Raw genomic sequence first — 57,671 nt, 5'->3', positions numbered from 1 at the left:
AACTCCCTCTGACGCTCCAGCGACCTGCGGCGCGCCTCCCACAGGGTCATGGGCTGGTTCAGCACCGGGCCGTCCCCGTCCCCGGCTCCCAGGCGTCCGGGCAGTTCTTCCGGCTCCACCCCCTCCACCAGGACGAACCGGTAGGACGTGCGGTTGTTGCCCGGGTCCGGCTCCGCGAGCCACGCCAGGTCGCCCGGGTCGAGCCCGGCCGTCGGCCTCGGCCCCTCGCCGGGCTGCCCGCCCCGGGGAGTGGCCAGCAGTTCGCGGCCCCGCTCCGGGGTCAGCAGCGGCCCGAGCAGGGGGTCCGCCACCCAGCCCAGGGGGGCCAGGTGGTCCGGTCCCAGCGGCTCCCACCGGGGCAGGGCATCGATCAGTGTCCGCCATGCCCCGTCGGTGTCCCCCCACCGCGCCAGCTCCCGCGCGCGCTCGACCGCTTCCCCGAACGGTCCGGCCGCCGTGTACCGGTACGTGCCGCCGCGCATCCGCTCCAGCGTCGCGTGAGCCAGTGACACCAGGTCCTCGTCGGCGCCCCGCAGGTGGAACCTCAGTGTGGAGTCGTGCCGGTAGGAGTGTGCCGCGTGCTCGGCGACCAGCGGCGGCAGCATCTCGCGCGTGTACCGCGGGTCCGTCACCAGTCCGTCGAAGTACACCATGTGGGTCTCTCCCAGCAGGCGGCGTATCTGGTCTCCCAGCCCGGCGGCCCGCGGTCTTCCGTACTCCTTGGCCTCGTCCAGCGCCTTCAGGGCCCGCTCCCAGCGCCCGCCCAGCGCCTCCAGCCGGGCCTCCTCCATCTGCGCGTCCAGCTCTCGCGTCGTGTCGTTGACGAACACCGGCTCCCCGTCGCCCCGGTGCGCCCGCAGGCTGTGGAACTCCCGGTGCATGTCCCGCATGAACGCCAGGAAGTTCGCGTACCGATCCGGTGGCGCGGCCCGCCAGCTCGCCCACGTGTACACGGCCCACTCACCGTCCTCGTCCACGTCCTCGGGATCCATGAGGACGTAGATGGCGTCGGACTCGACGTCGAGCTGCAGCCCGCGCCGCCAGATGTCCGCCTCCCGACGCTCCTCGGGTCCTGCGTCCTCTTCCAGGTACTCCTCGAACGTGTCCGCGAGCTCTGACGCGTTGTCGTGCCAGTGCGCGTCCTCGGTCCCCGCCAGCAGCCACACGAACCCGCCCGCGTGCCGCCATCCGTCGGTGACCTGGAGGAACTCCCGGTACGACGGAGGCATCCGCCGGCCCAGGCGCTCCTCCATGGCGGCGATCCGTTCCTCGGACGCGGGCGGGAAGCCCAGCCACCGTGCGTGCCGAGCGGCCTCGTCGTCCTCGCCCGGCGTTTCGCCGTCCGGCAGGTGATCCGCCCACTCCCCGCTCCACTTGAGCAGGAAGGACCGCCAGTCGAATGCCGTGGTGTTGGTCATGCGCCCGATGCTGCCACCCGCTACTGACAACGCTCCCGGGACGAGGCGCGCCGGCCTGGCTGATCACCACTACGTGTCGGGCGCGCCGTTCGACCTGTCGGACATCGTTCGGAACCTCTTGACGCTGCCCAGGGCGCGGACTGAAACTCTCGCCACACACTTCACCCGCGTGTAACGACAGGCCCCCCTGCAAGGGCTTGCCGTCGCCTCCTCGTCCTTCCGTTCCGCCTTGTCCGTCATCAGCCATGCCTCAGCAGGGAACCTCTCCATGACGCACGTCGCACGACTTCGCAGCCGCGCGAGACGCCGGGCGGGCCATCTCGCCGGACTGACCGCCGCGTCGATACTGCTCACCCTCGCCGGACCCACCGCCCCCGCTCAGGCGGCACCGGCGGCACCGGCGGCCGAGGCCGCGGACATCACCGACGGCCTGGCCCTGTGGTACAAGCTGGACGCAAGCTCCGGCGGCACGGTGACCGACGCCTCCGGCAACGGCCGCAGCGGCACGGTCAGCGGCACCGCCGACTGGTCGGCCTCCGGGCAGGGGCTCGCCTTCAACGGGTCGGACACCTACATCAAGGTGCCGGACGACGTCATGAAGGGCATGAACTCGATCACCGTCTCCATGGACGTACTGATCGACTCCGCCCAGAGCACGCCCTACTTCCTCTACGGCTTCGGCAACACCAGCGCGGGCAACGGCAACGGCTACCTGTTCACCACCGGCAACTCCTTCCGCACCTCCGTCGCGACGGGCAACTGGTCCACCGAGCAGACCACCAAGCCGTCCGACTCCCACAACCTGACCCGCGGCGTGTGGAAGCACATCACCTACGCCCAGACCGGCTCCACCGGCGTGCTCTACGAGGACGGCGCCGAGGTCGGCCGCAACACCTCGCTCACCACCACACCCGGCGCCATCGGCTCCGGCACCACCAAGGCCAACTACATCGGCAAGTCCGTATACGACGGCGACAAGCTCTTCAAGGGCCGGATACGCGACTTCCGGGTCTACGACCGCGCACTGGACGGCTCGGAGGTCGAGCAGCTCTCCCTCCCCGTAGCCACGCAGGGCGTAGCCGACGACAAGGACGCCCTGAGCCTCGGTGACATCAGCGGCGTCACCTCCGACCTGAACCTGCCGAAGACCGGCCCGGCCGGCGGCTCTTCCATCAGCTGGACCAGCGACAACCCGTCCGTGGTGTCGGACACCGGCAAGGTGACCCGGCCCGAGGCCGGCTCAGCGGACGGCCGCGCCACGCTCACGGCGACCCTGAAGAAGGGCACCGTCACCGGCACCAAGGCCTTCGACGTCACGGTCCGGCCCGCGCTCGACGACGCCGCCGCCACCCGGCAGGCGGCCGAGGCGCTCAGGGTCCACAACCTCGACGACGCCCGCGGCAACCTCACCCTGCCCAGGAGCGGCGCCTTCGGCACGGCCGTCACCTGGTCCTCGGCGAAGCCGGACGTCGTCTCCGCCGGCGGCGAGGTCCACCGCCCCGCGCACGGCGACGGCGCCACCACCGTCGAGCTGACCGCCACCGTCACCAAGGGCGAGGCCGAGGCGACCCGCGTCGTGACGGCCAAGGTGCCCGAACTGCCCGCCGAGGCGGCCCTCAAGGGCTACATGTTCAGCTACTTCACCGGCGAGGGCACCTCGGACGGCGAACAGCTCTACGCCGCCCTCAGCAAGGGCGACGACCCGCTGCACTGGCGCGAACTGAACGACGGCAAGCCGGTCCTCACCTCCACGCTCGGCGAGAAGGGCCTGCGCGACCCGTTCATCATCCGCTCCCCGGAGGGCGACAAGTTCTACCAGATCGCCACCGACCTCAGGATCTACGGCAACGGCGACTGGGACGCCTCCCAGCGCACCGGCAGCAAGTCCATCATGGTCTGGGAATCCACCGACCTGGTGCACTGGACGAACCAGCGCCTGGTCAAGGTCTCGCCCGACAGCGCCGGCAACACGTGGGCGCCGGAAGCCTTCTATGACGCCGAGCGCGGTGAGTACGTCGTCTTCTGGGCGTCGAAGCTGTACGACAACGCCGACCACTCCGGCGACACGTACAACCGCATGATGTACGCCACCACCCGCGACTTCCACACCCTCAGCGAGCCCAAGGTCTGGATCGACCGCGGCTACTCGGTCATCGACTCCACGATGATCCGCCACGACGGCACGTACTACCGCCTGTCCAAGGACGAGCGGAACAACACCTCCTCCACCCCCAACAGCAAGTTCATCTTCCAGGAGAAGAGCGACTCGCTCCTGAACCCGTCCTGGACCGCCGTCGCCGAGGGCATCGGCAAGGGCGCGATGAACGCCGCCGAGGGGCCGCTGGTGTTCAAGTCCAACACCGAGGAGAAGTGGTACGCGTTCCTCGACGAGTTCGGCGGCCGGGGCTACATCCCGTTCGAGACGACCGACCTCGACTCCGGCACCTGGACCCCCTCCACCGGCTACGACCTGCCCGCCAAGCCCCGGCACGGCACCGTGCTGCCGGTCACCCAGGCCGAGTACGACCGGCTGCTGCGCGCCTACCAGCCGGACCAGGTCGTGCGGAGCGTCGAGGACGTCTCCGTGAAGACCGCGATCGGCGAGGCGCCGGTGCTGCCGGCCACGGTGATCGCCGAGTACGCCGACGGCGTCAAGCGGCCTGTCTCCGTCGACTGGGAGGACGTCCCGGCGTCGAAGTACGCCCAGGCCGGCACCTTCACCGTCACCGGCAGCCTGCCGGGCGGCGCCGCGATCCCGGTCCGGGCCGAGGTCACCGTGTCCGACGAGGGACCGGACGTCCCGGCCGACCTGCTGCTGCACTACGACTTCGACGAGACCGGCGGCAGCATCGCCCGTGACTCCAGCGGACACGGCCACCACGGCACCTATGTGCGTACGCCCGAGTTCGGCACCGGTGTCGAGGGCGGCTCGTTCAAGATGTCCGGCGACTCCGACTCGCCGTACGTGAAGATCCCCAACGGTGTGCTGAAGAACGCCGACAGCGTGACGGTGTCGACGTACGCCAAGTGGAAGGGCGGCAGCGGCTTCCAGTGGCTGTTCGGGCTCGGACCCGACAGCGACAAGTACCTCTTCGCCACCCCGTCCAACGGCGGCTCCAGCCTCTACTCGGCCATCACGAAGGCCAGTTGGTCGGCGGAGTCGAAGCTGACGGCCGGCTCGCAGCTCACGCCCGGCCAGTGGCGGCACGTCACGGTCACACTGGACGGCGCCACCGGCACGATGGTCCTCTACGCCGACGGCGTCGAGGCGGCCCGCACGACGACCACCATCAAACCGTCCGAGCTGTACGACGCGGCCAAGGACTACAGCGGCTACATCGGCCGCTCCCTGTACACGGCCGACCCGTACTTCGGTGGCGAGGTCGACGACTTCCGCGTCTACGACCGTGCCCTCACCGGCGCCGAGGTCATGGAACTCAGCGGCAACACCGCGGGCATCGCCAAGGCGACCCACCCGGAGCTCAAGGTCGACGCGCTCATCGACAACGCGAGCGGCACGATCACCCTGCCGATGAAGGCCGGCACCGATCTCACCGCGCTGGCACCGGAGTTCTCGCTCGCCGAGGGCGCGACGATCAGCCCCGCCTCCGGCAGCGTGCAGGACTTCACCCAGCCGGTGACGTACGAGGTCACCGGGTCGGACGGCAAGGAGCGCACCTGGAAGGTCTCGGCGCTGATCATGAAGACCCCGGTCCTGCCGGGCCTGAACGCCGACCCGAACATCGTGCGCTTCGGCGACACCTTCTACATCTACCCGACGACCGACGGCTTCGAGGGCTGGAGCGGCACGCAGTTCAAGGCCTACTCCTCCACCGACCTGGTCCACTGGAAGGACCACGGCGTCATCCTCGACCTGGGGCCGGACGTCAGCTGGGCCGACAGCCGGGCCTGGGCGCCGGCGATGACGGAGAAGGACGGGAAGTACTACTTCTACTTCTGCGCCGACGCGAACATCGGCGTCGCGGTGTCCGACTCGCCCACCGGGCCGTTCAAGGACGCCCTGGGCAAGCCGCTGCTGAAGGCCGGTGACTTCCGCGGCCAGATGATCGACCCGGCGGTCTTCACCGACGACGACGGCAAGCAGTACCTCTACTGGGGCAACGGCCGCGCCTACGTCGTCCCGCTGAACGACGACATGACCTCCATCGACACCTCGCAGGTCAAGGACATCACCCCGAGCGGCTACAACGAGGGCACCTTCGTCATCAAGCGCAAGGGCACCTACTACTTCATGTGGTCGGAGAACGACACCCGGGACGAGAACTACCGCGTCGCCTACGCGACCGGCCCCTCGCCCACCGGCCCGTGGACCAAGCAGGGCGTGATCCTGGAGAAGGACCTCTCCCTGGGCATCAAGGGCCCGGGCCACCACTCCGTCGTCCACGTCCCGAACACCGACGACTGGTACATCGCCTACCACCGCTTCGCCATCCCCGGCGGTGACGGCACCCACCGCGAAACCACCATCGACAAGCTGGAGTTCGGCTCCGACGGCCTGATCGAGAAGGTTGTTCCCACGCTCGGCGGCATCGACCCGGTCACCGTCGTCCACGCCGGGCCGGACGCCACCGGTGCCGAGGGCGAGGCGATCACGCTGGCCGGCACCGTCTCCGGGGCCGGCACCTCCGAGTGGACCGTCCAGGACGGCGCCCCGTGCACCGTCAAGGACCCCTCGGCGGCCCGGACGACCCTCACCTGCACCGACGACGGCACCTTCCAGGTCACCCTGACCGGCGGGCGCGGCAGCGACACGGCGACGGTGAAGGTCTCGAACGTCGCCCCGTCGATCACCGCCGCCAAGGGCCCCGGCTCGCCCGTCCCGGCGGGCAGGACCGCCGTCGTCACGGCGTCCTTCGACGATCCCGGCTCTGCCGACGGCCACACCTGCAAGGTCGACTGGAAGGACGGCAGCACGCCGACGACCGGCACGGTCACCGACTCCGGCTGCCGCGCAGCGCACGTCTACGACGACGCGGGCATCCACCGCCCGGTCGTCACGGTCACCGACGACGACGAGGGCACGGACAGCACCACGCTCGCGGAGCTGATCGTCTACGACCGTGCCGCCGGGCCCGCTGCCGGCGCCGGCACCCTCACCTCGCCGGCTGGTGCCTACCCGGCCAAGCCGGGGCTGACCGGCAAGGCGGCGTTCACCTTGGCCGCCCAGTACCGGAAGGGAGCCACCGCCCCCACCGGCAAGGTCACGTTCGTCTTCGGCTCGGCCCGGCTCACCTTCCGCTCGACCGCCTCGGACTGGCTCGTGGTGAACGGCTCACAGGCCGTCTACCAGGGCACCGGCACGGTCGGCGGCAAGGGCGGCTACGCCTTCAGAGTCACCGCCACCGACGGCCCGGACACCTTCCGCGTCAAGATCTGGAAGAAGTCCACCGGCGATGTCGTCTACGACAACAAGACCGGCGCCAGGACGAAGGGCATGGTCACCATCGGGAACCGGCAGTAACGGCTCCCGGCCTCCCGCAGCTGCCGGGCGGTCAGGGTCGCCTCAAGACGTCGTTCAGACCGGCTGGGTGCGGGTCAGCCGCGCCAGCCGGTCGGCGATGACGCCGGTCACCTCGGCCTGCCGCTCCATGAGGTAGAAGTGCCCGCCCGGCATGGTGAACCGCTCGAACGCGCCGGTGGTCTGCTCGGCCCACGCGTCGACGTCCCCGTGCGGCACCTTGGGGTCGTCCTGGCCGTTCAGCGCGATCACGGGGCAGCTCAGCGGCGGGCCCGGACGGTACGGATAGCTCTCCACGGCCTCGTAGTCGGCGCGGATCACCGGCAGCGCGAGCTCCAGCAGTTCCTCGTGGTCGAAGACACGCGGGTCGGTGCCGCCCAGCTTACGCATCTGCTCGATGAGCGTCCGGCCGTCCGGGCGCTCGCCGAACTCCCGCCGATGGCGGGTCGGGGCGACCCGGCCCGACACGAACAGCGCGACCGGCGGACGGCCCGCGGCCTGAAGGCGCCGCGCCACCTCGAACCCCAGCATCGCTCCCAGACTGTGCCCGAACACGGCCATTCCGCGGTCGCTCCACGGCGTCAGCTCGGCGACCAGGGCCTTGGCGAGGTCGTCGATCCGCGTCAGCAGCCGCTCGTGCCCGCGGTCCATCCGCCCGGGTACTGCACGGCGAGGGTGTCGATCCGCGGTCCGAGTGCCTTGGCCAGCCCGGCGTAGAAAGGCGCCGAACCGCCCGCGTGCGGGAGGCACAGCAGCCGGAGCGGTGCGTCAGGTGCGGGCGAGTACCGCCGTATCCACGGGGAGGTGGGAGAACTGCCGGCTGCGGTCATGTAACTCCTCGGTTCTGTGGTGCAGATGGTCGTGCGCCCACAGGACAGTCCCTGACGCCGCCTCACATCGACCAAGCGAAAGCCAGGGATGAGGTGCCGATCCGCCGTACTGGTCCGACGAACAAGTGATCCACATTTTTCGGATGCGCGCCGGCGAGGGACAGACGCTTGGCCTGGAAGAAACGTCGGGCGGGCTCGGCGTTCCGCCGAGCCCGCCACGCCGGCTCCCTACCGGAGCCCGGCTCGTGTCACACCGTCAGCGCCGCAGTGTCAGCAGACCCGGACGGTAGGGCCAGTGGCCGTACTCGCCACCGGAGTTGGGACTGCGTCCCTGGTAGAGGAACTGCAGGTTGCAGGGATCGACGGTGAACGTCTGATCGGCGCTGGTGCGGATCAGTTCGCCATGGCTGATGTCGTTGGTCCAGGTGGCGCCGCTGTTGGCCTTGCCCGCGAAGGGATTGCTCTCAGTCGCGGCCTGGGGTGTCCATGAGCCGTTCAGGCTGGTGGCCGTGAACGAGCGGAAGTAGCGGCCCTGCGAACCCCTCGCCTCGACGATCATGAGGTAGCGGTTCTGGCCCTGGAGCTTGTAGACCTGCGGGGCTTCGAACAGGTTGTCCGCCGTATCGCTCATGATCGTGGTGTAGTTCGAGCCGAAACTGCCCGGGAAGTTCCCGATCGGCATGCTGGCCCGGTAGATCTTGCCGTTGTCACCGGCGAAGAACAGGTACATGTTCGTGCCGTCGGCGATGAGCGTCTGGTCGATGGGGCCTGTTCCGGAGTCGGAGATGCTTCCGGAGAAGAGCACTTTCTGTGCTGACCAGCCATTGGGGTTGGTGGGGTCGCTCGACGTCCGGTAGGAGAAGGCGCTCCCACCGCCCCACTGGTAGGCGAGCACCCAGATGTTCTTCGGCGCGAAGTAGAAGAGCGTGGGCGCGACAGTAGAGGCCGACATCGTGTTCTGGCCGGCCGAGGCCATCTCCGGCCAGTTGGTGAACAGGCCGAAGTTCATCGAACCCCAGCCCGCTCCGGTTCCCGCGGCGCCGTGCGTCGTCGCATAGACGAGGTGCTTGCCGTTGTAGGGGGCGACGGTGAAGTCCTTGAGCGAGGCCCACCCGGCCTTGGGCTGCGCCAGCGCGCCCGTCGATGTCCAGCGGTATGTCGACGGAAGGTTGCACTGGCCGGGGTTGTCGCCGCCGACCTTGACGAGCTGCCACTGCTGGTTGGTGCCGCCCCAGTCGTCGTACTGGACGATGTTCCCGTTGTCGGCGGTGGAGGCGCCTTGTACTTCGAGGGCCTTGTTGCTGTGGCGCGCGATGAGCCTCACGTGGCCGTCCGAGCTGTCGGCCAGCCGCCACTGCTGGTTGGTGGCGTTCAGGTCGGTCCACTGGACGATCGAGCCGCCGTTCGCGGTGGACCAGTTGTGGACGTCCAGGACCTTGCCGGAGTGGCGGGACTTGATGCGGTAGTAGCCGCCCCCGGAATCGACGAACTGCCACTGCTGCTGGGCCTGATCGTTCCTGGTCCACTGGGTGATGCGGGCGCCGTCGTTGGTCGCCATGTTGTGGACGTCCAGGGCTTTGCCGCTGTTGCGGTTGACCAGCACATACGAGGCGTTGGGGTCCACGGTCGCCGCGGCGGCGGGCTGGGCGCCGAGGAAGGTGGCCATGAGCAGCAAGGGCGCAAGGACGGCGAGTAAGTGTCTCAGGCGGACCGGGGACGGAGGGCGAAACCACATCAGAGGGCACTCCTTTGGGGGGCGGGGGTGAGGTGACCCCGATGAACCGTGGAGCGGGGGACTGCCGGGCGGGGAAGATCTCGAAACTTTTCGAAGAATTCCCGGAAGCTTTGACGCCACAAGCTAGGAATGTCGGGCCCTCTGGTCAAGCCCTGTCACGGAACTGTCCACAAACAGCGCCCCGCCCCGGCCCCAGGGCACCCTGCGGCGTGGCGCCCGGGTTCGCCGTCCCGCTCGTGGGACCGAATGTTTCGGGTGAGAAATCGAAACTTCTTCTGCGGAGAGTATTGACGACCCATCGTTAATACCTCAATCATCCGTGTCTGAGAACCCGGCCGTAGTTCGATATGCCGAACCGTGTCGGCCCTGGGCAATCCGTGCCGCACGGCAGATCCACGCACAGCCGCACGACAGATCCGCGCACCGAAGCACCTGCGCCATCCCGTCACGTTCCGGTGAGGTTCGCACCAGCGCATCTGGCTCTTCACACCGTCCGAGAGGTACGCGATGCCGCGCGGCGGTCCCCCGTCCGTAGGAGCGGACGACGCACCCCCCCTGCGCTTCAGTCCTTCCGTGATCCCTACCTTGGAGGCACAGTCATGGGCTCGTACGCCCCACCCAGACCCGTTATCCGCCGGAAGATCCGCGGCCTGCTGCTGGCGCTGGTCGCCGGCGTCCTCGGTGTGGTCGCCGTACTGGTCGCGCCGCCGACCGCACACGCCGCCGAGAACACGCTCGGCGCCGCGGCGGCGCAGAGCGGCCGCTACTTCGGCACCGCCATCGCCTCGGGGAGGCTGGGCGACTCGGCGTACACGACGATCGCGGGCCGTGAGTTCAACTCGGTGACGGCCGAGAACGAGATGAAGATCGACGCCACCGAACCGCAGCGGGGCCAGTTCAACTTCACCGCCGCCGACCGCGTCTACAACTGGGCGGTGCAGAACGGCAAGCAGGTGCGCGGCCACACCCTGGCCTGGCACTCCCAGCAGCCCGGCTGGATGCAGAGCCTCAGCGGCAGCGCGCTGCGCCAGGCGATGATCGGCCACATCAACGGCGTGATGGCCCACTACAAAGGCAAGATCGCCCAGTGGGACGTCGTGAACGAGGCCTTCGCCGACGGCAGTTCGGGAGCCCGGCGCGACTCCAACCTGCAACGCACCGGCAACGACTGGATCGAGGTCGCCTTCCGCACCGCGCGCGCCGCCGACCCGGCCGCCAAGCTCTGCTACAACGACTACAACGTCGAGAACTGGACCTGGGCCAAGACCCAGGCCATGTACGCCATGGTCCGGGACTTCAAGCAGCGCGGCGTGCCGATCGACTGCGTCGGCTTCCAGTCGCACTTCAACAGCGGCAGCCCCTACCACAGCAACTTCCGCACCACCCTGCAGAACTTCGCCGCCCTCGGCGTCGACGTGGCCATCACCGAACTCGACATCCAGGGCGCCTCGGCCACGACCTACGCCAACGTGACCAACGACTGCCTGGCCGTCCCGCGCTGCCTCGGCATCACCGTCTGGGGAGTGCGCGACACCGACTCCTGGCGCCCGGGGGACACGCCGCTGCTGTTCAACGGCAACGGCAGCAAGAAGCCCGCCTACACCGCCGTCCTCAACGCACTCAACGGCGGCTCCACCACACCCCCTGCGAATGCGGGGCCGGTCAGGGGCGTCGGTTCGGGCCGCTGCCTGGACGTGCCCGGCAGCAGTACCACCGACGGCACCCAGCTCCGGCTGTGGGACTGCAACAACGGCACCAACCAGCAGTGGACGCACACCGCCGCCGGCGAGCTCAGGGTCTACGGCAACAAGTGCCTGGACGCAGCCGGCAACGGCAACGGCACCAAGGTCCAGATCTACAGCTGCTGGGGCGGCGACAACCAGAAATGGCGCCTCAACTCCGACGGATCGATCGTCGGGGTCCAGTCCGGCCTCTGCCTCGACGCCGTCGGAGCCGGCACCGCCAACGGCACCCTGATCCAGCTCTACTCCTGCTCGAACGGCGGCAACCAGCGCTGGACCCGCACCTGATGGGACCTGCCACGAACGAAAGGGTGAGTCGATGAAGACCTACGGTGCGGCTTCCCCCGCCCCGCCACGCAGGCATCGCTGGTGGTCCCGGGTCGCCGCCGTGGCGGCGGCGACCCTCGCGATCGGCATGCTCACCGCGGTGAACCCGGCGCCCGCCGAGGCGGCGACGGTGGACACCAACGCCTGGTACGTCCTGGTCAATCGCAACAGCGGCAAGGCGCTGGACGTCCCCGGCACGTCCACCGCCGACGGCGCGCGGGTCAGTCAGTGGACGCGCACCGACGCAGCCAACCAGCAGTGGCAGTTCGTGGACTCCGGCGGCGGCTTCTACCGCCTCAAAGCCCGGCATTCGGGCAAGGTCCTCGACGTGGCCGGCGCCTCCACCGCGGACGGTGCCGCGATCCAGCAGTGGGCCGACCACAACGGGGCCAACCAGCAGTTCCGCCTGGCCGACTCCGACGCTGGCCACGTCCGGCTGATCAACCGCACCAGCAGCAAGGCCGTGGAGGTCCAGGGCGCCTCCACCGCCGACGGCGGCAACGTCGTCCAGTACTCCGACTGGGGCGGCGCCAACCAGCAATGGCAGATGGTCAAACTGTCGTCCGGTGGCGGCGGCGGATGCGGCAGCGCCCCGACTCTCACGAGCGGCACGCACACGATCCAGAGCGGCGGCAAGAGCCGCAGCTTCATCCTCAGGGTCCCCGCCAACTACGACAACACCCACCGCTACCGGCTGATCTTCGCGTTCCACTGGCGGGGCGGAACCGCCGGCGACGTCGCCTCCGGCGGCACGAGCGGGAACGCCTGGTCCTACTACGGCCAGCAGCAACAGTCGAACAACAGCGCCATCCTCGTCGCCCCCCAGGGCCTCGGCAACGGCTGGGCCAACGCGGGCGGTGAGGACGTCACCTTCGTCGACGACATGATCCGGCGCATCGAGGGCGGCCTCTGTGTCAACCCGGCACAGCGCTTCGCCACGGGATTCAGCTGGGGCGGCGGTATGAGCTACGCACTCGCATGCAGCCGGGCGAACGCCTTCCGGGCCGTCGCGGTCATCTCCGGCGCCCAGATCAGCGGATGCAGCGGCGGCAACCAGCCCATCGCCTACTTCGGGATCCACGGCATCAGCGACAACGTCCTCAACATCGGACAAGGACGGTCCCTGCGCGACACATTCGTCCGCAACAACGGCTGCACCCCCCAGAGCCCGCGCGAGCCGGCACCGGGCAGCCGAACGCACATCACCACCGCCTACTCGGGCTGCCGTGCCGGATACCCGGTTCAATGGGCCGCGTTCGACGGAGGCCACATACCCGGCCCGGTCGACGGCTCCTCCGGCGAGAGCGGCGTCACCACCTGGACCAAGGCTGAGATCTGGAGGTTCTTCGCCCAGTTCCAGTGACAGGCCCGCACCACGGCGTGGGGCCAGGACAATCCTGGCCCCACGCCGCGGACGTCTGCCCCAGCCCAGGTCGAGAATTCCGTCCGGCCCGGCAGCGACGTTCCGCAGCGCGGAGCCGAAGGCGGCGGATGGCCTGGAAACGACAGGTCGGCCTGGAACCGTCCCCCGCTCTGAACGGGCGACCGCCTGACTGGATGTTTGTCCGGTACCCGCGTGCCGCCGTACGGGTGACGGGTTCACTCGACCCGACGGACGGGGTCCGGCCCGCGTACCACCGGTGTGCGGCGCCGCGTTTGCCCGGCATGGACAGCACGGAGACGGCGCGGCGCCTTCCCGGGAACGACGCCGCGCCCCGCTCGTACGCCGAACTCACCAGCGGATACGCGGGACATCCGCCGATCTACGCGGCTCTGGTCGCCGAGTGGGAGGCCAGGGGCCACACGGTCCCCGAGCACCGCGACGGCCAGTGGGTCTCCTTCGCCGCGCCGGCCGAGAGCGAGACCTGGACCGCCGTCACCTCGTGGACCGCCGGCCGGCACATGGGCCCGGTCGTCCCCGCCGCCGCTCACCCGGCTGCCGGCCGGCACGCGGCTCCGGCCGCCCCCGCCGGCACCCGCCCTGCCTCCGGCCGCCACCCGGGGACGGCGGGGCCCTCTTCCGGAGCCCGCCTCACCAGCCGTCCAGCACCACCGGCTCCGCGCTGACCGGCGCCAGCACCGCGAGGGTTCCGCTGGCCTCCCGCAGGGCCGATTCGAGCGTGCCCGGGGCGTGCAGCGTGCCGGTCCCGTCCGGCGGGACGAGCCACTCCAGGCGGCCGGCGGGCCGGTACGGCGGCGGCACGGCGACCCAGGAACCCCGGCCGACGTGCCGCACACCGAAGCCGATCCATTCGCTGACCGGATCGGGCGGCAGGAAGAACCCCACTCTGCGGGCCGCGCAGTCCACCAGGGTCGGGCCGGGCACCTTCAGCGGGTCGCGCCACAGGATGTCCAGCGCGAGCAGGCCGAGCCGGTCGGGGACGCTGAGCACGTCCCAATACCGCCCGGCCTCCACAAGCACCGTTCCCGCGCCGTAGTCCCACTCCCGCTTGCACTCCTGGGGGTCCGTGGCGGCCGCGGCGAGCCACTCGACGGCTTGCTTCCACATGACGCTCTGCATGGCCACCCCAGCACAGTCGGCGGCGCCGCGGTCGGGCGCGCACTGGACACGGGCCGGTGACCCGCGGGGTTCCGCGCGCCGCCCGGCCGTAGCCATGCTCGTAGATATTTCTACGGGCCGGAAGGGGTGGCGTGGTCTGGCGTTTGGGTCGGGCACGTCCCGGTCGAAAGCGGGCACGCGAAGGTACGTCCCGTAACGCCGCGATCAACTTCGCGCACGTCTCGTACGGCTGTCACCAGCGGGGGAGCCTCAGTTCGTACTCCGGCTGGAACCTCTGCATGTAGCCGGTGTCGTCCCGGCTGCGCATCCCCGAGTCGACGTATCGCCGGTGCAGTCGCTCCAGCCGGTCGTGGTCGAGCTCGACACCCAGCCCCGGTCCGGTGGGCACCTTGACCTCCCCGTCGCGTAGTTCCAGTACGCCCGGGACGATCACGTCGTCCGCCGAGTTCCACGGGTAGTGCGTGTCGCAGGAGTGGTCGAGGTTGGGGATGGCCGCGGCGACATGGGTCATCGCGGCCAGACTGATGCCCAGGTGCGAGTTGGAGTGCATCGACAGGGCGAGCCCGAACGCCTCGCACACGGCAGCCAGTTCGCGGGTGCGGCGCAGCCCGCCCCAGTAGTGGTGGTCGGTGAGCAGGACCTGGACGGCGTGCCGCTCGACGGCCGGCCTCAGATGCTCCCAGGCGATCACGCACATGTTGGTCGCCAGCGGCATGGGGGAGTCCTTCGCGACCTCCGCCATGCCGGGGATGCCCTTGGTCGGGTCCTCCAAGTACTCCAGCACGCCTTCGAGTTCACGGGCGACGTACTTCGACGTCTCGACCGTCCACGCCACGTTCGGGTCGAGGCGCAGCGGCTGCCCGGGGAAGGCCTCCGCCAGGGCGCGTATCGCGGCGATCTCCTCGTCGGGCGGGAAGACACCGCCCTTGAGCTTGAACGACTTGAAGCCGTAGCGCTCCTGCATCAGCCGGGCCTGTTCGACGATGCCGGCCGGGTCGAGGGCCGCGCCCCAGTCGTCGCCGATCGCCGCACGGCCGTCGAGGGCGGGGTGTTCGGCCCACTTGTAGAAGAGGTACGCGGCGAACGGCACCGAGTCCCGGACCGTGCCGCCCAGCAGGTCGCTGACCGGACGGCCGAGCAGCTTGCCCTGCGCGTCGAGACAGGCCACCTCCACCGCGGAGGTGGTCCAGCCGCGCTCGTGGGAACTGGGCACGGTCGGCAGCAGCGCCGCGTCGATCGCGGCGGCCACGGCGGTGGTGTCGAACACGTCCATGCCGGCCACCACCTTCGCGGCGGCGTGCAGCCGCTCCAGCCGGGCCGCCCCGCCCGGCGACTCGCCGAGACCCACCGTGCCGTCCTCCAGGACCAGTTGGAGGATGACCCGCAGGGCCAGCGGTTCGTGCACACCGTTGGAGTTGAGCAGCGGCGGGTCGCCGAACGCGATCGGGGTGATGATCAGCTCACGGATGCGTGCGGAGCTCATGCGCCGGCCACCTCCAGTCCGTGGTCGAGGAGTTCGGACAGCCGGGCGACATGCTCCGGTGTCGGATCGAGCAGCGGCGCGCGTACGCCGCCGACGTCCAGGCCCCGCAGGGTCACCCCGGCCTTGACGAGTGACACGGCGTACCCGGGGACCTCGTCGCGCAGGGCGACGAGCGGACCGTAGAACTCGTCGAGGAGCCGGGAGACCAGGGCGTCGTCGTCCGCGGCGAGGGCCCGGTGGAAGGCCAGGGCGATCTCCGGGGCGAAGGCGAACACCGCCGAGGAGTACAGCTCCACGCCGATGCCCTGGTAGGCGGGCGCGGTCATCTCGGCGGTGGGCAGCCCGTTGAAGAACTGGAAGTCCTCCGTGCCCGGCACGGCCCGCACCGCCCGGACGATGCGGTGCATCCGCTCGATGTCCCCGATGCCGTCCTTCAGGCCGACGACCCCCGGCAGGGCGGCGATCTGGGCAGCCGTCTGTGCCGTGAGCCGGGCGGTGCCGCGCTGGTAGAAGACGACGGGCAGGTCCGTGGCCGCGGTGACTTCCTCGACGTACCGCACGAGGCCCTGCTGCGGGGCGCTGACCAGGTAGGGCGGCAGCAGCAGGATGCCGTCGGCACCGGCGCGTTCGACCCGGGCGGCCTGATCCCTGGCGACCGGCGTGGGACCGCCGGCCGCCGCGAGGACCGGCACCCGTCCGGCCGTGGTCTTGACGGCGACCAGGGTGGCCCGCTCGATCTCCTCGGACGACAGCGCGTGGAACTCTCCGGTGCCGCAGGCGACGAACACACCTCCCGCGCCCGCGGCGACACCCGACTCGATGTGCTGGGCCAGCCGTTCCTCGTCCAGTGAACCGTCCGCCGCGAACGGCGTGACCGGGAAGAACAGCACTCCGTGGAACTTCATGTCTCCCTCATTTGTGGGGGGTTGGGGGATCAGCCCTTGGTGGCCCCGGCGGCGATGCCGGTGACCAGCGAGCGCTGGAGGAGCAGATAGACGATCAGGCTGGGGATGAGAGCGATGACCGCACCGGCCAGCACCACCCCGGAGCCGACCTCGGGGTCGGTGCGCAGGATGGACAGGGCGACGGTGACCGTGTAGTCGGTGGGATCCTTGGCGGCGATCAGGGGCAGCAGGTACTGGTCCCAGATCATGATGAAGCCAAGCACCCCGGCCACGCCGAGCGCGGGCTTGCACAGCGGCAGGATGATCTGCCACAGCATCCGCAGTTCGCCGACGCCGTCGAGGCGGGCCGCCTCCTCGATCTCGGTGGGGATGTCCCGCATGAACTCGGTCAGCATCATCACCGAGAAGCCCCAGGCGCCCAGCGGCAGGATGACGCCCCAGACCGTGCCCTTGAGATCCAGGTGGACCACCGGCACGTCACCGAGGACCAGCGACAGAGGGATCGCGATGACCTCCTCCGGCAGCATCAGCGTCATCATGAACAGCATCATGACCAGCGCCTGGCCGCGGAACCGGTGCCGGGCCAGCGCGTACGCGGCGAGCGTGCACACCACGAGCTGGAGCAGCAGCCCGCCGCCCGCGATGACCAGCGAGTTGCCGAGGTAGTCCCAGATGCCGCGCTCGCCCGCCACCGTGAAGTTCGACAGCGTGCTGCCGTGCGGCAGGAACGACAGTGAGGAGCCGCTGGGGTTGGTGGTGAAGGCCCCCGAGAAGATCGTCAGGAACGGCGCCGCGAAGACGGCGAGGGCGATCAGACAGAGCAGGACGCGCAGGGCCCAGGCGAGACCGGGTCCGTCGTTCCAGCCGAGGGCGGTGTCGAAGCGGGCCGGGGTGGTCCGCTGCGCCTTGGTGCTCCGTCCGGCCGGGGTGTCAGGGGCCGCCGGCCGGACGGGGTCGATGACGGGGGCGCTCATCGCGCTCCTCCCCTCTTGCGGAGGTGGTTGACCATGACGGTGAGCAGCAGCGTCACGCAGAGCAGGACGACCGAAGCCGCGGAGGCGCCGCCGATGTCGTTGCGGGTGAAACCCAGGGTGTAGGCGCGGGTCATCCACACGTCGGTGGACCCGGCGGGGCCGCCGCCGGTGAGGACGTAGACCTCGGTGAACACGCGCAGTCCACGGATCGTGGCGAGCGTGAGCACGATCATGAGCGCCGGACGGATCGCGGGAAGCGTGACGTAGCGCAGCCGCTGCCACAGCGAGACGCCGTCCATCGCCGCCGCCTCGTACAGCGAGCGGTCCACGCCCGCGAGACCGGCGAGGAAGATCACCATGTTGTACGGGGCCCAGATCCAGATGCCCATGGCCATAGTCGAGTACAGCGCGATGTCCGGGTTGTCGAGGAACGGGACCGGCCCGAGGCCGAGGAGATGCAGGCCGCTGTTGAGGAGGCCGTCGGAGGTCGGGTAGTACATCAGCCGCCACAGCTCGCCGACGACCGCGGTGGCCGTGACGGCGGGCAGGAAGACGGCGGTACGGAGGATCCTCAGCGAGCGGGCCTGGCCCTCGAGCAGCAGGGCGAGGGCGAACCCGAGCAGGATCGCGCCGACCGCCTGGCCTATGCCCAGGATCAGGGTGTGCCCGATGGCGTCCTGGAAGCGGTGGTCGGTCAGGACCCTCGTGTAGTTGTCGAGGCCGATCCACTGGTCGCCGAGGAAAGGCCGCACGTCGAAGAAGCTGAGCCGGATGCCCTTGACCATCGGCCAGAACTTGAAGACGAGGGCGAGCAGCAGGCCCGGAGCCAGGAAGAGCCAGGGGACGACGGCCTTCTTGCTGAAGGCCCTTTTGCCGGGGCTTCTGCGTGCCGCGGGGGCGGGGACGGTAGCGGTCATTTCAGCAGGTCCTGGTCCTTGAGGTCGCCGGCGAGGGTGTCGTTGAGCGCCTTGAGCTGTGAGCGGACGTCACCGCCGCAGTACGTGAAGATCGAGTTGAGCGCGTCGGCGGTGTCCTGCTTGATCGGGGCGAAGTCCGGCGCGTTGGGGAACTGCTCGGAGGCGTCCTCGTAGGCCTTCTGTACGACACTCCAGCGGGCGTCCTTCGTGACCTTCGCCGCGTCCAGCGTGGAGTTCACGGGGATGCGGACGACGGGCTGGTGACCGTCGACACTGGTCATGGCGATCTTCTGGCCCTCGGGCGAGACCAGGAACGCGGCCAGCGCCAGCTCCTGCTTGTCCTTGCCGGTCTTGGCGCCGAGGTAGACGTTCTCGCCGTCGGCCAGCACATCGCCGCCGGCCGGGCCCGCGGGAGCCGGGACGACCTCGTACGTGTCCTTGCCGAGCGTGCCGTCGAAGGTGGTCATGTTGTACGGACCGGTCATGTACATCCCGGCGTTGCCGTCCTGGAAGTTGGTGGCCGTCGACGTCACGGCGGTGAGCGCGCCGGGCTGGACGACACCCTTCCTGCCGCAGAAGAGGTTGTCCTTCATCCAGGTCACGGTGTCGACCGCGGCGGCCGAGTCCATGGCGGCGGCGTACTTGCCCTGGCCGGCCGACTCGATGATCTTCGCGCCGCCCTGCCACAGGAAGCTCGCGCCCCACCAGGCCGCGTAACCGTTCTGCGCGCTGCCCGGCACGACCATGCCGTAGGTGTCGGCCTTGCCGTCGCCGTCGGGGTCCTTCGTGGCGAAGGCCTTGGCGACGGAGAGCATCTCCTGCCAGGTCGTCGGCGCCTTCAGGCCGAGCTTCTTCAGCCAGTCCGTGCGGATCATCAGGGTCTGGGCCTGCCGGGAATAGGGAACGCCGTAGTGCTTCCTGTCGATGCCCACCGTGGACGACCAGGACTTGTCGGTGATCTGGTCGCCGCCGGTGATCGACGCGGGGTCGATCGGCTTGAGCAGGCCCTGGCTCTGGTAGCTGCCCATCAGCGCCGTGTCGTTGATCATGACGTCCGGCAGGTCCTTGGTGGACGCCCGGCTCTGGAGCTGCTGGTCGAAGTTGATGACCGGCTGGTAGTCGATCTTGATGCCGGTCTTCTTGGTGAAGGCGGCGAAGACCCGGTCGTAGGTGGCGGCCGAGTCCGGATTGCTCCGGGTCCAGACCTCCAGTGTGTTCGGGTCACCGCTGCCGGCGCTGCCGGAACCGGCGTCGCAGGCGGCCGTTCCGAACATGAGCCCCGAGACGGCGAGCACGGCAGCCAGGCGGTGCACGCGGCGGAGCCGCATATCGATGCTGCGTCGGCGATCCCGCATGGGTGGTCTCCGTTCATATCCGTGAACTCACTTCACGAATCTAAATGATCGGCCAAGCTACGGATCGTTTCGTCGGCATGTCAAGACATGGCTGAAAGTTTTCACCGACGACACACGACGCCCAGGGACACCGAGGAAACAGCGACGGCCCCCACCGGATCATCCGGTGGGGGCCGTCCGAAAATGACTGGTGCCCGGGTCAGGCCTGACGTTCGGCGTTCTTCTTCTTGATCCGCTCCGCTTCCTTGCGGACCTCCGCCTGAGTGGTGCGCTCCCGCTCGAGCCACTCGGGGCCTTCCTGCTTCAGCGCCTCGATCTGCTCGGTGGTGAGGGGCTCGGTGACGCCCGCGCGGGCGAGGCCGGCGATGGAGACGCCGAGCTTCGCGGCGACCACCGGCCGGGGGTGCGGGCCGTTGAGCCGCAAGTCCTGCAGCCACTGCGGCGGGTTCGCCTGGAGCTCGTTCAGCTCGGCGCGCGAGACGACACCCTCCCGGAACTCGGCGGGTGTGGCCTCGAGGTACACACCCAGCTTCTTCGCCGCGGTAGCGGGCTTCATCGTCTGGGTGCTCTGGTGCGACGTCATGGAGACCAGCGTATCGAGCGTGTGCACGCCCCCTGACCACGGCCGGTAACCTGGCCCGGTGACAGGCTCGGATGAAACCCCCTCGTTCCGGCTCGCCTACGTCCCCGGGGTGATGCCCGACAAGTGGGTGCGCATCTGGAACGAGCGGCAGCCCGGCGTCCCGCTGATCCTCACCCAGGTGCCCGCCGGAGCCGCGGCCGAACGGCTGCGCGGCGGGGAGGCCGACGCGGGTCTCGTACGGATGCCCGTCGACCGGACGGTCTTCAGCGCCATCTCCCTCTACACCGAGCAGACGGTCGTCGTCGTGCCCAAGGACCACCTGGTCACGGCCGTCGACGAGGTGGCGCCGGAAGACCTGGCCGACGACATCGTGCTGCATCCCCTCGACGACGTCCTCGACTGGCGGAGCCTCCCCGGGCGGCCCGCCCTCGAACGGCCCGCCACCACCGCCGACGCCGTCGAACTGGTCGCGGCGGGCATCGGCGTCCTCGTCGTCCCGCTGTCGCTCGCCCGCCTCCACCACCGCAAGGACCTGACCCACCGGCCCCTCAAGGACGCCCCCGAGTCGAGCGTGGCCCTGGCCTGGCCCGAGGACGCGAAGACGGACCAGGTCGAGGACTTCATCGGCATCGTCCGCGGCCGCACGGCCAACAGCACCCGGGGCCGCCAGCAGCCTCCCGCGCAGGACAAGCCCCAGCGCGACGATCGCCGCAAGCCGCAGCCCGCCAGGTCGCCGGGCGCGAACCGGCGCGGATCCTCCGGCGGTACCTCGAAGGGCGGCAAGCGGGGCAAGCCCCGCCGCCGCTCCTGACCCCCGGCTCCCGCGCCTATCCCGCCGAGGGCGACGGCAGGAGTGCGTTCGGAGCCTCCGTGCGCAGGTCCTCGATGTCCTTGGGGATCTTCAGGGTCAGCACGGGCGAGCCCGGCTGTGGGGGCGGCGGTGTGGTCATCTCCTGGGGCATCTTGGGCGGGCTGGTCTGCATGAGGTTGACCTGCTCGTGGTTGACCAGGCCGGTCTTCTCCAGGATCGTGATGTGGTCCAGCACGGTGGAGTTGGCCTGGTCGGCGAGCTGACGTACCAGTGTGTTCCTCGTGTTGGCGCGGATCTTGGCGATCGTAGAGAAGATCTGGCCGTGGGTGACCCGCATGATGCTCGTCGCGGTCGAGTCGAACTCCTGCCCCTGCGCGCCCTCCACGGTCGCCACGAACTGCTGTTGCTGCGGCGACGCCTGGTTGGGAAGCGTGATGCCCAGCTCGGGGGCGACCCTGCGGCACGCGGCGTCGAGCCGCCCGTGTCCGACGACCAGGTGCTCGCCGGCCTCCTTCATCGCGGCCGACCCGCCGCGCTGCATGACCAGGAGCCCCAGGGGGTGCTCCCACAGCCCGGCCGCGCGCACCTTGACCACGAAGTCGCGGTCCGCCTCGGTCAGCGGCCCGTACTGGGTGTTGGCGATGATCCGGTCCTGGCCGGAAGCCGTGTTCTGCACGCCCAGCATGCTCGGGTAGGCGAGCGCGGTCAGCGTAAGGATCAACGCTCCGCCCACGAACGCGGTTCCTGCCGTGCTGCGCGAGATGCGCATCGTGCCTCCTGGGATATGAACGGCCCAACAGCAAGAGGTACGGATGCCAGGAGCGAAACAATCACCCCCGCCGCAAAAAAGTTCGGGCGTGTGCGGCGCCCACCACGGACGTCGCACACCCCTCGTCCGGCAGGTGCTCAGGGCTGGTACGAAGCAGCCCCCGCCGTCGCCACCACCATGTCCCCGTCCGCCCGGCTCAGCAGCCCGGCCGTCACCCACGCGTTCACCACGGACCGCACCCGGGCCACCAGCGCCCCCTTGTTCCTGAACGGCGCCCCGGCCCAGATCTCGTCCAGGAGCGTGGTGCCGTCGGCCTTCGCCGGGTTGGCGACCCCCGAGTCCCGGCCGCCGAACACGACCTTCGGCTCGGCACGCCGGAAGTAGGCGTGCGTCGGATCCTCCGTCCCCTCCGCGAACGGCACCCACTCCCTTCCGCCCAGGGTGAAGTGCAGCGGCTTGCCCGGCACCGGCGCGAGGGAGGCCGACAGATCGCCCGACAGGCCGGCGTCGCGATACAGCCCGACCTTCAGGTACTCCGTGGCGGGGTCCCGGGCGACCAGGTTGACCGGGCCGTGGAAGAGGGTCTGCAGGGACGGATCGTCCAGCGCCTTCTCCACCCGCGTCCGGAACGGCATGGCGATCCGGACGGTGTCGCCGGCCCGCCAGCTCCGGGACACGTCGAAGTAGGCGCCCGGCTTCGGAGTCCCGGACACCGCACGCCCGTTGACGGTCACCCGGAACCCGGCCGTCGCCCAGGACGGCACGCGCAGCCGCAGCGTGAAGGAGGCGCGACGGCCCCCGAAGGTCAGCGTGCTGCCCTGCTCCTGAGGGAAGCGGGTGGACTGCGTGACCGTCACGCCCTTCTCCACCCAGGTCAGGGTGGACGGGCTGTACAGGTTGACGTACAGGGCGCTGCCGTCGGCCTTCACGAAGTACACCGAGTCCTGGTACTTCGTGGCGCTCTCCATGCCGGTGCCCTCGCAGCAGGTCGTGCCCTGCTTGGGCGTGTAGTCCCGGACATGACCGGGCGACAGCCCGATGAAGTACGTGACGAGTGGCTTCTCCGCGTCCGGCTTGTCCTGCTTCGAGCCGAGCACCTGGTTGTACAGGGCCCGCTCGTAGTAGTCCATGTACTTCGGGTCCTGCTCGTGGAAGAACAGGGTCCGGCTCAGCTTGAGCATGTTGTACGCGCAGCAGGTCTCGGCCGTGGTCGGGCTGATCGTGCCCGCGATCACGTCCCGCGCCTTCCAGAACTCCTGGGTGCTGGTGCCGCCGATGCCGTACATGCGGTGCGGGACGACCATGTCCCAGAAGTTCCTCGCCGACGTGAGATAGCGCTCTTCGCCCGTCTCGTCGTACAGCCGCACATAGCCGGTGAAGATGGGGATGTGCTGGTTGGCGTGCAGCCCGTCGAGGACGTCGGTGTTCGCGGCGCACGCGTCGATCAGCCGGTCCAGGTCGAACAGCTTGGCCAGCGCGAGGTGTTCGGCCTTGCCGGTGATCGTGTGCAGATCGCAGATCGCCTCGACGATGCCGCCGAACTCGCCGCTGGAGAAGATCCCCCACATGCGCTGCAGCGTGGCCTCAGGCAGCTTCGACAGCCGGGAGTACATCCAGTCGCACATGCCGGACGCGAGGTCGAGGGCCCGGTGGTCGTCGGTGGCGGTGTACGCGTCGAGCAGGCCCCGGAGGATCTTGTGCGCGGTGTAGTACGGCGCCCACACCTTGGTGTAGTCGGAGGTGGTCCTCGACTCCAGGTCGATGAACTGCGTCTCCGGGTACGCCGCGAGGAACCCGGGGTGGCTGGGTCCGCCCCAGGTGCGGCGCAGTGTGGCGGTCAGGCCCCGGCCGGAGGAGTCCGCGAAGGTCCCGCCGGCCGTCTCGTCGAAGGCGTACGAGGCCAGGTCGCCCCGGCCGGTCGAGGCGTCGGCGGCCCGGCGGCTCTGCAACTGGGTGATCTCGGCGGCGGTCAGCGCCCGCGAGAAGACGTTGAACTCCTCGTAGGCGCCCGCGAAGACGGGGTCGGCCGAGTAGTTCGAGCGGCCCAGCCAGTTGTTCTTCAGCGTGCCGAGAGCCGCCGGGGTGAGGCTCATCGCCGTGTTGCGCGCCACTGCGGTGCCGTTGACGTACAGCGTGCCGGTGCCGCCCCCGATCGTGACCGCCAGGTGGCTCCACTGGTTCAGCGGCAGCGCGGCCGTGCCGTTCAGGCCCTGCTCACCACCGGCTCCTGACGTGGTGACGGCGAAGCGCGGCACCCCGGCCTGGTTGCGTGCGGCCAGGTACAGGTAGCGGCTGGTGTCGTCGCCGAAGTCGAAGACGCGGGTCCAGTCGGCGTCGTGCGTGGGCCGGACCCAGACGGAGAGGGTGATCGCCGAGGCCCCGCCGAGCACGGCGGCCGGCAGGTCCACGTACTGGTAGGAGCCGCGGACCTGATCCGCGGCGGCCCCGAACTTCCCTGCGACGCTCAGCACCGCCGGATCCCGCCGCAGTGCCGCGCGCACCTCGGTCAGCGCCCCGACCATGGTGGTGATCCGGTCGGCGAACACCTGCTCCTTCGTGCCGCGGTACGCCTGCGCCAGCATGGTCAGGAAGTGGCCGGTGTAGTGGCCCCGCAGGTTGCCGTTGGCCTCGCCGTCCAGGCCCTCCCAGCCGCCGGGCGCGACCGCGCCGCCCGTGGCCAGACCGGCGTTGGCGCGGAACACCTGGAGCAGCCGGTTCACGTCGTAGCCGCGGGCGTGATCCAGCATCAGCCTCCGCTTGTCGGCGAAGACGCCCTGCCCGAGGCTCACGTCCTCCAGCCCGAAGGGCCGTACGGTCCAGGCGGACGGGCTGTCGGCGGCGGCGGAGACGGGAGCCGCCGCGGCCCGTCCCGTCGCCGCCTGCGACAGCCCGGGGACGGTGGCGGCGGCGGTGGCGGCTTGAAGAAGGAATCGTCTGGAGAGGGGCCGTGCCATGTGTGCTCCTCCAAGGGTCCATGGTGATCAGGAGCGTTCTCCTGGTCGATATCCCGAACGCTGTGCGGATGATCGACCAGACCCTAGGGAGGGGACGGGGGAGCGTCAACGGGTCGGGAGAGGCGAGTTCAGGAAAGACCGGCGGAGTTCACGAGCCAGTCGTAGGCGGACCGCGCCGTGAACTCCTCCTGGCCGCCTCGCAGAAGAAGACCGGCGGTGCCAAACTCCGGTGCGTCCGCCTGTGCCGGGACGTACGGGATCGCGAGGCACCGCATGCCGGCCGCGTGCGCGGCGGCGACGCCCGGGGCGGCGTCCTCCAGTACGACGCAGTCGGACGGGGCCGCGCCCAGCCTGCGGGCCGCCTCCAGGAAGACGTCCGGAGCCGGCTTGCCGTGCGCGACCTCGTCGGCGGAGACCACGGTGTGCAGATGCGCGCCCAGCCCGGTTCCGCTCAGCACCGCCGCGATGGCCTGCGGGGACGAGCCCGAGGCCACGGCCATCGGCACGCCCTCGGCCGCGAGCAGTTCGACGAAGGTGCGCATCTCCGGGTAGGCGCGCGTGGCGCTGCGGGCCAGCTCCAGGTAGCGGCGGTTCTTGGCGGCGAGCAGTTCGTCCATCGAGGCGGGCAGCCGGTAGCGGTCCTTCCAGTCGGCGACCGTCTCCTGCGTGCTGATGCCGACGTACCGCTCGTGGTCCGCCCAGGTGAAGTCGTGGACGCCGTACGCGGCGAGCGTCTGACGGCCTGCCTCGTAGTAGTGCGGCTCGCTGTCCACGAGCGTCCCGTCGAGATCGAAGATGACCGATATTCCGCGGAGCTTGCTCATACCGCCATCGTCTCAAAGATCATCCGCGGGCCGGTCGCCCCATCGACTCCACCAGCGGAAGCAGCCGGTGGGACACGCGCTCGCGCAGCGCGACCTCGGTACGGGTGCGCACCACCCCGGGCATGCTGATCAGCTTCTGGACGACGTCCTCCAGGTGCGCGTTGTCCCGCGCCACCACCCGGGCCAGCAGATCCCCGCCGCCCGTGATCGAGAACGCCTCGACGATCTCCGGCACCGCCGCGAGCGCGTCGCCCACCTCGTCGAGATGGCCCTGGGTGACCTCGACGTGCACGAACGCCAGCACCGGATGCCCGAGCGCGGCGGGGGAGAGGGCCGGTGCGGTGCCGGTGATCACGCCGTCGCGCTCCAGCCGGTCGAGCCGGGCCTGAAGGGTGCCCCGGGCGACACCGAGGATCCGGGCGTACTCGCGCACGCTCGTGCGCGGCTGCTCCAGCAGCAACCGCAGGATGCGGGTGTCGAGCTCGTCCACGGGCACGGCGCGTCCTCCTCGTCCGTTGGCTCTGTCACGGCCGATTCCAGACCGCTTCCGCTGTACCAATGGACCAGTCTAGAAGGAGCCTGTTGAGCCAGTGGCCTCCGGGATGCTGGTATAGGTGCGTCGATGGCGCTGCGGACCCCGCGGCGCCTTTTTCATGTGTGCTCATGACCGGTGTTTCGAAGGAGGCGGTAAGCGGTGCTGAAGAGGGTGTTCATGGCTCCGGATCCCGGGCGGACACGGGCGCGGTTCGCCGCGCGTGCCGTGCTCGGCATCACGCTCGCGGTCGCCGTGTGCGGTCTCGCCGGGCACTCCCTCGCGGGTGCCGTCACCGGCGGTCTCGCCGCCCTGCTCGCCCTGTTCACCGTCACCGACGCCACGGTCCGCGGCCAGGCCGTCACGACCGCGCTGCTGCCCGCCGTCGGCCTGCCGGTGCTCACCGCGGCGGCCGAGCTGCACGGCCACCCGGTGGCCCGTGACCTCACCTTCCTCGCCGTGGTCGGCGCGGGCGTGTACGCGCGCCGCTGGGGCCCGCGCGGGCACAGCCTCGGCGTGTTCGCGTTCATGACCTACTTCGTGGCGCAGTTCCTGCACGCCACCACCGACCAGCTGCCTCAGCTGTACGCCGCGGTCCTGCTGTCCGTCCTCGCCGCGTCCGCGGTGCGCTTCGGCCTGTGGTGCTACGAGCGCCGGCTGCCGCCGCCCGTCGTGCCCGCCCCGCCGGGCGGCACCGGCCTGGCCCGGGTGACCACCCGCCAGGCGATCCAGGCGACCGCCGGAGCCGGCTTCGCCCTCGTCGTGGGCCAGCTGGTCTCCGGGCAGCGCTGGTACTGGGCCGTCGGCGCCACCTGGTGGATCTTCGTCAACACCACCTCGCGCGGCGAGACGCTGGTCCGCGGCTTCCGGCGGCTGCTCGGCACGGTCATCGGCATCGGCCTCGGGCTGCTCGTGGCCCTGCCCGTGCACGGCGACCCGGTCGTCACGGCCGCGCTCGCCGCCGCCTGCGTCTTCGGCATCTTCTACACGGCCGCCGTGTCCTACACCTGGATGATGCTCTGGGTCACCCTCCTCGCCGGACTTCTCTACGGCCTCCTCGGCGTCCTCGGCCCGGACCTGCTCGCCCTGCGCCTCGCCGAGACCGGCGTCGGGGCGCTCGGCGCCGCCCTGGCCGTGATCCTCGTCCTGCCCGTCACCACCCACAGCATCACCGACGCCTGGATTCGGCGGGCCCTGCGCTGCGTGCACGCCTGCGCCGTCGAGACCGCCTGGCGGCTGGCGGGTGCGGCGGACGCCGACCCGGCCCCGCGGGTGACGGAACTGGAGCAGCTCCTCGCCCGGGTACGGCTCTCGATCGCCCCGCTCGTACACCCGCTGAACCCCATGCTCGGCCGCAAGCGGCGGGCCCGGCACGTGCTCGCCCTCCTCGACGACTGCGCCCGGGAGATCCGCGGCCTGGTCGCCGTCGCGGCCGACCCGGAGGCCTCCCACGACGCCCGTCTGGCCACGGCCAGCCGACGGGTGGAGGCCGCCGTTGAGGCCCTCACCGAGGGCAGGGACATCGCGGTCCACGCGGACGGACAGCCCCACGCGGAACCGGCCCTGGCCCACCTGCACGGCCTGGAACGAGCCCTGTCAGAACTGGCCCGCCCCCTGCGCACACCGTCGGGCTCGCCGCTGGTGGGCACCTGACGGGGCGCTTCCGCGCTGCCGGGAGCGTGCTGCGCCCGAGCCGGCCCCTTGTCGTACATGCCGCTGGTGGCGGGCTTGAGGGGGCGCTGGGGTGTTGGCTGGCGCGGGCTGCGGCCGTGCTGGCCGCCTGTTGTACGCGCTGCTTGGGGGCTTGAGGGGGCGTTCCCGTGTTGGCTGGAGCGGGTTGCGGCCGAGCGGACCCTGTCGTGCGCGCCGCTTAGGGGCGGTGCTCCCGTGTCGGCCGGAGCGGGCCGTGGCCCGAACTGGCCCTCTGCTCTGCGCGCCGCTGGGGGCCCGAAGGGGTGCTCCCGTGTCGGTTGGAGCCGGCCGTGGCCCGAGCCGGCCCCCTGTCGTGCACGCCGCTGGTGGGGGCTTGGCGGGGCGGTCGCGTGTCACCCGGACGTGCCTCGGCCGAGCTGGTCCGCCCGCTGAGCGTATGCCCGCCGGCGCCTGCCGGGGCGCTTCGCGCGTGGCCGGAGCGAGCCCCGGCCGAGTCGGCCCGGCCGCTGCGTACTCCGTCGGGCCAGGCCTGACGGGCGAACCATCCTTGACCGCTTGGTCTAGACCTTGCATGATCGGTTGCGCGGTCCTCTCGGGCGGCGCGGGCGAGAGGGGACAGCGGTGGCGGACGGCAGGCGACGGGCGTTCATCGGGTCGTTCACGGCGGCCGGCGGCCCCGGGATAGTGACGGCGGAGGTCGACGCCGGCAGCGGCGCGCTGACCGTGCTGAGCAGCGTGAACGTAGTCCAGGATCCCTCCTACCTGACCCTCGCGCCCGACGGGGAGACGCTCTACGCGGTCAGTGAGACGGTTGAGGGTGCGGTGGCCGCGTACCGGGTGGCCGGGGACAAGCCCGAGCCGGCCGGGCGGCCCGTGCCGGTCGACGGCAGCAGTCCCACCCACCTCAGCCTCTTCGCCGGACACGTCCTGACCGCCAACTACGGCTCCGGCAGCGTCACCGCGGTCCCCGTCCGCCCCGACGGCACCCTCGCGCGGTCCGCTTCCGGCGTGCTCCGGCACAGCGGCGCCGGGCCGCACACGCCCCGTCAGCAGCGGCCGCACGCCCACCAGGTGCAGCCCGACCCGAGCGGCCGCTGGGCCGTCAGCGTGGACCTCGGCACGGACTCGGTGCGGGTGTGCACGCTGACGGACGGCGCCCTCGTCCTGCACCGGGAGACCGCCCTGCGGCCCGGCTCGGGACCCCGCCACCTGGCCTTCCACCCGGAGGGCTCGCACGCGTACGTCGTCAACGAACTGAGCCCGTCCGTCACTGTGTGCCGCTGGGACGCGGCCCAAGGCGTCCTGACGCCGCTGTCCGAAACCCCGGTCCTGCCCGGCGCACCGGCGCGCGACGCCTACCCTTCGGGCATCGCCACCTCGCCCGACGGCCGCTTCGTCTGGACCGCCACCCGTGGTGAGGACGTCCTGTCCGTGCTGGCCGTCGAGGGCGAGGAGCTGCGGCTCGTCACCACGGTGCACTGCGGCGGCCACTGGCCGCGTGCCCTCACCGCCAGGGGTGGCTTCCTGTACGTCGCCAACGAGCGTTCCGGGGACGTGACATGGTTCGCGGTCGACCCGCTCACGGGCGTCCCCCGACGAGGCGGCTCGATCAGAGTGACGGCGGCGTCGTGCGTGGCCCTCGGCTGAGGACTTCGTGCGTGCCCCTCGGGTGAGGAGAAGCCACACCCCCCGCCAGGCGCCCCGACGACGAAGGCCCGCTCCGAGTCGGAGCGGCCTTCTCGTCGTTACGCGCAGCGCCTCGCGTCAGCGCACCGGCGCGCTCTGCGCCTGCTGCGGCGCGATGCCCAGCGCCGTCGTGTACTTGGCCAGGGCGAGCTTGCCGATCGCCGGGTACGGGCCGAGCGACTCGGCTGCGGAGCAGCCCGCCTCCTTCGCGGCCTCCTCGACCAGACCCGGCTCGATCTCCGGGCCGATCAGATACGGCGCGAGCGCCAGCTGCTGCGAGCCCGAGGAGCGCAGCTGCTCGGCGACGGACGCGATGGAGCCCTCCTGGTCCAGGGCCGCGGCCATCACCGGCACGGCGAGGCGCGCGGCGAGCAGCATGCCCGTGATCCCGGCCGCCTGCACGGCCTCGTCACCGCCCACCGACGCCAGGATGATGCCGTCCGCGGCGGTCGCCACGGTGAACAGCCGGGCGCGGTCCGCACGGGCCAGACCGGCCTCGGACAGCCGCACGTGCAGCGCCTCGGCGAGCAGCGGGTGCGGGCCGAGGACGTCGGTCAGCTCGGCGGCGACCCGGCTCTCCATGAGGGCCTGACGGACCCGGCGCAGCAGTGCGCTGTCCGGGCCGGCGAGCAGCGGCACGACGACGGCGACGGGGCCGTCGGGCATCTTGACATCCATGCCCGCGGCGCGGGCCCGCTCGAAACGGGCCGTGCGCTCCTCGGCGGCGTGCACGAGCACGGCCTGCAGCGAGGGGAACTCCGCGTTGTCCCCGTCGAGGTACCCGATACGGGCGTCGAGGCCCGGCAGCTCGGAGCGGGCGATGCTCACGACCTCCTCGGCGAGGCTGCGCGTGGCGCTACTGGGCGTCCCCGGCACGGCGAGGACGAGCGCGGGCGCGCCCTCGGGAGCAACCAGCGGCTCGGGACGACGGTGCCGTCCGGGCTGGCGGGGGCGCGGCATTCGTACGGGCAGGCCATCCGCGGGCCCAGTGGGGGAACTCATGGCGCCGCATGTTACTGGCTTCTTGGGTTCCCCTGTTCGGGGAGGGTGCAGGTGAGCGGTATCCGTCCTGTTTTGTCTGATGAGTTACGTACGGGTGGGAGGTGATCGGATCAATCACCCGGCCGAGTGGTCACGGACAGCATCGTCTCGTCACCCGGCAGCGCGAGCGAACCGGTGCTGAGTCCGGCCGCGATGCGCACCGAGCCGTGCAGCGGATCGCCCTCGGCCGGCACCCGCCGCGCGTGCGGGAGCCGCCGCGTCAGTTCCTCGTCCAGGGGCCCGAGCAGCGGGTCGCCCAGCTGGAACAGGCCGCCGGTGACGGCGACGCGTGGCTCACCGCCGGAGGGGCACACGGCCGCCGCGGAGTCGGCCATGTGCCGGGCGGCCACGCGCAGGATGCCCGCGGCGACGGGGTCCTCGCCGGCGCAGGCGGCCACGCCGGGTGCGAAGGAGGCGAGCACGGCGGGACGGTCAGGACGGGGATACAGGGCGCCGGGCAACCCGGCGACGGGCCCGAACACCTCCTCGGCGCAGGCCAGCAGCCGGGCCGAGCCGTCCTCGCGCCCGTCGTGGGCGCGCAGCGCGGCCTCGAGACCGGCCCGGCCGATCCAGGCGCCGCCGCCGCAGTCGCCGAGCAGATGCCCCCAGCCGTCCGCACGCCGCCAGCCGGTGAGGTCGGTGCCGATCGCGATCAGTCCCGTACCGCCGGCGATCACGGCACCGGGGCGTGGCCCGAGCGCACCCACGTAACCGGTCACGGCATCGGCGGCCAGCGCGACCCTGCGCACGCCCCACTCCCGGGCCAGGGCGCCCGGCAGTTCGGCGCGCAGCCCGTCACCGAGGGAGGCCAGCCCGGCCGCGCCGACGACGACGGTGGTCAACGGCACCGGTCCCGCCTCTGCGGTCAAGGCGCGCACCAACGGCACGAGTTGCGCCATGAAGTGCTCGGGGTCGATGCCCCGCTCATCCGTGCGGACCGGCTCACCGGACGCCCGCCGGGCCAGCGGTCCGCGCTCGGCGGTCCCCACCACGGCCCGCAGCCCGGAGCCGCCGGAGTCCACGGCGAGAAACCCGGAGCCCTCCGACGCCCCGGTCACGGCAGACGCCAGTCCACCGGTTGGCCGCCCTGGCGGATCAGCAGGTCGTTGGCCCGGCTGAACGGGCGGGAGCCGAAGAACCCCCGGTCGGCCGACATGGGGGAGGGGTGGGCGGATTCGACGGAGGGCAGGTCGCCCAGGAGCGGACGCAGATTGCGGGCGTCACGGCCCCACAGGATGGACACCAGCGGCTTGCCCCGCCCCGCCAGGGCCCGGATGGCCTGCTCCGTGACCTCCTCCCAGCCCTGGCCCCGGTGAGCACCGGGCTTGCGCGGTGCGGTGGTCAGCGCCCTGTTGAGCAGCAGCACGCCCTGCTGCGTCCAGGGCGTGAGGTCACCGTCGGACGGCTGGGGGAGCCCCAGGTCGGTGGTCAGCTCGCGGTAGATGTTGATGAGGCTGCCGGGCAGCGGCCGCACCTCGGGCGCGACCGAGAACGACAGCCCCACCGCGTGCCCCGGAGTGGGGTACGGGTCCTGACCGACGATCAGGACGCGCACGTCGTCGAAGGGCTGCTGGAAAGCCCGCAGAACGTTCGGCCCGGCCGGGAGGTAGGTGCGTCCCGCGGCGATCTCCGCGCGGAGGAAGTCCCCCATCGCGGCGACGCGTTCGGCCACCGGATCCAGGGCCTTCGCCCAGCCCGCTTCGACGATTTCATGCAAGGGTCGTGGTGCCACGGGCGTCACCCTACTGCCGTACGGGCAGCGGCGATCAACCGGTGGCCAACGCCTGTGCGCACCCTCGTCCCCCGTCTCGTCCGCCGCTCAGCCGACGAGCGCGGCCCGCACGCACAGCACGTCCGGCAGATGCGAGGCGAGCTGTCGCCAGCTGTCGCCGTCGTCCGCCGACGCGAACACCTCGCCGTTGCGGTTGCCGAAGTAGACGCCCGCCGGGTCGGCGTCGTCCGCGCACATCGCGTCGCGCAGCACCGTGCCGTAGTGGTCCTCCTGGGGCAGCCCCGCCGAGAGCGGCTCCCAGCTCTTGCCCGCGTCCGCCGTCCGGTAGACCCGGCACCGGCGGTCGGCCGGGACCCGGTCGGCGTCGGCGTTGATCGGGAACACGTACGCCGTGTCGCCACGGTGAGGGTGCGCCACCGCCGCGAAGCCGAAGGTGGACGGCAGGCCCTCGCCGATGTCCGTCCAGTGCGCGCCCGCGTCGTCGCTGCGGTACACCCCCCAGTGGTTCTGCAGATACAGCCGGTCCGGGGAGGCCGCGTCCCGCGTGACCTTGTGCACGCACTGGCCGAACTCCGGGTTCGGATCGGGCAGGAACACCGCGGAGACACCCGAGTTGGAGGGTGTCCAGCTCGCGCCGCCGTCCAGTGTGCGGAACACGCCGGCGGTCGAGACGGCGACCGTCACCGCCTTCGGGTCGCGCGCGTCGGTGAGGACGGTGTGCAGGCCCTCACCGCCGCCGCCCGGCACCCACTTCGACCGCGTGGGGTGCTCCCACAGGGGCCGGACCAGCTCGAACGTCTCCCCGCGGTCCTCCGAGCGGTACAGCGCGGCCGGTTCGGTGCCCGCGTACACCACGTCCGGCTCGGCGGCGGCCGGGTGCAGCTGCCACACCCGCTCCAGGGACGCCCCGGTGTCCTGGGGGAACTTGACGGCCGGACGGGCCGGTTCGGTCCAGGTCCGGCCGAGGTCGTCGGAGTGGAACACGGACGGGCCCCAGTGCGCGCTGTCGCCGCCGACCAGCAGCCGCGGGGTCCCGGCCCGGGTGTCGATGGCGACCGAGTACACGGCCTGTGCGTTGAAGTAGGGGCTCTCGTCGAACTCCCAGGCGCCACCACCTCGCCGGCGCCCGATGAACAGGCCTTTGCGCGTGCCCACGGCGAGCAGTACCTCGGTCATGCCGATCACCTCCGCGGCGTCTTCGTCGACGCCTTCGTCCCGGACACCGGCCAGTCTGCACCCGACCACTGACAGTCACCTCCGGGCCGCGCTCTGCCGCAGGTCAGCGGGGTGTCGACGGCGTGTGAGCGGAGTCCGGCGGGCCGGCTCCGGAGGGCGCTCGCAGGGGCGGGGCAGAGCCGGGGGCCCGTGGAGCAGGCACGCCGGGCAGGTGCAGTGAGCATCCAGGCGCCGCCGTCCGTATGGGGAGAGCGGCGGGATGGTCGTGGGCTCGTGAGGAGGAGGCCTCCGATGGCGTTACGTGGTCCGAAGGTGTGGCTGTGGCGCTGGCGGCGCAATCCGCTCAAGCGCCGGGCCGACAGGGTGGAGGCCTGGGTCGTCCTGGGCGTGTGGGCGCTCACCGTGTTCGTCGGGGTGCTGGCAGGGACGACGGTGAGCCGTTCCGTGGCGGAGGGACTGGCCCGGGAGCGCGTCGAGTGGCGCCCCCTGGTGGCACGGCTCGCCGAGCGCGCTCCCGGGACTGCCTCCGAGGACGCCCATGTGTCTCACGCGGAGCAGGTGTGGGCGACGGCACGGTGGACCGCCGCGGACGGTTCCGAGCACTCCGGGCAGCTGCGGGTCCCGGCGGGCAGCGCCGCCGGGGCTCCGGTCACCGTGTGGACGGACCCCGAGGGCCGCCAGGTCACCCGGCCCGTCACCGGGTCCCAGGCCCGCGTCCGAGCCTTCCTGATCGGCGGCGTGGCAGGCCTCTGCGCCGCGGCCGTACCCCTGGTCGCCGGCCGCGCCCTCCGCGGCCGCCTGGAGCGTCGCCGCATCGCCCAGTGGGACGATGAGTGGTCCCGCTTCGGCCCGATGTGGGGGCGCACGACGGGGTGAGGCCCCCTGCACGACGGGGTGAGGCCCCTACCGGTTCCCCCGCCCGGCCAGCGCCTCCCGGCACGCCCGCAGCAACCCCAGGTCCTCGTGTATGCCGTGGCCGCCGGAGTCGGTGCGGTGCCGTCGGGGAGAGGCGAGCTCCGCTCGGAGCATGTCGTGCAGGGGCGCTCCCGCCGGTCCCAGTGCCGAGGCGCACTCGGCGATCGTTCTGCGCGTGCGCGGGTGTTCCACCCACGTGGAGCGGAGAACGGGAAGGAAGTGTTCCGGTTCCCCGGTTGTCCGCCACACCGCGCATGCGGCCGTGGCCCGCGCCCACGCGTCACCGGAGCCGGCCAGCTCGCGCAGCCCGGGCAGGGCCGGACGGGCCGCCCGGCCCAGCCGCCCCAGTGCGGCCGCCGCACGCCGTCGGCGGCCGGCCCCGGTGCCCGTCAACTCCCGCAGCAGCACGGGCAGCACGGCATCCGCGTCGCCCGTGACCGACCAGAGCGCCTCCGCCGCCGCGACGGCACAGTCGGTCTCCAGCAGCCCGCGCAGCTCCGGTACCGCCTCGCGCGCGGCGCCGCCGAACGCGCCGAGGGCGCGGGCCGCCGCTTCGGTGACGGTGTCGCGCCGCCGCAGCCCGTCCGGCATGCCGCGCAGCAGACGCAGGACCGCGGGTGTGGACTCGACGTCGCCCAGTGCGGTGAGTGCCGACAGCAGGGGAACGGCCCGCTCGTGGAGGCCGGACGCATCGAGCGGCACACGGGCGAGCCGTCGCCGCAGCGCCGGGGCGAGCGGCACGGCCGCGGGGCCCAGGCGGGGTATCACCAGCCCCAGGTCGTCCGGTACGACCGGGCCCGCCAGCACCTCGGCCAGCACCGGCGTGGCCCGCGCGTCCCCGGTGCCGGCCAGCGCCTTGAGCGGACCGCCCAGCGCCGGCGCACCCCGCTCCCCGTGCCGTGTACGGAGCTCGGGGCGGTACGCCACCAGCGCGTGGAGGTGGTCCGCGGCGGGCGCGGCCAGCTCCGAGAGCTCCACCAGGACGGCGACCGACGCGTCGTGCAACCGGCCCTCCTCCGCGCCCAGTTGATTGCCGATGAGGACGACGGGCTCCGCGTGGCCGGTACGCCACTCACGGAACAGCGCGGCCGACATCCACACGCCGTTGCACCGGTCGAGGGGATCCGGGCTGGTCAACTGCCCGCACAGCAGGGCGACCCGTTCGGCCACCCGGCTGCCGAGCGCGCAGTGCAGGGTCCGCAGCAGCCGGGAGCCCTCCTCGTCCGAGGGGCGCAGCCGCAGCAGCCGGCCGGCGAGCGTGTCCGGACCGGGACAGTCGTACGGGTGCCCCGCCCCGGTCCGCTGCCCGGATCTGTCCCTCAGCAGCCGGACGACGGTCGGGACGAGATCGTTGGGGAGCAGATCAGGGGCGCACCCCGCGAGTTGGCCGAGTGCGGCGAGCCGGAGTCCGGGGCCGTAGGGGGGCCCGCTCAGCTCGGTCAGCAGGCGCACCGCCTCGGCGGCGTGGGCATCGTCGGTGAGGCGGTAGCGCCGCGCGAACAGGCCGAGGCTCTCGGCCAGCGCGAACAGGACCCGGTCGTCCCGCTCCACGGTGATCCGCTCCCGCACCAGGGCGAGCACCCGCGCCGGCCGGTCGAGGAACCGCACCAGTGCCCCGGGGACCGCCCGGCGCACTCCGGCGTCCGCGTCGCCCGCGAGCCGGACGAAGACGTCGGCACGCGCACGCAGGGCGGAACGCGCTCTCACCGCGAGATCATCGCCGGCACCGCCGATGTCGCCGATGCTGACGAGGAGCTCCACCACTCCCGCCCGGTCCCGCACCTCCTCGCGGACGGCGAGCGCGAGAAGAAACGGAACACAGGCGACCGTCGCGTCGTACACATCGCCCCGGTGGTGTACGGCGCCGTACATCCCGTCGAGCGCGGTCTGCCGCTCGGCCGGGTCGGCGGAGGCCAGTCCCCGCAGTAATCCGGGCACGTCCTCCGCGCTGCCGTACGCGTGGCGCAGCGAGGCCCAGTCGACCTCGTCGATCCCCCTGAACACGGTGTCCTCCCCCAGACGATGTGCCACTGACGGGGAGTCTGCACCACGGCACTGACAACGAAGCGGAATCGGGAGATGACTGTGCGCGAACTGTGGCTTGAGTTCGAGTCGGCCCGCCCGGGCGGGCCGGCCCTCCTCGCCCCGTCGGTCGGCTCCGGCGCCCCGTCAGTCCGTCCCGGCGCCCCGGCCGCCGCCGGGCAGCGCCCGTTCCACTATCGCGGCCAGGCCCGCGGCCTGGGGCAGCGTCCCGAACGCGTGCCCCCAGTCACCCCCGAGCCGCGTCGCGCAGAACGCGTCGGCGACCGCCGGAGGGGCGTGCCGGACGAGGAGGGAGGCCTGGAGCGTCAGTGCCGTCTGCTCCACGAGACGGCGTGCCGTCGTCTGTGATGCCTCGGACAGTCCCGTCTTGAGCCGTGCCACGGCCGCGTCCAGCCGGGCGTCCGCCCCCCGGGCGAGGTCCAGCTCGCCGAACAGGGCCTCCGCGGTGCCCGGTTCGCGGCTCAGTGCCCGCAGCACGTCGAGGGCGTTGACGTTCCCCGAGCCCTCCCAGATCGACAGCAGGGGAGCTTCGCGGTAGTGCCGGGGCATGCCCGAGTCCTCCACGTAGCCGTTGCCGCCGAGGCATTCGAGGGCCTCCGCGGTGAAGGCCGGGCCCCGCTTGGTCACCCAGTATTTGCCGACGGCGGTGGCGATCCGGCGGAACGCGACCTCGCCCTCGTCCCCGCGGATCGCCCGGTCGGCCGCCCCCGCCAGCCGGAGGGTCAGCGTCGTGGCGGCCTCGGACTCCAGCGCAAGATCGGCGAGAACGTTGCGCATCAGCGGCTGGTCCACGAGCCGCGCGCCGAACGCGCTGCGGTGGCGCGCATGGTGCCCCGCCTCGACGAGGGACTTGCGCATCAGCGCGGCCGACATCATCACGCAGTCCAGCCGTGTGCAGTTGACCATCTCGATGATGGTCTTCACGCCCTGCCCCTCGGGGCCGACCAGCCAGGCCACGGTCCCGTCGAACTCGGGCTCGGAGGAGGCGTTGGAGCGGTTGCCCAGCTTGTCCTTCAGCCGCTGGATGCGGAAGGTGTTGCGGGTGCCGTCGGGCAGCACACGCGGCACCAGGAAACACGACAGCCCGCCCGGAGCCTGGGCCAGGACCAGGAACACGTCGCACATCGGCGCCGAGGTGAACCACTTGTGCCCGCGCAGCGTGTACACCCCGGGCTCGGCCGTGGGCGTGGCCGTCGTGGTGTTCGTCCGGACGTCGGAGCCGCCCTGCTTCTCGGTCATCCCCATGCCCGCCAGCAGACCGCGCTTCTGCGTCGGTTCCCTGAGGACGGGGTCGTACTCCCGGCTCGTCAGCAGCGGCTCGTAGAGCTTCGCCAGCTCCGGCTGCCGGCGCAGGGCCGGGACGGCCGCGTAGGTCATCGACGTGGGGCAGCCGTGCCCGGCCTCGGTGTGCCCCCACACCAGTCCGCCGGCGGTCCTCACGACATGGGCGCCGGGCCGGTCGTCCGCCCAGGGTGATGCGGCCAGTCCCTCCGCGATCGCCGTGCGCATCAGGTGGTGCCAGCCGGGGTGGAACTCGACCTCGTCGACGCGGTTGCCGTACCGGTCGTGCGTGCGCAGCTCCGGCTCGTGCCGGTTGGCCAGGTCGGCCCACTCCTGTGCCTGGGCGCTGCCGGCCTGCCGCCCGAGCCGCCGCAGGTCCTCCTCGGCCCACCCCGCGCCCTCCCGCCGCAGCCCCTCCAGCAGGGCCGTGTCGTCGGAGGCGTCGTATGGGGTGAGGGGCGGGGCCTGGTTGGTGACGTCGTGCGTGGCGGGTCCGCCGTACGCCTGATGTTCGTGCGGTGTCGAGACCATGCCGCGAGTGTTGCACTATGACTGCGACCGCAGCAATCCTGCAACACCGACGTCCGCCGCGTACAGTACGTGACCATGCCGATGAACGTCCCGGCGCGGTCCGGCGCGCTCGATCTGCGCCCGCTGTCCGCGCGGTCGGTCGTGCTGAGCCTGCTCCTCGGGACGCATCCCCCCGAACTGCCGGTCAGGGAACTCGTGCGGCTCGTGGAGGGCTTCGACGTCGGCGGCTCGACCCTGCGGGCGGCGCTCAGCCGGATGGTGGCCGCCGGAGACCTGCGGCGCACGGACGGCGGCTACCGCCTCAGCGACCGGCTGCTGGAACGCCAGCGCCGCCAGGACGACGCCGTGCACCCGCGCACGCGCCCGTGGGACGGCGACTGGGAGATGGTCGTGATCACCGCGACGGGACGCGGCCCCGCCGAACGCGCCGACCTGCGCACCCGGCTGGCCGCCCTTCGGCTCGCCGAACTCCGCGAGGGCGTCTGGCTGCGGCCCGCCAACCTGACCCGCGCCCTCCCCGGCGTTCTGGACCAGGTGGTCCAGCGCTACTCGGCCCGCCCCGGCCGGCCCTCGGGCGAATTGGCCGAAACGCTGTGGCCGCTGGGCGCCTGGTCCGCCACGGCCCGGGACCTGCTCGCCCACATCGCCGGCGCGCGCCGCCCGGCCGGCCGCCTGACCGCCTTCGCCGCCGTCGTACGGCACCTGCTCGCCGACCCCGTCCTGCCGCCCGGACTCCTACCCGCCGACTGGCCGGGCACCGAACTGCGCGCCGCCTACACCGGCTATCAGCGGGAGCTGATCGGGGAGGTACGCGCGCGCGTGCGCGGCACCTGACACGGACGGCCGTGCGCAGCGCCCAGCGGGACGCTCCGCACGGCCGCCTTCACCGTGGGGGACTGCCCGGGACTACCTGTAGGTGATGTCCGAGGTGGAGTAGAGGCAGTTCTTGCTGTCGGGTCCCGAGCCGACGGCGGTGTTGTTGTTGTACTTCTGGCAGGGGACGACCTTGCGGCCGGAGTCGTTGCGGATCGTGATGTTCCGCAGGGTCGCCACGTCGTTGCGGTTGACGTTGATGCCGACGAGCCGCGCGGTGGAGCCGGTGCCGGTCACGTCGATGGTGTTGAGGTTGACCTTGCGCGTGTACTGCGTGGAGCAGTCACCGCAGGAGCGATAGAGCGTCTTGAACTCCTGCACCGCGAAGTTGGAGATGGTCAGCGTGCCGCCGCCGTTGTGCTGGAAGACCTTGTCCGCCGCCTTCTTCGCGCCGCCGCCGATCACCTGGTAGGTGGCGCCGTTGCCGCCGCGGAAGGTGGCGGCGTCCTCGCCGACGTCCTCCCACCAGACGTTCTGCAGCGTGCAGCTGCCCTCGCAGTGGATGCCGTCGGCCGCGGGGGCACCGAGGATGACGTTCTTCAGCACCGCGCCGTTCGCGAGCTTGAAGATCGGGTCCTGGCCCTCCTCCTGGCCGTCACCGGCCAGTTCTCCGGTGCCGTAGTACCGCTTCATGCCGTAGTCCTTGGTGCCGGACACGGAGATGGTGGAGGAGGTGCCCTGGCTGCCGTTGGGGGTGGGCCAGGTCGCGGCGCTCGCCGCGGGCGCCTGGGTGGTCATGATCATGCCAATCGACAGGCCGAGTGTGGCCAGTGCGCCGGTCAAGGCGCGGCCGCGGGTGTGCGGACGTGTCGCAGAAGTCATGTCCCGATTCCTTCTGTCGTGGGGGTGGATGGGGTCAGGGCCTTCCGGGTCGTGCGTCTCGTGGGGTGCCTTCATGGAGCGTCCGTTTTCATGTACATGAATGACGTTCGCGATGTTGTTCACTGTGCCCGCTACGAGCGCCTCGTTCGCACCAGCGGGTCACACTGCTGAACGGAACGTAGGGGGCAAGCGCTTTCTAGTCAACGCCTCGCGCAGAACACATTCGGCCGCTTCTGGTCACGGCGGCGATCGTGTGGGAGCGCTTCCATGCGAGCCATGTCCATGCCACCATGCCGAACGGACGCTTCCCTTCATGAGAGGGCGAGTCGATGAGGACTCCGTGCATGCGTACGTTCGTCGGTGGGCTCGTGTTCATGCCGGTGTCCGTCGGCGTTCTGATCGGCACGTCCACTTCACGACCGCGGACACCGCCGGGCGCTGGAGCCCGGGTCACACGGGTTTCGCCCGGTGGTCCGAGGCCGCCCCGGCCTCGCGGACGTTCCTCGACGCGAACCCGGACAGGGGCCAACCCCGCGGCGAGCACCACCGGTCGCCGTGGCGGCTCGCGCTGTCGACCCGGACCGACTCCTCCTGCTGAAGCGCCCGTACGACGTCCTGCGCGCCGCACCTCACAACGGAAGGAACCCGGACGTGTCTGCCACCCCCCACGCCGCGACGAGGAGACCCCTGCGGTCGATGCTCCTCGCGCTCGTCGCCGCGCTGCTGGCGCTGCTCGCGGCCCCCGCGCTCACCGCACCGGCGGCCGCCGCGGGCGAGCCCGCCCGTGATTCCAAGCGCCCGGCGGCCGTACCCGCCGCGGCCCTCACCGAGGTCACGGACTTCGGTGCGAACCCCAGCAACCTGCGGATGTACGTGTATGTACCGGAGAGCGTCACACCGAAGCCGGCCGTGGTGGTGGCCGTGCACTGGTGCACCGGCTCGGGCCCGGACATGTACAACGGCACCGAGTACGACACGCTCGCCGACCGGTACGGATTCATCGTGCTCTACCCGTCCGTCACCCGCAGCAGCAAGTGCTTCGACGTCTCCTCGCCCCAGGCCCTGCGCCGCGACGGCGGCAGCGACCCCGTCGGCATCAAGTCGATGATCGACTGGACCACCCGCACCTACGACGCCGACACCGGCCGGATCTTCGCCACCGGCATCTCCTCCGGCGCGATGATGACGAACGTCCTGCTCGGGGACTACCCGGACGTGTTCGCGGCGGGTGCCGCCTTCTCGGGCGTCCCGTTCGGCTGCTTCGCCACCACCGACGGCTCCGAGTGGAACAGCGCCTGCTCGGGCGGCACGGTCACCCGCACCCCGAAGGAGTGGGGCGACCTCGCCCGGGGTGCGTACCCCGGCTACACCGGTCCCCGCCCCCGGATGCAGATCTGGCACGGCACCCAGGACGACGTCCTGCGCTACCCCAACTTCGGGGAGCAGATCAAGCAGTGGACGAACGTGCAGGGCGTGAGCCAGACGCCCGCCACCACCGACACGCCCCAGTCCGGCTGGATCCGCACCCGCTACGGCGGCACGGGTGACCGGGCCCCCGTGGAGGCCATCAGCCTCCAGGGCGTCGGCCACAACCTGTACGCCCAGGGCATGGCGTCCCGCGTGCTCACCTTCTTCGGCCTGGACAGCTCCGGCCCGGCTCCCCAGCCCCAGCCCGGCGCCTGCAAGGTGACGGCCTCGGTCAACGCCTGGAACACCGGCCTGACCGCCACCGTGACCCTGACCAACACCGGCACGACGACCGTCAACGGCTGGAAACTCGGCTTCACGCTGCCCGCGGGGCAGACGGTCACGGGCGGCTGGGGCGCCACGTACACGCCGTCCTCCGGGGCGGTCACCGCCACCAACGTCTCGTACAACGGCACCATCGCGCCGGGAGCGAGCGTGAGCATCGGCTACCAGGCAGGTCACGGCGGCAACAGCGCCGCTCCGGCCGCGTTCACCCTCAACGGGACGGCGTGCGCGGCCGGTTGACGTGGCTCTGCGTGTGCCGGACCGGAAGGCCGGATCAGACCGACCGGTGGTACTGGTCCGGCACCCGCACATCGCCGCCGAGTTCCCGCGCCGCGTGCCGCGCCCACGAGGGGTTGCGCAGGAGCTCGCGGCCCAGCAGGACCGCGTCCGCCTCGCCGTTGGCCAGGATCTTCTCGGCCTGCTCGACGTCGGTGATGAGCCCGACCGCCGCGACCGGCAGACCGGTCTCGTTCTTCACCCGGGCGGCGAAGGGCACCTGGTAGCCGGGACCGGTGGGGATGCGGACGCCGGAGGCGTTGCCGCCGGTGGAGACGTCCAGCAGGTCGATGCCGTGGACCCGCAGGTCGGCGGCGAAACGGACCGTGTCGTCCGCGGTCCAGCCGCCCTCCTCGAGCCATTCGGTCGCCGAGATACGGAAGAACAGCGGCTTGTCGTCCGGCCAGACCTCCCGTACGGCGTCGACGACTTCGAGGGCGAAGCGGGTGCGGTTCTCGTACGAGCCGCCGTAGGCGTCGGTGCGGTGGTTGGAGTGCGGGGAGAGGAACTCGTTGATCAGGTAGCCGTGGGCGCCGTGGATCTCGGCGACCTCGAAACCGGCGGCGAGCGCACGGCGGGCGGCCGCCGCGAACTGCCCGACCACGTCCTTGATCTGATCGGCGGTCAGCTCGGTGGGGGCCGGGTGCTCGTCGTCGAACGCGAGCGGGCTCGGGGCGACCGCGCCCCAGCCGTGGGCGTCCGGGCCGACCGGCGCGCCGCCCTTCCAGGGGCGGTCCGTCGACGCCTTGCGGCCGGCGTGGGCCAGCTGGATCGCCGGCACCGTGCCCTGCGTGGTGAGGAAGCGGGTGATGCGGCGGAACGCCTCGACCTGCGTGTCGTTCCAGATGCCGAGGTCGTAGGGGGAGATGCGGCCCTGCGGGGACACCGCGGTGGCCTCGACGATGATCAGGCCCGTGCCGCCGGTGGCGCGGGCGGCGTAGTGCGCGAAGTGCCAGTCGGTGGGTGCCCCGGTCTCCGGGCCCTCCGGCGCCGCCGAGTACTGGCACATCGGAGGCATCCACACGCGGTTCGGGATCGTCAGCTCGCGCAGGGTGCAGGGCTCGAAGAGCGAGGTCACGGCGGACTCCATTCGTCACGGGGCCGATGTCGACTCGTACGATAGGCATCGTAGTACGGTGGATGTCAAACTACGAAGGTTCTCGTACTATGGAGACCCCGAGGAAGTGGAGTCGCCGTGACGTCCCCCGCCGTCAGCAGTCGTGACCTGCCGCATCCCACGCGTGACGAGATCCGGCTGGAGGGGGTGCTGCACGCGCTCTCCGATCCGATGCGGTTGCGGATCGTGCGGGAACTCGCCGGTGCGAGGGATGAGTTGTCGTGCTCGGACTTCGAGCTGCCCGTCACCAAGTCGACCACCACGCACCATTTCCGGGTGCTGCGGGAGAGCGGGGTGATCCGGCAGGTGTACCGGGGGACGGCCAAGATGAACGGGCTGCGGCGGGATGAGCTCGACGCTTTGTTCCCGGGGCTGATGGGTGCGCTGCTCGACGCGGCGGTCCGGCAGGCCGTCCGTCTGGGTGACTGACGCGTTCGTGACCGCGGAGAGGGCCGTGGCTTGTCGCGCCCGCGCGGCGGAGCCGCCAGGGACACAGCCTCGCGCTCCTCAACGGGCCTTGGCCGCCGCTGCCCGCAACAGGGACTGCCAGTCCGGGAGTTTGACCACTCCGCGGCCCAGTGATGCTCCCAGGTCCGCCTCCGCTCGCTCGATCGACTGCCAGCCCTGCCATTCGACCGGGTCGGTTCCCGCGGCGCGCAGGGCCGGGAGCGGGTCGTCGCGGACGGCCCGCAGGGCGAGCGCGGGCGCGTCCTCCAGGAGCGCCGTCGCCGTCTCCTTCGCGCAGGGGCGATTCGTGCCGATGACGCCGGTGGGGCCGCGCTTGATCCAGCCCGCCACGTACTCGCCCGGGGTCACGACGCCCTCGCGCAGGACGCGGCCGGACAGGTTCGGGACGGTGCCGGTGGCCGGGTCGAACGGAAGGCCCTCCAGGGGGACTCCGCGGTAGCCCACCGAGCGCAGGACCAGCTGTCCCTCGATGACCTCATGGTGGCCCGTGCCCGTCACACCGCCGTGGCCGTCCGGGGCCGTCCGCTCGAACCGCGCCGCGCCCACGTGGCCCTGCTCGGCGAGCAGTTCGGCCGGGCGGAGGAAGAAGCGGAGGTGGATGCGGCGCGGGGCGCCTCGCGGGGGTGTCCCGGCCCAGCCGCGCAGGACCTCCACGTTGCGGCGCTGCTGGGCGGGCAGTGCGGACGGGTCCGTGTACCCCGGATCCATGGCCAGCTCCGCCGGGTCCACGACGACGTCGGTCTCCGGCAGGGTGCCCAGTTCGCGCAGCTCCTTGGTGGTGAACCGGGCCTGGGACGGGCCGCGCCGGCCCACCATGTGGATCTCCGTCACCCGGCTGTCCGCCAGGGTGGTCAGGGCCGCCTGCGGCATGTCGGTCGGGGTGAGCTCGGCCAGCCCCCGGGCCAGCATCCGCGTGACGTCCACGGCGACGTTCCCCACGCCGATGACCACGGCCGACCGGGCGTCCCGCAGGAAACCGGCGTCCACGGCGTCCGGGTGGGCGCTGTACCAGGACACGAACCGTGTCGCCGACCAGCTCCCCGGCAGGTCCTCCCCGGGGATGCCCAGCCGCCGGTCGGTGGCGGCGCCCACGCAGTACACCATCGCGTGGTACAGCTCCCGCAGCCGCGCGACGCTCACTCCCCCGGGGCCGATCTGCACGCCGCCGAGGAACCGGACCCGCTCGTGCTCCAGGACGGCGCGCAGGTTGTTCTGCAGCGACTTGATCTTCTCGTGGTCCGGTGCCACGCCGTAGCGGACGAGGCCGTACGGGCAGGGCAGCCGGTCCAGGACGTCGACGCGCACCTCGGAGTCCAGCTGGACGAGGCTCTGGGCGGTGTAGCACCCGCTTGGCCCGGAGCCTACGACGGCGACTCGCAGCACGGCGGAACTCCTTACCCGGGGGATCCGGCGGATCCCAGGAGAGCGCTGACGCCTCCAGCATCGCACCGGCCGGGCTCCGCTGACAGGGTGCTGTGCTCCACTCGCGGCGCGTGTCCGATCTGTAGGGAATGTAATCATGCGGTTACGTTCAGTGTGTGCTGGAAGCATCCTTTCTGAATCTTTCTGATCGCTCTCCGGCGGACGGTGCGGTGTCCGTGCGCTTCGCCTGGGAAGTGCGGGAGAACGAGGGCGCCACGCGGTGGTTCGAGTTCCGGCTGGCTTTCGCGGACGGCGCCCGGGTCGACGCGCTGGCCGTCGTGGGCGGCGGATGCGTCTGCGTCGAGGAGGTGCGGGCTCAGCCCGCGCTGTCCCTCGACGATTTGGCCGTGCTCGCCGACTGGATCGAGGAGTCGGTGGCCGAGGCGTGCGATGCCGGGCCCGGGCCCGGCGCCTGCGGGGGGCAGGGGCGCCGAGCCCGGCCGGCCTGGCCGCGCGGGGCGGAGGGGCGGCGGCTGGTGGCGCAGGAGTACCGTGCGGCCCAGCAGGACGGTGCCGACCCGGTCCTCGCCGTGATGGGCGCGACCGGGCACAGCCGCCGCACGTCCCTCAGGCTGATCGGCCAGGCCCGGGAGGCGGGCCTGCTGTCACCGCGCCGCGCCCGGCGCTGAACGCGACGAAGGTCCCGCCGCCGGGCGTGCTCAGCTTGTCGTTCAACGTCCCGGCGGCCATGAAACCAGCAGACACCACTTCGGTATCCACGCGATCATGAGTTGCTGACTGCCTTCTACCATGTGTGCTTCGTCGTGCCGGACATCGAGAGGGCTATGGAGGATCTCGGGAGGTCCGTGGGAGCCGACTGGAGTGCTCCTGCAGATGATCGGCTTGGCGAGGGATTACCGCATCACCTTCACCCGCGGCGGACCACCGTTCATAGAGCTGATCGAAGGGCCTGCCGGGTGCCCTTGGGATGCGTCGCAAGGAGCTCGGTTCGACCATCTGGGCTACTGGACCAGCTCTGTGGAGCGAGGTTCTGAGCGGCTGGAGGATGATGGTTTCGCCGCCGACTTCTCCGGCTGCCCCTATGGCCGACCCTTCGCCTACCACCGCTTGGACAGCATCGGCGGCCGCGTCGAGCTGGGGGATGTGGCACGGCAAGCGAGCTTCCTTCAGAAGTGGCACAGCGGCGGAGGCCCGATGCCTGTGATCGACGAGAGCTGACAGCAGGGGCCTCGGGGTTCACCCCGCGCGTCGTGGTTTGGTTCCCTTCCGGCATGTCCGGCAAACGCCCAGGTGGGCGACCGAGTTCGAGTTCGTTTTCGGACCGGGACGTGTGAACGACAAGCTCAGCTTGTTCTTTATCTAGTTCCTCGTGATGTGGCCGGTTGTCTCGGGAGAATGCCGTCATGACGATGATCTCGATGCTTGCCGCCGCAGTCGACGCCCGGAGCCGCGAGGGGTTCGCGCTGGTCGCGCTCGACGGCATGGGAGGTTCCGGGAAATCGACCATGGCGGAAGCCCTCGCCGAGTTGCGCGGCGCCGTGGTGGTGCACGGTGACGACTTCTACCGCCCCATGCATGCGGAGGAGCGCGCCAGTCTGGATCCTGTGCAGGGCTACCACCGCTACTTCGACTGGCAGCGACTCCGTGACGAGGTACTCGCCCCGCTCGCCGCCGGCCGTGATGCCGCCTACCGACGCTACGACTGGGAGACCGGGACCCTGGCGCCAGACGAGACCCACACCGTCTCCCCCTGCGGCATCGTCGTCGTCGAGGGGGTGTACACCGCCCGGCCCGAACTCGCCGACTACTACGACCTGATGGTCTACGTCGACACCCCCCGCGAGGAAACCCTGAGGCGACTTCGCGAACGCGGCCATGACCACGGCCCGATCGATTGGGAATCCCGCTGGCGCCTGGCCGAAGAGCACTACCTGTCCGTGACCCGCCCTCGGGAACGGGCCCACCTGGTGGTCCCCGGGCACTGATCCGCAACTACCAGGATCTACCGGGTCTGCCGATGGCCTTGAGGGTCTCGGGGCGTTTGACGGTCTTACCGACGTCGTAGCGGGGTGCGGGGCGCCGGTTCTTGCTTCCGGGCGGCCGTCCGGGCCCGGCGCCACGAGGTTGGGGAACACGGGCGGGGCAGAGCAGGTGAGCCTGGATGTTTCGGAACCCCCGGCGGACCCGGGCCGGGGTGATGCGTTCGGGCGTGGTCGGCTTCTCCCAGGGGCGGCGGAGGTCGGCGGCGAGCAGCCGGGTGAGACGGAGCTGGGTATGGGCGATGACCAGGAGCCAGGTCCAGCGGTCCGCCGCCTCGGGCGTACGGATCTTCGGGGTGGTCCAGCCGAGCGTTTGTTTTACGAACCTGAAGGTGTGCTCAAGATCGAAGCGGCGCAAGAACACCTGCCAGCAGCGGTCTACGTCGGGCGGGGCGGCTCCGGTCTTCGAGGACCACAGCCATACCGGCGGTGCCTCCCGGTCCTTGGAGAGGTGTTCGACCTTGAGGCGGACCAGGGTGCCTTCGACGATGGGGAGTTCTCCGTCGTGCTCCAGCCAGGCCGAGCGGTGGGTCAGTCGCGGGTGGACCCGGTCCCACGCCTGTGCTTCGGCATTTCCGTAGTGGGTGGTGTCGGTGGCCGTGGTGATCGCCGGTTTGGGCCAGGTCTCGGGCTTTTTGAAGCGGAACACCGGCCCGTGCTTGGGCGGGTGGCCGCCGCGGGGATGGGCGCGATGGAACTCCTCGCGTGAGGGCGCCGGACAGCGCATCACCCGGTCCCCGCGGATCCGCCCGACCAGCTCGACGGGCAGATCCCGCAGGACCCAGGCCAGGCGGGTGACGTCGTAGCCGGCGTCCATGACGATGGTGATGTCCGAGTCGCCAGACGTCCACTGGCCGGCTGCGATGAGCCGCTCGACCACGGCCTTCAGCTGGGCGGCCGTGATGGCGGTCGCGTCGTCCTCGGGTCCGAGCCGCACCACGTCCAGGATCCCTGTCCACGAGGTGGCCCCGGGTTCCAGGACCGCGACGAAGGAGTACGGCCAGCCCGGGATGAACTGCGACGCGGACTTCGCCCGCCCGTAGACATGGCAGAACAACCGGTCCGCCGAGCACGGCGCGTCCGAGCGCAGCCACGGTGATACGTCGACCGCGAGCACCAGGCGGCCACCGTCGAAACGCGGTAAGGGCATGTCGGCCAGCAGGGCCCGCAACCTGTCGACATCGATCCGGCCGCGATTGAGAGCTCCGTACAACGCGCCGTGACCACGCGGGTGCTCAGGTATCAGCGTCAACTCCACCGGTGAGGTGACCGGCCCGTCGACACACAGCAGTGCGTCGGCGAGCTCGAACAACTCATCCCGCCGGGCGGTGAGACACTCGTAGAACTCTCCCCGGAAGCGTGACGCTTCCGCGAACGCTTCCTGGCGGACATCGTGATGCAGCAGACTCACCCCTGGCGGCTTTGGAACGTCTCGTGACGTGGTGAAACTCGCGCTCTGGTCAGCACGAAGGATCACGCCAAAACCGCCCCTACGTCCGCCGAACCCCCTCCTGAGCGATCAAGTTCGGGACACCGTTCGAGGCCGGAAGAAAAAGAACAAGCTCAGAGCATGTTCCGCATCCGTGTGATCTCGCTCGTCTGCTGTGCGATCACCTCGTCGGCCATCTCCTCCACGCGAATGTTGTTGCCCTGCCCCTTCGCGTCCGTGGCCATGGTGATCGCGCCCTGGTGATGGGTCGTCATCAGGGTCAAGAAGAGGTGGTCGAAGGCCTTTCCGTCGGCCGCGCGGAGCTTCTTCAGCTGGGCCCGCGTGGCCATGCCGGGCATCGTGGCGTGCTCGTGCCGCTCGGCCTTCAGTGGCTTGCCGTACGACTTCAGCCAGCCCTTCATGGCCTCGATCTCGGGCTTCTGGCCGGCCGCGATGCGTTCGGCGATCCGCTTCACGTCCTTGGACTCCGCGCGCCCCGGAGCGAGGTCGGTCATCACCAGGGCCTGGGCGTGGTGCTCGATCATCATGCGGACGTAGGAGACGTCGGCCGAGTTGGGGGAGTCGTTCTCCGAGCGCTGGTCGGCGGCTTCCTCGGCGGACAGGGTGCGGTTCGCCTCGCCTGGCTCACCCGGCGCGATCACGGCGGGCCCGTCCGCCGCGGCGGGCTTGCGGTCCGGACCTGAGTCACAGCCCCCGGCCGTGAGCACGGCCAGGGCGACCAGCCCCGTCGTGACGGCACACGCCCGAGACGCACGGCGGAAGAGCACAACGACCTCCTGTGGCAGGTGGGTTGGAACACACCTCGTGTTGTGGACGACGTACTGGCACGCTTCCGCGGGTCATTGATCGGAAAACTTCATTGCGATTCTGTTGCCCTCTGTTGGTATGAGCATGGCGAAGACGATACTGCGTGGTGCGTGAACCGTTCCGCAGTGAACGGAACCAGGGAGGAAAACAGTGATCCTGTTGAACGACCGCAGAACACGCCGCAGACGCTTGGGAGTTGTGGCTGCCGCCGGTGGGCTGCTGGCCGCGCTCCTCACAGCGGCACCGGCAGGGGCCACCCCCGACCCGGGGGATGCGCCGCCCGCGCCGAAGAAGGTCTCCAAGAGCGCCCAGGCCGAGGTCCGCGAGGCCATCCAGAGCGGCGAGATACCCGGCCAGGACGAGATCGTCCACTCCGACAACATCAAGCACCTGGCCCACGTCCCCAAGGACGTGCTGCAGGGCACGAACTCGGACCTCGCCTTCCAGGGCAGGTACGCGTTCGCGGGCAACTACGACGGTTTCCGCATCTTCGACATCAGCAACCCCAAGGTGCCGAAGACCGTCGCCCAGGTGCTGTGCCCCGGCTCGCAGAACGACATCTCCGTCTCCGGCAACCTGCTGTTCCTGTCCACCGACTCCTCGCGCAGCGACAGCAGTTGCTCCAGCACCACCCAGCCGGCGACCGAGAAGTCCTCGTGGGAGGGCATGAAGGTCTTCGACATCAGCGACAAGCGCAACCCGAGGTACGTCGCCGCCGTCGAGACCGCCTGCGGCTCGCACACCCACACGCTGGTGCCCGAGCGCCGCAACGTGTACGTGTACGTCTCCTCGTACTCGCCGAACGCCGCCTACCCCGACTGCCGGCCGCCGCACGACGGCATCTCCGTCATCAAGGTGCCGCGCGGCGCGCCCGAGAGGGCGAAGGTCGTGGGCTTCCCCGTGCTGTTCCCCGGTGAGGGGCCGGACGGCGGCGGCAACCCGGGCGGACCCACCAACCCGGGCGTCTCCAAGACCACCGGCTGCCACGACATCACCGTGCTGCCGTCGAAGGACCTGGCCGCGGGCGCCTGCATGGGCGACGGCATCCTGTTCTCCATCAAGGACCCGGAACGCCCGAAGGTCATCGACCGCGTGCAGGACAACGTCAACTTCGCGTTCTGGCACTCGGCGACCTTCAACCAGAAGGCGAACAAGGTCGTCTACACCGACGAGTTGGGCGGCGGCGGCGCGGCCACCTGCAACGCCGAGACCGGCCCGGACCGTGGTGCCGACGGCATCTACGACATCGTCGGCAAGGGCGACAAGCGCAAGCTCGTCTTCCGCAGCTACTTCAAGATCCCCCGCCACCAGGCGGACACCGAGAACTGCGTCGCCCACAACGGCTCGCTGATCCCGGTCAAGGGCAAGGACATCATGGTCCAGGCCTGGTATCAGGGCGGCGTCTCCGTCTGGGACTTCACCGACTCGGCCAAACCGAAGGAGATCGCCTACTTCGACCGCGGCCCGCTGACCACCGACACGATCAAGTCGGGCGGTTCGTGGTCGGCGTACTACTACAACGGCTACATCTACTCGAACGAGTACGCCCGGGGCTTCGACGTCCTGAAGATCGACGACCGGCGCACGGACCCGGCCCGCCGGGTCCACCAGCGTGAGCTCAACGTGCAGACGCAGCCGGACTACTTCGACTGATCCGGCGGACCGCACTCCGGTGCGGCCCCGGTAGCGAAGAACCGCGACAGATCGCTGTCGCCCCTCCCGCCGGAGACCCCGGTCTCCGGCGGGACACCCGACTCCCAGTCGAGCCGGTAACGCTTGAACAGCTCGGCCCGCAGCACCGGCACCGGCATCGGTACGCCGGGCACCAGGGCCGCGTACACGGCGCCCATCAGCAGGGCGCGCATCATCGGGTAGTCGCTGTCGACGTCCCGCGAGCCGTGCCGGGACATGGTGTCCCGCAGCAGCTCGGCCAGCCGCCGCTGCTCCGGGCACTGCATGAAGCCCTCGGCCTGCAGGATCCCCGCCATGTGCTGGCGCATCAGCACGGGCCGGTCCCTGGCCAGGCCCAGGATCGCGTCGATGGCCCGGGCCATCCGCTCCCGGCCGTTCTCGGTGCGCGGCTCGCGCTCCAGTGCCTCCTCCAGCGTGCGGTGCATCAGCCGGTGCACGGCGGACTGCACCAGCTGGCGCTTGCCGGGGAAGTAGTACGACACCAGACCGCGGGCCGAACCAGCTCGGTCCGCGATGTCGCCGAGGGTGGTCGCGTCGTAGCCGCGCTCGCCCACCAGCTCGACCGCGGCCTGCAGGAGCCGCTCCCGGGAGCGCCGCCGCAACTCTTCATTGACCGAGGCGCTCCGCGGAGACATGCTGTAACTCCTGTGTTGACTGGCTGCCAGCCAACTATACTCAGAGCGTCCGGCCAAGGCCTGTCAGGTCTGGTCCGGTGATGCCGTCTGCCTCGGGCGACGCGGGGGATCGTCCGAGGCGGGCGAGCGGACGGCTCGAAAGGTGGCCTGGGGCTACTTGATACGTCGGGCCGTCCTCCACAAGGACCGTGTGCCGGCTCAGCTCACCAGATCCAGGACCGGCCGCAGCCCGTCCGGCCGGTCGGCCGCCGGCAGATGGTCCACGAAGTGCACCTCGCATCCCAGAGCGCCGGCGCCGCCGTCTGCCCGCCTGTCGTCGCCGACCATGAGGGTCCTGCGCGGATCGGCGCCGAGCGCCTCGCAGGCGGTGGCGAACAGCCGCGGGTCGGGTTTCTGGATGCCGTGCTCGAACGACAGGACGTACGTGTCGACGTACTGGTCGAGACCGTGCGTGCGGAAGACCGGGCGCAGGTCCCAGCCGATGTTGCTGACCACCCCGACGGGAATGCCCCGCTCCCGCAACGCGCGCAGCACCTCGACGGCGTCCGGGTACGGAGCCCAGGCGGCCGGGGTCATGTGCCGGTCGTAGAGCGCGTCGTGCAGCCCCGGGTCGGGAAGCGGGACCTGCCGGGCGAGGCCGGTGTAGGCGGCCCGGTGCAGGGCGGCGCTCTGGTCCCGGACGAGCCAGGTGTCGGCCAGGTCCTCGGGTACCCGCGCCGGATCACCACCGCCCGGCAGCGCCCCGACCGCCTCCAGCGCGCGCACCGCGGCGGTCAACTCCGCCTCGGTGAGCCGGACATCGGTCCCGGCCAGGACGCCACGCAGCCAGGAGTCGGTGGACTCGACACGGAAAAGGGTCCCGGAGAAGTCGAACAGCACGGCCGTCATGGGGAGATCCTACGAGGCCGCCCCGGCACCGCGTCGCCCCGCTGCCGGCTGTACGGCCGGGCGGCGATCCCGGCCGCCCGTGCCGCGGAGGAAGATCACCGGGCTTGCGGTGCCCGTGAGTTCAGGGCTGCCATCGCCGGTGCACCCACACCGCCAGGGTCACCACCGTCGTGCCCAGCAGCCAGCCGCCCACCACGTCCGACGGCCAGTGCACGCCGAGCCAGATCCGCGTCAGCCCGACCCCGGCCACGGAGACGACGGCCACGGTCAGGGCCGTACGCCACACGGCCCGGCTGACGCCGTGCCGGTGCAGGAGCCACAGCAGCAGGCCGCACACCACCGTGGCGGTCATGGCGTGGCCCGACGGGAACGCCGAGTAGTGGGCCGAGTCGACCGGGTCGGGCCACACGGGGCGGGGGCGGTCCACCGCGGCCTTGATGCCCTGCTGCACCAGCGTGCCCAGTGCCACGGCCAGCGCCAGCCACAGCGCCGTCCAGCGCGCCGCGAACCGCATCACCAGCGCCACGACGACGGCCGCGCACAGCAGACGCATCGTCCACGGATCCCACACCCAGTCGGTCAGGATGCGGCAGGCCTGGGTGACGCCGCTCTCGTCGACCGCCCAGCGGTGGGTGGTGGCGGCGATGTCCCCGTCCGCGGTGACCAGCGGGCTCCATCTCGCCGCGACGAGGGTCAGCAGCAGAGCCGAGCACAGGGCCAGGACACCGGCGAGACCGGCGGTGGTGCGGTGCTCCGGACGGGGCGGGGAATCGACGGACGAGGTGTGCATACTGCGATCCTCGCCGAACCGGGGGGTCCGGATCCAGTACGGGGGGCGATCTTCCGTCACCGGGGCGACATGCTCCGGCCATGCCGGGTCCGCCGCAGCGTGCCCAAACGCCCCGGCTACCCGAGGGCCCGCAGCCCCGGTACGAACGCCACCAGCACCGGCACCACCGGCACCAGCGCGGCCGCCGCCGTCAGCCTCAGGCGCCGCGACGGGGACAGCCGGTCCGGGGGAGTGAGCAACCGGTGCACCCGCGCCGGGACATGGGCCTGCGGCGTCGGACAGGGGCCGAACACGCCCCGGTGTTCGTTCAGTTCGACCAGGGCCAAGGCCGTGGTCAGACGGCCGAAGCGGCGCGACGCGGTGTCGTCGGCGGCGAGTTCGACCAGGCGGTGCATCTCGTCGCGGAACGCCGCGAACACCGGGACCTGCGGAAAGCCGCCTGCCAGGGCGGAGGAGCAGTTCAGCAGCCAGTCGTGCCGGGCCCGGGCGTGGCCCTGCTCGTGGGCGAGCACGGCGTCCAGCTGCCGGCCCTTCAGCCGGCGCAACGCGGCCGTGGTCACCACCAGTTGCGGGGGAGTGCCGGGCTGCCACCAGGCGTCGGGCTGCTCGCTCTCCAGGACGACGAGCCGGCCCGAGACGGTCACCTCGCCCGGCAGCAGCGGCGCCCGGACCAGCAGATCGGCGCGCCGCCGTCGGCGCCGGGCGCGGGCCCGGCCGATCTCGCGGGCCAGCATGGCCCCGCTCCACAGCCCGCCGCAGGCCAGCGTGACCGCGGTGGTCGCCGCCCAGGGGCCCGCCGTACCCAGGGCGTAGGCCTCGACGACCCCGGTCGGCGCCGTCGCGAAGACGTGCCCCCCGACCGCGTGCCAGGCCGCCGCCGCGCTGAGCGTCATCGACAGCGCGCAGCACACGAGCACGGCCGCCACCACGCACTGCCACACCCACAGCGCCACCACCGGCTCCCGGTCCGGCCAGTCCGCCCGGGCGAGCAGCCGGGGGGCGGCCACGGCGGTCAGGGCGCCGAGCAGCAACAGCGCGGCGGTGAGCATCATGAGGGCAGCCTATGAGCGCGGCCACGCTCACGGGTACGACCTGTGCCGTCAAAGTGACGCAGGCAACGGATCCGTTGGGCGGGCCGGGCCGGTGCCCCTCACAGCGTCAGCAGCATCGCCACCATCGCGATCCCCATGGACAGCCGGCAGGCCCGTGCCAGTTCCGGCCGGTCACCCCACCCGGCGGGGCCGCCGCCCCCGGCCACGGCGGCGACCGGCACCAGGCGGACACCGGTCAGCAGCACGTACCCGGCGAAGTAGAGCAGCAGCGCCCCGGTAAGGAGCGGAACTCCCGATCCGCCCCGGCCGTGCGCGTGCGCGGGGGAGCCGGCCATGACGACGGACATGTAGACCATCGCCGCGGCCCCCACCAGGTGGTGGAGATGGTGCGCGCCGGCCCGCGCCGCCCACAGCGCGTGCACGCCCGCCGCCCCGAACACCGCCGCGTAGACGGGCCAGGCCCACGAGGGCGGCGTGAACACCGCAGCCGGCACGGCCATCGCGGCCATCCCGAAACCCATCAGCGCCTCGCCGCCCGCGGCGCTGCGCTGCTCCTCGGCGCCACTGCGCATCCGCGCCAGACAGTAGGCGCCGGTCACCGCGCAGAGCGCCACCAGCAGCCAGCCGGACGAAGCCGGTCCGTGCACGCGCACCTCCCCGTTCGACGGTCGGTCATTCGATGCCCGGGCCATGCGGTGCGCACGCGAGCGCAAGGGTGTACACGGGGAGCATTCGACGGAGCACGCCAGGTGAGGATTGATGTTTTACGAGTAAAACACCTGTTAATCTTGCGGCATGAGCAGTGCGCCCCCCACCCCCACCCCCGTCCCCGCCTCCCCGTCCGCCCGGCGTCTCCCGCTGGCGGGGGTGCTGCGCCTCGGAAGGCCCTCGGAGATCTGGTTCAAACCCGCGCTGAGCGTGGTCGCGGCGATCGCTCCGCCCGCGTTCACCCTGGTGGCGCTCGGGCGGCTCGATCTCGTGATGTACGCGATGGCCGGGTCCCTGTGCGCGCTGTACGCCCACAACCGTCCGTACGCCGCCCGGGCCGGGGTCCTGGTGTGGGTGGTGCTGGGCATGCTCGGCGGGCTCGGCGTGGCCCTGGTCGCGGCCTCGCTCACCGGCAGCGCCGTCGTCCTTGTCACCGTCGGTGCGCTGCTGGCCGCCGCGCAGAAGGTCCTGTGCGACGCCACCCGGGTCGGGCCGCCGGGCAACGTCGTCCTCACCTTCGTCAGCTCGGCCTCCCTGTTCGCGCCGCAGGCCCTCGGGCAGGTGCCGGGCCATCTGGCCCTGGCCGCCGCGACGGGTGCCTGGGCCTGGCTGGTCTGCATGGCGCCCGGGCTCGTCCGGCCGCACGGACCGGAACGCCGCGCCACCGCCGCCGCCCTGAAGGCCGCCGCCGTGTACGCCGACACCGGCGGCACGGGGGCGGGCCACGCCCGGGCCCGCGTCGCGGGCTACACCGCTGTGCAGGCCGCCTGGCAGTCGCTGCTGTCCACCCGTGCTCCTTCACGGACCCGGCGGGCCCTCGAACGGCTCGTGGTCCGTGCCGAGGTCGCCCTCGCGGCGCCGACTGAGGCGGACGCGGGGCGACTGCGTGCCTGGGCGGGCTCGCTGCGTGGCACCGGACCCGTCCCAAGGGCCGGACTTCCGGCCGCGGCCGCCGACGAACTGCTCGGCGTGGCCGCGGCCCGGCCCCTCTGGGCACGGCTGGGCCCGCTGACCCCGCTCGCGGTGCGGACCGCCCTCGGCTGCGCGCTGGCCGGGTACGCCTCTCTCGCCCTCGGGATCGGCCGGCCCTACTGGGCGCTGGTCACCGCCGCCTCGCTCTACCAGGCGAACATCGCGCTGACCTGGAGCCGGGCCGTCCAGCGGGTGGTGGGCAACGTCGTCGGCGTGCTCGTCTTCCTTGCCGTCGTGCCGCTCGCGCACCTGGGCCCCGTGGCGCTCGTGCTGTGCTGCCTCACGTTCAGCTTCGGCGCGGAGGTGCTGATCAGCCGGAACTACTGGCTCGGCAGCGTCTGCGTGACGCCCATGGCCCTGCTCATCACGGAGTTCGCCGGATACCAGGAGCCCGGGGAGCTGATGACGGAGCGGGTCGTGGACACCGTCGTCGGTGCGCTGGTCGGGTTCGTCGCCGCCGTGGCCGTCACCAACCGGCGTGCGGGCGACCGCGTCGAACGGGCGCTGACCGCCGCCGACCGGGCCCGCGAGCACGCCGCCCGCCTCCTGGCCGGGCCGGACCCCGGCACCGTTGCCCTGGAATCCGCCCGCCGGGGCCTCGCCGCCGCCCTGGCCGACCTGCGCGCCACGGTCGACGCCGCCGCCGGTGAATGGTGGCAGCGTGCCCTGCCCCAGGAGCGGGTCGTGCTCGCCGAACAGTGCGGACACCGTACGCTCGCCGCGACGGCCCGACGCCAGGGCCTGCTCCCGGACCGGGACCCGGCCACCGAAACGGAGGACGCACGGCCATGACGCCGACCGAAGGACCATCGCCCAGGGGGACCGACGGGGGCGAGGCCCCGCAGCCGGGGGCCGAGGCAGATCCGGCGGCGGAGGGACGATCGGCCGAGGAGGCGGGCAGGGCCGGCGGGGATCCCGCCGGTGGTGCTCAGGCGGCCGGAGGCGACCCGGGTGGCGGGCGGGCGGCCGGGGTGTCGGGGCCGGTCGCAGGGGGATCGGCTGAGGGGGCACGCACATCAAGGGGTGTGGCTGGTGGTGCTCAGGCTGGCGCGGGCGATTCGGCCGACGTGCGGGCGGCCGGGGTCGACCGCACGGCCGGAGGGGGTTCGGCTGAGAAGGCGCGGGCGTCCGGGGAGGGTCTCGCCGGTGGTGCTCAGGCGGCCGGAGGCGACCCGGGTGGCGGGCGGGCGGCCGGGGTGTCGGGGGCGTCCGGAGGTGGTTCGGCTGAGGAGGCGCGCGCGTCCGGAGGGGGGCTCACCGACGACGCCCAGGCGGCCGGGAGTGAGCCTGTGCAAGGACGGACGGCCGGTGACGGAGCAACGGGCGGAGGGGAAAACCCCGCTCCCGACCCGGCGGTCGGAGTCGACTCGGGCGGCAGTCCCTCCGTCGGTGGTGAACCGGCTCCCGACCCGGTGGCCGGAGTCGACCCGGGCGGCAGCGCCCCCCTCGGTGCCGAACCGGCCGATGGTCGCCGGGGGGACACCGTCGCCGCCGTCGTTCGGCAGTGGCGGGTCGTGCATCCCGGGCTCGATACCGGGCCGATGGAGGTCATCGGGCGGATCAACCGCTGTGCCGCTCTGCTGCAGCAGGCCGAGGACGCTCCGTTGCGCCGGGCGGGGCTCACCCGGCCCGAGTTCGATCTGCTCGGTGCGTTGCGTCGTACCGGGCACGAGCTGACGCCCGGGGAGCTGGCCCGGGAGACCTTCTCCTCGGGGGCCGCCGTCACCAAA

Annotated in this window: 47 protein-coding genes (2 of these 47 running past the window's edge); 17 read left to right on the top strand and 30 right to left on the bottom strand. The window is 71.4% G+C overall.

Annotation, left to right across the window (positions count from 1 at the left end; all coding sequences use genetic code 11):
* On the bottom strand, window positions 1–1,418 hold the 5' portion of the coding sequence (locus CEB94_RS05800) for an SMI1/KNR4 family protein (RefSeq protein ID WP_175431139.1). 550 nt of this gene lie to the left of the window's left edge; 1,418 of the gene's 1,968 nt are visible here — the first part of the coding sequence; it begins with the start codon at window positions 1,416–1,418; its stop codon lies off the left edge, out of view.
* Between the two features lie 268 nt (window positions 1,419–1,686).
* On the opposite strand from CEB94_RS05800, the gene CEB94_RS05795 reads away from it, so the two are divergent.
* The gene (locus CEB94_RS05795) at window positions 1,687–6,900 is read left to right on the top strand and encodes a family 43 glycosylhydrolase (protein WP_175431138.1); all 5,214 of its coding nucleotides are present in this window, start codon (window positions 1,687–1,689) and stop codon (window positions 6,898–6,900) included.
* Window positions 6,901–6,954: 54 nt separating this feature from the next.
* On the opposite strand, the gene CEB94_RS05790 is transcribed toward CEB94_RS05795, so the two are convergent.
* Entirely contained in the window at window positions 6,955–7,647 is a 693-nt protein-coding gene (locus CEB94_RS05790) for a thioesterase II family protein (protein ID WP_342789589.1), read from the bottom strand.
* A 336-nt stretch (window positions 7,648–7,983) separates the two neighbouring features.
* The gene (locus CEB94_RS05780) at window positions 7,984–9,462 is read right to left on the bottom strand and encodes a non-reducing end alpha-L-arabinofuranosidase family hydrolase (protein ID WP_175431135.1); all 1,479 of its coding nucleotides are present in this window, start codon (window positions 9,460–9,462) and stop codon (window positions 7,984–7,986) included.
* A gap of 599 nt (window positions 9,463–10,061) precedes the next feature.
* Between CEB94_RS05780 and CEB94_RS05775 the strand changes: the two genes are divergently transcribed.
* From CEB94_RS05775 to CEB94_RS40750, 3 genes are all read left to right on the top strand, one after another.
* Window positions 10,062–11,492 (top strand): endo-1,4-beta-xylanase, encoded by a 1,431-nt coding sequence (locus tag CEB94_RS05775; protein WP_175431134.1) that lies wholly within the window; start codon window positions 10,062–10,064, stop codon window positions 11,490–11,492.
* A 31-nt stretch (window positions 11,493–11,523) separates the two neighbouring features.
* The gene (locus CEB94_RS05770) at window positions 11,524–12,894 is read left to right on the top strand and encodes an RICIN domain-containing protein (RefSeq protein WP_175431133.1); all 1,371 of its coding nucleotides are present in this window, start codon (window positions 11,524–11,526) and stop codon (window positions 12,892–12,894) included.
* Between the two features lie 302 nt (window positions 12,895–13,196).
* Window positions 13,197–13,598 carry a hypothetical protein gene (locus CEB94_RS40750; RefSeq protein ID WP_246111733.1) on the top strand — a complete coding sequence of 134 codons (402 nt, stop codon included), beginning with the start codon at window positions 13,197–13,199 and terminating at the stop codon, window positions 13,596–13,598.
* On the opposite strand, the gene CEB94_RS05760 is transcribed toward CEB94_RS40750, so the two are convergent.
* The 7 genes from CEB94_RS05760 to CEB94_RS05730 form a co-directional block, all read right to left on the bottom strand.
* Complete coding sequence (locus tag CEB94_RS05760) at window positions 13,564–14,052, bottom strand: hypothetical protein (protein ID WP_175436905.1); 489 nt, start codon at window positions 14,050–14,052, stop codon at window positions 13,564–13,566. The two genes, CEB94_RS40750 and CEB94_RS05760, sit on opposite strands and share 35 nt — an antisense overlap.
* A gap of 232 nt (window positions 14,053–14,284) precedes the next feature.
* Complete coding sequence (locus CEB94_RS05755; RefSeq protein WP_175431132.1) at window positions 14,285–15,535, bottom strand: glucarate dehydratase family protein; 1,251 nt, start codon at window positions 15,533–15,535, stop codon at window positions 14,285–14,287.
* Window positions 15,532–16,440, bottom strand: a complete 909-nt coding sequence (locus CEB94_RS05750; protein ID WP_175431131.1) for a 5-dehydro-4-deoxyglucarate dehydratase — start codon at window positions 16,438–16,440, stop codon at window positions 15,532–15,534. The genes CEB94_RS05755 and CEB94_RS05750 overlap by 4 nt, the downstream gene beginning before the upstream one ends.
* A 29-nt stretch (window positions 16,441–16,469) precedes the next feature.
* Window positions 16,470–17,414 (bottom strand): carbohydrate ABC transporter permease, encoded by a 945-nt coding sequence (locus tag CEB94_RS05745; RefSeq protein WP_175431130.1) that lies wholly within the window; start codon window positions 17,412–17,414, stop codon window positions 16,470–16,472.
* On the bottom strand, window positions 17,411–18,331 hold the full coding sequence (locus CEB94_RS05740; RefSeq protein ID WP_175431129.1) for a carbohydrate ABC transporter permease: 921 nt from the start codon (window positions 18,329–18,331) through the stop codon (window positions 17,411–17,413). The genes CEB94_RS05745 and CEB94_RS05740 overlap by 4 nt, the downstream gene beginning before the upstream one ends.
* A complete protein-coding gene (locus CEB94_RS05735; RefSeq protein WP_246111732.1) occupies window positions 18,328–19,686 on the bottom strand; it encodes a sugar ABC transporter substrate-binding protein in 1,359 nt (452 codons plus the stop codon). The genes CEB94_RS05740 and CEB94_RS05735 overlap by 4 nt, the downstream gene beginning before the upstream one ends.
* A gap of 199 nt (window positions 19,687–19,885) precedes the next feature.
* Complete coding sequence (locus CEB94_RS05730; protein ID WP_175431128.1) at window positions 19,886–20,269, bottom strand: DUF5997 family protein; 384 nt, start codon at window positions 20,267–20,269, stop codon at window positions 19,886–19,888.
* A gap of 58 nt (window positions 20,270–20,327) precedes the next feature.
* On the opposite strand from CEB94_RS05730, the gene CEB94_RS05725 reads away from it, so the two are divergent.
* Complete coding sequence (locus tag CEB94_RS05725) at window positions 20,328–21,080, top strand: LysR family substrate-binding domain-containing protein (protein WP_175431127.1); 753 nt, start codon at window positions 20,328–20,330, stop codon at window positions 21,078–21,080.
* Between the two features lie 16 nt (window positions 21,081–21,096).
* On the opposite strand, the gene CEB94_RS05720 is transcribed toward CEB94_RS05725, so the two are convergent.
* The 4 genes from CEB94_RS05720 to CEB94_RS05705 form a co-directional block, all read right to left on the bottom strand.
* The gene (locus CEB94_RS05720) at window positions 21,097–21,849 is read right to left on the bottom strand and encodes a DUF4142 domain-containing protein (RefSeq protein WP_175431126.1); all 753 of its coding nucleotides are present in this window, start codon (window positions 21,847–21,849) and stop codon (window positions 21,097–21,099) included.
* A 137-nt stretch (window positions 21,850–21,986) separates the two neighbouring features.
* Complete coding sequence (locus CEB94_RS05715) at window positions 21,987–24,803, bottom strand: beta-L-arabinofuranosidase domain-containing protein (RefSeq protein ID WP_175431125.1); 2,817 nt, start codon at window positions 24,801–24,803, stop codon at window positions 21,987–21,989.
* Between the two features lie 128 nt (window positions 24,804–24,931).
* Window positions 24,932–25,627, bottom strand: a complete 696-nt coding sequence (locus CEB94_RS05710; RefSeq protein ID WP_175431124.1) for an HAD family hydrolase — start codon at window positions 25,625–25,627, stop codon at window positions 24,932–24,934.
* Window positions 25,628–25,646: 19 nt separating this feature from the next.
* Window positions 25,647–26,123, bottom strand: a complete 477-nt coding sequence (locus CEB94_RS05705) for an Lrp/AsnC family transcriptional regulator (protein WP_175431123.1) — start codon at window positions 26,121–26,123, stop codon at window positions 25,647–25,649.
* A 198-nt stretch (window positions 26,124–26,321) separates the two neighbouring features.
* Here CEB94_RS05705 and CEB94_RS05700 point away from each other — a divergent pair, with 198 nt between their 5' ends.
* Window positions 26,322–27,812: an FUSC family protein gene (locus CEB94_RS05700; RefSeq protein WP_175431122.1), complete on the top strand. Its 1,491-nt coding sequence runs from the start codon at window positions 26,322–26,324 to the stop codon at window positions 27,810–27,812.
* 621 nt (window positions 27,813–28,433) lie between these two features.
* Window positions 28,434–29,459: a lactonase family protein gene (locus tag CEB94_RS05695; RefSeq protein WP_175431121.1), complete on the top strand. Its 1,026-nt coding sequence runs from the start codon at window positions 28,434–28,436 to the stop codon at window positions 29,457–29,459.
* A 117-nt stretch (window positions 29,460–29,576) separates the two neighbouring features.
* Here the strand turns inward: CEB94_RS05695 and CEB94_RS05690 are convergent, their stop codons facing one another.
* The 4 genes from CEB94_RS05690 to CEB94_RS05675 form a co-directional block, all read right to left on the bottom strand.
* The gene (locus CEB94_RS05690; RefSeq protein ID WP_175431120.1) at window positions 29,577–30,500 is read right to left on the bottom strand and encodes a sirohydrochlorin chelatase; all 924 of its coding nucleotides are present in this window, start codon (window positions 30,498–30,500) and stop codon (window positions 29,577–29,579) included.
* 110 nt (window positions 30,501–30,610) lie between these two features.
* Entirely contained in the window at window positions 30,611–31,597 is a 987-nt protein-coding gene (locus tag CEB94_RS05685) for an N-acetylglucosamine kinase (RefSeq protein WP_175431119.1), read from the bottom strand.
* Window positions 31,594–32,271, bottom strand: a complete 678-nt coding sequence (locus CEB94_RS05680; RefSeq protein WP_175431118.1) for a uracil-DNA glycosylase — start codon at window positions 32,269–32,271, stop codon at window positions 31,594–31,596. The genes CEB94_RS05685 and CEB94_RS05680 overlap by 4 nt, the downstream gene beginning before the upstream one ends.
* Window positions 32,272–32,358: 87 nt before the next feature.
* Complete coding sequence (locus CEB94_RS05675; RefSeq protein ID WP_175431117.1) at window positions 32,359–33,516, bottom strand: WD40/YVTN/BNR-like repeat-containing protein; 1,158 nt, start codon at window positions 33,514–33,516, stop codon at window positions 32,359–32,361.
* Window positions 33,517–33,738: 222 nt separating this feature from the next.
* On the opposite strand from CEB94_RS05675, the gene CEB94_RS05670 reads away from it, so the two are divergent.
* A complete protein-coding gene (locus CEB94_RS05670) occupies window positions 33,739–34,323 on the top strand; it encodes an Rv1733c family protein (RefSeq protein WP_175431116.1) in 585 nt (194 codons plus the stop codon).
* A gap of 27 nt (window positions 34,324–34,350) precedes the next feature.
* Here CEB94_RS05670 and CEB94_RS05665 read toward each other — a convergent pair whose 3' ends face one another.
* Together CEB94_RS05665 and CEB94_RS05660 are read right to left on the bottom strand one after the other, a co-directional pair.
* Complete coding sequence (locus CEB94_RS05665; RefSeq protein ID WP_175431115.1) at window positions 34,351–36,366, bottom strand: HEAT repeat domain-containing protein; 2,016 nt, start codon at window positions 36,364–36,366, stop codon at window positions 34,351–34,353.
* A 165-nt stretch (window positions 36,367–36,531) separates the two neighbouring features.
* Window positions 36,532–38,217: a DNA alkylation response protein gene (locus tag CEB94_RS05660; RefSeq protein WP_175431114.1), complete on the bottom strand. Its 1,686-nt coding sequence runs from the start codon at window positions 38,215–38,217 to the stop codon at window positions 36,532–36,534.
* A 75-nt stretch (window positions 38,218–38,292) separates the two neighbouring features.
* Between CEB94_RS05660 and CEB94_RS05655 the strand changes: the two genes are divergently transcribed.
* Entirely contained in the window at window positions 38,293–39,051 is a 759-nt protein-coding gene (locus CEB94_RS05655) for a PaaX family transcriptional regulator C-terminal domain-containing protein (RefSeq protein WP_175431113.1), read from the top strand.
* Window positions 39,052–39,123: 72 nt separating this feature from the next.
* Here the strand turns inward: CEB94_RS05655 and CEB94_RS05650 are convergent, their stop codons facing one another.
* A complete protein-coding gene (locus CEB94_RS05650; RefSeq protein WP_175431112.1) occupies window positions 39,124–39,912 on the bottom strand; it encodes a pectate lyase in 789 nt (262 codons plus the stop codon).
* Window positions 39,913–40,608: 696 nt separating this feature from the next.
* On the opposite strand from CEB94_RS05650, the gene CEB94_RS05645 reads away from it, so the two are divergent.
* On the top strand, window positions 40,609–41,904 hold the full coding sequence (locus tag CEB94_RS05645; RefSeq protein ID WP_175436903.1) for an extracellular catalytic domain type 1 short-chain-length polyhydroxyalkanoate depolymerase: 1,296 nt from the start codon (window positions 40,609–40,611) through the stop codon (window positions 41,902–41,904).
* A gap of 34 nt (window positions 41,905–41,938) precedes the next feature.
* Here CEB94_RS05645 and CEB94_RS05640 read toward each other — a convergent pair whose 3' ends face one another.
* The gene (locus CEB94_RS05640; protein WP_175431111.1) at window positions 41,939–43,018 is read right to left on the bottom strand and encodes an NADH:flavin oxidoreductase/NADH oxidase; all 1,080 of its coding nucleotides are present in this window, start codon (window positions 43,016–43,018) and stop codon (window positions 41,939–41,941) included.
* Between the two features lie 117 nt (window positions 43,019–43,135).
* Between CEB94_RS05640 and CEB94_RS05635 the strand changes: the two genes are divergently transcribed.
* Entirely contained in the window at window positions 43,136–43,486 is a 351-nt protein-coding gene (locus CEB94_RS05635; protein WP_175431110.1) for an ArsR/SmtB family transcription factor, read from the top strand.
* Between the two features lie 78 nt (window positions 43,487–43,564).
* Here CEB94_RS05635 and CEB94_RS05630 read toward each other — a convergent pair whose 3' ends face one another.
* Window positions 43,565–44,908, bottom strand: coding sequence for an FAD-dependent oxidoreductase (locus CEB94_RS05630; protein WP_175431109.1), 1,344 nt, complete (start codon window positions 44,906–44,908; stop codon window positions 43,565–43,567).
* 209 nt (window positions 44,909–45,117) lie between these two features.
* On the opposite strand from CEB94_RS05630, the gene CEB94_RS05625 reads away from it, so the two are divergent.
* From CEB94_RS05625 to CEB94_RS05615, 3 genes are all read left to right on the top strand, one after another.
* The gene (locus CEB94_RS05625; RefSeq protein WP_175431108.1) at window positions 45,118–45,576 is read left to right on the top strand and encodes a DUF6214 family protein; all 459 of its coding nucleotides are present in this window, start codon (window positions 45,118–45,120) and stop codon (window positions 45,574–45,576) included.
* Between the two features lie 193 nt (window positions 45,577–45,769).
* A complete protein-coding gene (locus CEB94_RS05620) occupies window positions 45,770–46,126 on the top strand; it encodes a VOC family protein (protein WP_246111731.1) in 357 nt (118 codons plus the stop codon).
* A 185-nt stretch (window positions 46,127–46,311) separates the two neighbouring features.
* The gene (locus tag CEB94_RS05615; protein WP_175431107.1) at window positions 46,312–46,893 is read left to right on the top strand and encodes a uridine kinase family protein; all 582 of its coding nucleotides are present in this window, start codon (window positions 46,312–46,314) and stop codon (window positions 46,891–46,893) included.
* Window positions 46,894–46,900: 7 nt separating this feature from the next.
* Here the strand turns inward: CEB94_RS05615 and CEB94_RS05610 are convergent, their stop codons facing one another.
* Window positions 46,901–48,358: an NF041680 family putative transposase gene (locus tag CEB94_RS05610; RefSeq protein ID WP_175431106.1), complete on the bottom strand. Its 1,458-nt coding sequence runs from the start codon at window positions 48,356–48,358 to the stop codon at window positions 46,901–46,903.
* 152 nt (window positions 48,359–48,510) lie between these two features.
* On the bottom strand, window positions 48,511–49,164 hold the full coding sequence (locus CEB94_RS05605; protein ID WP_175431105.1) for a DUF305 domain-containing protein: 654 nt from the start codon (window positions 49,162–49,164) through the stop codon (window positions 48,511–48,513).
* 190 nt (window positions 49,165–49,354) lie between these two features.
* On the opposite strand from CEB94_RS05605, the gene CEB94_RS05600 reads away from it, so the two are divergent.
* On the top strand, window positions 49,355–50,857 hold the full coding sequence (locus tag CEB94_RS05600; RefSeq protein WP_175431104.1) for an LVIVD repeat-containing protein: 1,503 nt from the start codon (window positions 49,355–49,357) through the stop codon (window positions 50,855–50,857).
* On the opposite strand, the gene CEB94_RS05595 is transcribed toward CEB94_RS05600, so the two are convergent.
* From CEB94_RS05595 to CEB94_RS05575, 5 genes are all read right to left on the bottom strand, one after another.
* Entirely contained in the window at window positions 50,845–51,531 is a 687-nt protein-coding gene (locus tag CEB94_RS05595; RefSeq protein WP_175431103.1) for a TetR/AcrR family transcriptional regulator, read from the bottom strand. The genes CEB94_RS05600 and CEB94_RS05595 overlap by 13 nt on opposite strands.
* 198 nt (window positions 51,532–51,729) lie before the next feature.
* Window positions 51,730–52,419 (bottom strand): HAD family hydrolase, encoded by a 690-nt coding sequence (locus CEB94_RS05590; protein WP_175431102.1) that lies wholly within the window; start codon window positions 52,417–52,419, stop codon window positions 51,730–51,732.
* Window positions 52,420–52,540: 121 nt separating this feature from the next.
* The gene (locus CEB94_RS05585; protein ID WP_175431101.1) at window positions 52,541–53,209 is read right to left on the bottom strand and encodes a phosphatase PAP2 family protein; all 669 of its coding nucleotides are present in this window, start codon (window positions 53,207–53,209) and stop codon (window positions 52,541–52,543) included.
* Between the two features lie 116 nt (window positions 53,210–53,325).
* A complete protein-coding gene (locus tag CEB94_RS05580) occupies window positions 53,326–54,261 on the bottom strand; it encodes a M56 family metallopeptidase (protein WP_175431100.1) in 936 nt (311 codons plus the stop codon).
* Between the two features lie 98 nt (window positions 54,262–54,359).
* Window positions 54,360–54,908: a DUF5134 domain-containing protein gene (locus CEB94_RS05575; RefSeq protein WP_031139215.1), complete on the bottom strand. Its 549-nt coding sequence runs from the start codon at window positions 54,906–54,908 to the stop codon at window positions 54,360–54,362.
* A gap of 148 nt (window positions 54,909–55,056) precedes the next feature.
* Here CEB94_RS05575 and CEB94_RS05570 point away from each other — a divergent pair, with 148 nt between their 5' ends.
* On the top strand, window positions 55,057–56,733 hold the full coding sequence (locus CEB94_RS05570; RefSeq protein WP_175431099.1) for an FUSC family protein: 1,677 nt from the start codon (window positions 55,057–55,059) through the stop codon (window positions 56,731–56,733).
* Window positions 56,734–57,353: 620 nt separating this feature from the next.
* On the top strand, window positions 57,354–57,671 hold the 5' portion of the coding sequence (locus CEB94_RS05565; protein WP_175436902.1) for a MarR family winged helix-turn-helix transcriptional regulator. Its footprint extends 246 nt past the window's final position; the window shows 318 of its 564 coding nt (coding positions 1–318); its start codon is at window positions 57,354–57,356; the stop codon falls past the right edge of the window.

It is taken from the genome of Streptomyces hawaiiensis, from assembly GCF_004803895.1.
Lineage (GTDB): Bacteria > Actinomycetota > Actinomycetes > Streptomycetales > Streptomycetaceae > Streptomyces > Streptomyces hawaiiensis.
This window is presented reverse-complemented; position numbering and strand designations above follow the sequence as displayed.

What these genes read in the sequence shown, in the direction of transcription:
- CEB94_RS05770 (WP_175431133.1), top strand. Translation starts at nt 11,524, where the DNA reads ATGAAGACCTACGGTGCGGCTTCCCCCGCCCCGCCACGCAGGCATCGC.
- CEB94_RS40750 (WP_246111733.1), top strand. Translation starts at nt 13,197, where the DNA reads ATGGACAGCACGGAGACGGCGCGGCGCCTTCCCGGGAACGACGCCGCG.
- CEB94_RS05730 (WP_175431128.1), bottom strand. Translation starts at nt 20,269, where the DNA reads ATGACGTCGCACCAGAGCACCCAGACGATGAAGCCCGCTACCGCGGCG.
- CEB94_RS05580 (WP_175431100.1), bottom strand. Translation starts at nt 54,261, where the DNA reads ATGATGCTCACCGCCGCGCTGTTGCTGCTCGGCGCCCTGACCGCCGTG.
- CEB94_RS05660 (WP_175431114.1), bottom strand. Translation starts at nt 38,217, where the DNA reads ATGGTCTCGACACCGCACGAACATCAGGCGTACGGCGGACCCGCCACG.
- CEB94_RS05590 (WP_175431102.1), bottom strand. Translation starts at nt 52,419, where the DNA reads ATGACGGCCGTGCTGTTCGACTTCTCCGGGACCCTTTTCCGTGTCGAG.
- CEB94_RS05690 (WP_175431120.1), bottom strand. Translation starts at nt 30,500, where the DNA reads ATGAGTTCCCCCACTGGGCCCGCGGATGGCCTGCCCGTACGAATGCCG.
- CEB94_RS05735 (WP_246111732.1), bottom strand. Translation starts at nt 19,686, where the DNA reads ATGCGGGATCGCCGACGCAGCATCGATATGCGGCTCCGCCGCGTGCAC.
- CEB94_RS05655 (WP_175431113.1), top strand. Translation starts at nt 38,293, where the DNA reads ATGCCGATGAACGTCCCGGCGCGGTCCGGCGCGCTCGATCTGCGCCCG.
- CEB94_RS05775 (WP_175431134.1), top strand. Translation starts at nt 10,062, where the DNA reads ATGGGCTCGTACGCCCCACCCAGACCCGTTATCCGCCGGAAGATCCGC.
- CEB94_RS05715 (WP_175431125.1), bottom strand. Translation starts at nt 24,803, where the DNA reads ATGGCACGGCCCCTCTCCAGACGATTCCTTCTTCAAGCCGCCACCGCC.
- CEB94_RS05780 (WP_175431135.1), bottom strand. Translation starts at nt 9,462, where the DNA reads ATGTGGTTTCGCCCTCCGTCCCCGGTCCGCCTGAGACACTTACTCGCC.
- CEB94_RS05615 (WP_175431107.1), top strand. Translation starts at nt 46,312, where the DNA reads ATGACGATGATCTCGATGCTTGCCGCCGCAGTCGACGCCCGGAGCCGC.
- CEB94_RS05670 (WP_175431116.1), top strand. Translation starts at nt 33,739, where the DNA reads ATGGCGTTACGTGGTCCGAAGGTGTGGCTGTGGCGCTGGCGGCGCAAT.
- CEB94_RS05760 (WP_175436905.1), bottom strand. Translation starts at nt 14,052, where the DNA reads ATGCAGAGCGTCATGTGGAAGCAAGCCGTCGAGTGGCTCGCCGCGGCC.
- CEB94_RS05745 (WP_175431130.1), bottom strand. Translation starts at nt 17,414, where the DNA reads ATGAGCGCCCCCGTCATCGACCCCGTCCGGCCGGCGGCCCCTGACACC.
- CEB94_RS05710 (WP_175431124.1), bottom strand. Translation starts at nt 25,627, where the DNA reads ATGAGCAAGCTCCGCGGAATATCGGTCATCTTCGATCTCGACGGGACG.
- CEB94_RS05645 (WP_175436903.1), top strand. Translation starts at nt 40,609, where the DNA reads ATGCTCCTCGCGCTCGTCGCCGCGCTGCTGGCGCTGCTCGCGGCCCCC.
- CEB94_RS05570 (WP_175431099.1), top strand. Translation starts at nt 55,057, where the DNA reads ATGAGCAGTGCGCCCCCCACCCCCACCCCCGTCCCCGCCTCCCCGTCC.
- CEB94_RS05595 (WP_175431103.1), bottom strand. Translation starts at nt 51,531, where the DNA reads ATGTCTCCGCGGAGCGCCTCGGTCAATGAAGAGTTGCGGCGGCGCTCC.
- CEB94_RS05650 (WP_175431112.1), bottom strand. Translation starts at nt 39,912, where the DNA reads ATGACTTCTGCGACACGTCCGCACACCCGCGGCCGCGCCTTGACCGGC.
- CEB94_RS05750 (WP_175431131.1), bottom strand. Translation starts at nt 16,440, where the DNA reads ATGAAGTTCCACGGAGTGCTGTTCTTCCCGGTCACGCCGTTCGCGGCG.
- CEB94_RS05755 (WP_175431132.1), bottom strand. Translation starts at nt 15,535, where the DNA reads ATGAGCTCCGCACGCATCCGTGAGCTGATCATCACCCCGATCGCGTTC.
- CEB94_RS05720 (WP_175431126.1), bottom strand. Translation starts at nt 21,849, where the DNA reads ATGCGCATCTCGCGCAGCACGGCAGGAACCGCGTTCGTGGGCGGAGCG.
- CEB94_RS05740 (WP_175431129.1), bottom strand. Translation starts at nt 18,331, where the DNA reads ATGACCGCTACCGTCCCCGCCCCCGCGGCACGCAGAAGCCCCGGCAAA.
- CEB94_RS05795 (WP_175431138.1), top strand. Translation starts at nt 1,687, where the DNA reads ATGACGCACGTCGCACGACTTCGCAGCCGCGCGAGACGCCGGGCGGGC.
- CEB94_RS05585 (WP_175431101.1), bottom strand. Translation starts at nt 53,209, where the DNA reads ATGCACACCTCGTCCGTCGATTCCCCGCCCCGTCCGGAGCACCGCACC.